This is a genomic window from Nocardia sp. NPDC055321 (genome assembly GCF_053645575.1).
This window is the reverse complement of record NZ_JBSHMS010000014.1, coordinates 115,343-160,943: the sequence shown is the minus strand read 5'-3', so window position 1 is coordinate 160,943 and position 45,601 is coordinate 115,343. Positions and strand designations below refer to the sequence as shown.

The following is a 45,601-nucleotide window of genomic DNA, read 5'->3' as shown; positions in this document are numbered from 1 at the left end:
TACATCCTCAAACACCCCGCCGGCGCCCCCCCCCCCCCCGCCACCGTGGAACGCTGTGCGGGCGTGGCTAGAGCGCGCGCAGGCGCGGCGCCAGATCCCGCTGGAACAGATCCAGGAAGCGGCGCTGATCGTGGCCCGGCGCGTGGAACACCAGGTGGTTCAGGCCCGCGTCCAGGTACGGCTTGATCTGCTCGACGGCCTGGTCCGGGTCACTCGCGACGATCCAGCGCTTGGCGATCTGCTCGATCGGCAGCGCGTCGGCCGCGGCCTCCATCTCGATCGGATCGGTGATCGAGTGCTTCTGCTCGGCGGTCAGCGAGAGCGGTGCCCAGAAGCGCGTATTCTCCAGCGCCAGTGCGGGATCGGTGTCGTACGAGATCTTGATCTCGATCATCCGGTCGATGTCCTCGACCGTGCGCCCGGCCTTGGCCGCGCCCTCGGCCACCGCGGGCATCAGCTTCTCGGTGTACAGGTCCATGCCCTTGCCCGAGGTGCAGATGAAGCCGTCACCCGCGCGGCCCGCGTACCGGGCCACCAGCGGGCCGCCCGCCGCGATGTAGACCGGGATGCCGCCCTTGGGCACGTCGTAGATCGAGGCGCCGACGGTGCGGTAGTACTGCCCGTCGAAGTCCACTCGATCGCCGGTCCACAGCGCGCGCATGAGGTCCACCGACTCGCGCAGGCGCGCGAAACGCTCCTTGAACTCCGGCCATTCGCCCTGGTAGCCGGTGGCGATCTCGTTGAGCGCCTCGCCGCTGCCGACGCCGAGCATGATGCGCTCGGGGTACAGGCACCCCATGGTCGCGAACGCCTGGGCGATCACCGCGGGGTTGTAGCGGAAGGTGGGGGTCAGCACCGAGGTGCCGAGCTGGATGCGCTTGGTGCGCTCGCCCACCGCGGCCATCCAGGCCAGCGAGAAGGGCGCGTGCCCGCCGTTGTGCCGCCACGGCTGGAAATGATCGCTGACGGTGGCGCTGTCGAGGCCGTGCTCCTCGGCCGCCACCGCGATCTCCACCAGTTCCCGCGGGCCGAATTGCTCCGCGGACGCCTTGTATCCGAGTTTGAGGTCTGTCACCGCGCCACTCCTGTCGCCTTGTTGCGCTCGTTGTGCGGGCCAACCTCCCGCTGCCGGCCGCCCGGGACGCGATGGACGCGTCGTGCCGAACGGCTTACTTCGCACCATAGTTCCGCCCCGGGCCCCGGTGTGCCGGGGGTCGCACCCGAGGTCTGCAACCGGCGCGGTCAGCGCCCGTATTCCGGTCGCCGCACCTGGCGATTCGCCCACAGCGACCGATCCGCGCGGCGGCGCGCGTCACGGGCTGCCGAAATATCGCACAGCGGGCGGCGAACGTGAAGAACGAGACAAAAAGGGCCGCGCACGGGCGCAGCTATGCGGGGGCAAATTAGACTCGGACCCGTGACCTCCACCGAAGAGCCGATCCTCTCGTACCTGACGGACATGGACGGCGTGCTGGTGCACGAGAACCACATGGTGCCCGGTGCGGACGAGTTCCTGGCCGAGTTGCGCGCCAACGACATTCCCTTCCTGGTGCTCACCAACAACTCGATCTACACCGCGCGCGACCTGCAGGCCCGGCTCCGGCACACCGGCCTGGAGATTCCCATCGAGTCCATCTGGACCTCGGCGCTCGCGACCGCGACCTTCCTCAACGACCAGCGCCCCAACGGAACCGCCTATGTCGTAGGCGAATCCGGGCTCACCACCGCGCTGCACGAGATCGGTTACGTGCTCACCGACAGCGACCCGGACTACGTGGTGCTCGGCGAGACGCGGACGTACTCCTTCGAGGCCATCACCACCGCCATCCGCCTCATCTCGGCGGGCGCGCGCTTCATCGCCACCAATCCGGACGCCACCGGACCCTCGCGCGAGGGCATCCTGCCCGCGACCGGGTCGGTCGCCGCCCTGATCACCCGCGCCACCGGCAAGGAGCCGTACTACGTGGGCAAACCCAACCCGCTGATGATGCGCTCGGCGCTGCGCCGCATCGACGCGCACTCGCAGTCCACGCTCATGATCGGCGACCGCATGGACACCGACATCATCTCCGGCCTGGAGGCCGGGCTGCGCACGATCCTGGTGACCACCGGCATCTCCACCCACTCGACGGTGGAGCAGTACCCGTACCGGCCCACCGCCATCCTGCACTCGGTCGCCGACCTGATCGGCAAGACCAAGGCGCCCTTCGACGCCTGAGGGTGCGGCCGCACCCGTGGTTCCGGCGCCGGTCCGACCCGCCGGATATCGCCGCGACGCCGCAGCCGGTCCGCCCGGATCCGCGAAGCTGTTGCACGGCAACCACTCCGGGCGGCGCCCCTAGCTCGTCGCGACCGGCCGTTCGGCGTCGAGCGCGTCCAGTGCCGCCGACAGCGTGGTGAGCGCGTCGACGATCTCGGCGAAACGCTCGGCCCCCAGGTGCGCGGCCATCCGCGCGGAGATGTCGGCGTGCTGCGGGTGAATCCGGCGCACCGCCTCGTGACCGGCCGGGGTGATGGCCACGAGTTTGGCCCGCCGGTGCAGCGGGTTCGGCCGGTATTCGGCGAAACCCTTGTCCACCAGCAGATCCGCTATCCGCTGCACGCTCTGGCGCGTGATGCCCATCGCGCGCGCGATGCCCGCCACCGGCAGCGGATCCGGCAGCACCGCGCCGAGCACCTGCCACCAGGCGGCGGTGAGCCCCGCCGGGGCGGCCAATTCCTCGGCGATGGCGAGGAATTGGCCGTTGAGCTTGAACGAGGTGATGGCCGCCGTACTGAACAGTTCCTGTTCGGAGCGCGTCATTGCTGTTCCCGTCGTACGGAGGGTCTCCCCTAGGTGGTGGCGGCCGCCGCGCGGCTCTCCTCGTAGTCGGCCAGCGCGAAGAAGCCGGCCGGATCATTGTGGCCGTAGAGCCGATGCCAGGCCTCGAGCACATGCGGTTCGAACAGGCCGAGCCGCGCGAAGATGGCGTGCGCGAAGTCGACCGGGGTGATGCCGCTCGCGGTGATGAGGTCGGCGTCGATGACGGCCGGCTCGTAGACGAAGCCCTTGCCGCCCGAATACTCGGTCATGGCAAGGTATTCCGCCGCGTTGCTGGTGTGCTTGCGCTCGTCCAGCAGCCCTTCGACCGCCATGCCCCAGGTCGCGCCGCAGATGGCCGCGACCGGCACGCCCGCCGCCAGGAACTCGCGCGCCTTCGCGCCGAAGGCCGCCAGGTCACCGCGCTCCCAGGTCTCCGAACCGGGCAGGATCAGCATCTCGCTCTCGGCCGGGGTCAGATCCGCGAGCGCGAGGTCGGGCGTGACGCGCAGTCCGCCCATGGAGGTCACCGGGTCGGTGGTCGGACCGACCGTGCGGATCTGCCAGGCGCCGGGCTCGCGGTGCCACAGCGTGCGGTTGATGTGCGCGGTGGCGTGCCCGACCTCCCAATCGGCGAAGGTGTCGTAAACGGCCAGGTGCACTGTCTTCGTGGTCATGACAGTATCCTGTCATATTTGACAGTATGCTGTCAATACTTGGACCGTGGACGACCCCGGAACTCGGGAAACACCGGGAGAGCGGCCCGGAAACGACAAGAGGGCCGGAACCTGACGGTTCCGGCCCTCTTGCCTACTACTCGAGCGGGATCAGCTCAGCGCGCGATCCAGATCCGCGATCAGATCCTCGACGTCCTCCAGCCCGATCGAGATGCGCACCACCCCGTCGGTGATGCCGATGGCCGCGCGGCCCTCCGGGCCCATGGCCCGATGCGTCGTCGTCGCCGGATGCGTGATCAGGGTCTTGGCGTCACCGAGGTTGTTCGAGATGTCGATGATCCGCAGCCCGTTGAGCACCTCGAACGCCCGCTTCTTGGCCTCGGCCTCGGGCGCGGTCAACTCGAAGGTCACCACGGTGCCGCCGCCGGACATCTGCGCCCGGGCCAGGTCGTACTGCGGGTGCGAGGTCAGGAACGGGTACTTCACCCACGCCACGGCCGGATGCTGTTCCAGGAACTGCGCGATGCGCAGCGCCGAGTCGTTGGACTGGCGCACCCGCAGCGGCATGGTCTCGAGACCCTTGAGCAGCGTCCAGGCGTTGAACGGGCTCAGCGCCGGACCGGTATGGCGCATAAGGTTTTTCACCGGGCCGTCGATGTACTCGTGCGAGCCCAGGATCGCGCCGCCGAGCACGCGGCCCTGCCCGTCGATGTGCTTGGTGCCCGAGTAGACGAGCACGTCGGCGCCGAGATCGAAGCCGCGCTGCAGCAGCGGGGTCGCGAAGACGTTGTCCAGCACCACCTTCGCGCCGGCGGCGTGCGCCAGATCGACCACCGCGCGCACGTCCACCAGGGACTGCATCGGGTTGGACGGGGTCTCGAAGAACACGGCCTGGGTGGGCACCGACAGCGCCTCGGTCCACTGGTCCAGATCCTCGCCGTCCACGAAGACGGTCTCCACGCCCCAGCGCGGCAGGATCTCGTTGGCCACCACGAAGCACGAGCCGAACAGGCTGCGCGCGGCGACCAGCCGGTCACCGTTGCCCAGCAGCGCGGCCAGCGCGGTGAACACCGCGGACATGCCACTGGCGGTCGCGAAAGCCGCTTCGGCGCCGTCGATCAGGGCCAGCCTGTCCTCGAACATGGCGACCGTCGGGTTGCCGTAGCGCGAGTACACGAAGTGCTCGATGTCGCCGGTGAAGGACGCCTCGGCGGCCTCGGCGCTCTCGTAGACGAAACCGGAGGACAGGTACAGCGCCTCGGAGGTCTCCTCGAAACCCGAGCGCCGCAGGCCACCTCGCACACTGAGCGTGGCGGGGCCGACGCCCTCGGGCAGCGGCTTGTCGAACGCGCCACCGGTGATCATGACTGCCTCCACGGAAGTCCGTCCGCGCGCCAGCCTTCGACGCCGCGGTGTCCCTGCGCGTCGAGCGCGCCCTCGAAACCCTCGAGCACATTGAACGACGGAGCGAGCCCGAGCGCGGTCGCGGCGGTCGCCGCGCCGATGGAACGCTGCCCGGAGCGACAGATGAAGATCACCGGCGCGTCCGAGTCCGCGGCCCGGTCGGCCAGCACCTCGCGGAGCTGATCGACGAACCGGGCATTGCGCGCGCCGCTGGTGTCGACCCATTCGATCAACGCCGTCGGGCGGCCGATGCCGCTGGTGTCGGGGACGCCGACGAAACGCCATTCGGCTTCGGTGCGCACATCGACCAGCACCGCATCCGGATTGTCGCGCAACAGTTCCCACGCCTGCTTCGGCGTGATGTCACCCGCGTAGCTCACTTCGAACCTCCTGTGAATCCGCACTTGCCGCACCGTTGCCCGATGCGCGGCCAGGTCGTCACCCGGAGCACCCCACCGCGGAGGAGGGTTGCCGACCAGCCAGCCGGGGCTTGGCGCTGATACTCATGACCTGGGTTGAGATTGACCGACATGGGGCCTCACTGTCAAACCGTGCGGGCGGTCAGGAATTGCACACCAGCCACGCCCCATCGGTCTTGGTGAAAGTCCAGGTCGAGGTGGAATCGCGGTCGTCGGCGCGCCAGGTCACCTGCGCGGTGGCGCGGTCGCCCTGGACATTCGGGTCGGTCAGCTTGACAAGCGTTGACTTCCCGGCCTTTTCGCCCGTCTCGGTCCGCAGCGGCGAGCGCTGTTCGTCGAAGCCCGGGCACGCGGTCGACGGATCCAGCGCGTCGGTGCCGCTGCGGGATTCGATGAAGTTGCGCGCGGACTTCGCCAGCCGATCCTTGTCTGTGACATTCTTCTCAGCCGGCGACAGCAGGGCCGAGACCACGATGCCGATGATCACCACGACCGTGACGCCGATGGCGATCAGGAACGGCAGCATGGTTCTGGACTCACGCTGATCGATACGTTCGGGCTGGTCCGCGTCCTCGCTCATGACCTTGATCATGCCTGCTCGGGGCGGGTGTCCCGGCGGCGACACCGGACCGCGCCCGGGGAGAGCATGCCCACAGTTGACCGCACCGGCGCGGGGGGTGGTCCATACCACCGATAGAATCGGCACAATTCCCCCGCGAGGCCGGGAATCGCAGTACAGAGCAGCAACGCTGCAGCTTCGGGGCCCGTAGGGTGGTTCACTCGAAGCCAGGGCGTCAACTTAGCCTAAGCTAAGAACGACGGCTGAGACTTGACGGCAAGATAGTTTTCGACCAAAGGGTGCGCGAAGAATGACCGAACAGCTTGCGGGAACCGATGCAGCGACCCGCCCGCTTCGCATTGCGATCGTGGGCGCGGGCCCGGCCGGAATCTACGCCGCCGACGCGCTGATGAAGTCCGATACCCCCGCCGGTTTCGACGGGGTGAGCATCGACCTGTACGAGCGCATGCCCGCGCCGTTCGGTCTGATCCGCTACGGCGTCGCGCCCGATCACCCGCGCATCAAGGGCATCATCACCGCCCTGCACAAGGTCCTGGACAAGCCGCAGGTCCGCCTGCTCGGCAACATCGACTACGGCGTCGACATCACCCTGGAAGACCTGCGCACGTTCTACGACGCGGTCATCTTCTCCACCGGCGCCAACGCCGACCGCGCGCTCGAGATCCCGGGCATCGACCTGGACGGCAGCTTCGGCGCGGCCGACTTCGTCTCCTGGTACGACGGCCACCCGGACGTGCCCCGCGAATGGCCGCTGCACGCGGAGAAGGTCGCGGTCCTGGGCGTCGGCAACGTCGCCCTCGACGTCGCGCGCGTGCTCGCCAAGACCGGCGACGAACTGCTGCCGACCGAGATCCCGCCGAACGTCTACGACGGTCTCAAGGAGAACAAGGCCGTCGAGGTCCACGTCTTCGGACGCCGCGGTCCCGCGCAGGCCAAGTTCACCCCGCTCGAGCTCCGCGAGCTGGACCACTCCCCGACCATCGAGGTCATCGTCGATCCCGAGGACATCGACTACGACGAGGGTTCGGAAGCGGCTCGCCGCCACTCCAAGCAGGTCGACATGATCTGCAACACCCTCGAGCAGTGGGCCATCCGCGACGTGGGCAACCGCCCGCACAAGCTCTTCCTGCACTTCTTCGAGAACCCCGCCGAGATCCTGGGCGACGCCGACGGCAAGGTCATCGGCCTGCGCACCGAGCGCACCGCCCTCGACGGCACCGGCAACGTCAAGGGCACGGGCGAGTTCAAGGACTTCGACGTCACCGCGATCTACCGGGCCGTGGGCTACCTGTCGCAGAACATCCCCTCGCTGCCCTTCGACGACCAGGCGGGCACCGTGCCCAACGAGGCCGGTCGCGTGCTGGGCAACGAGGACGCCGACGGCGCCGAGCGCTACGTGCCGCAGACCTACGTCACCGGCTGGATCAAGCGCGGCCCGGTCGGCCTCATCGGCCACACCAAGGGCGACGCCAACGAGACCATCGCCTGCCTGCTGGACGACGTCGCGAACTTCGTCCCGGCCCCGAAGCCCGAGCTCGAAGCCGTCACCGAGTTCCTCGAGGGCAAGGGCATCCCCTTCACCACCTGGGCCGGCTGGTACCGCCTGGACGCGCACGAGCGCGCCCTGGGCGAGCCCGAGGGCCGCGAGCGCGTGAAGGTCGTCGAGCGCGAGGACATGCTGCGGGCCAGCGAGCCGGACAAGGTTTCCTGATCAACCGTTTCCTGACCGCCTGACCTGGCCGAATCCGCCAGGTGGACAAGGTCTTACGCACTTGTCACCGTCTCGAGGCATGCTGATCAAGTGTTCGATGCCCATGTCCACATCATCGATCCGCGGTTTCCGCTGATCGAGAACGAAGGCTACCTACCCGACCCCTACACCATCGCCGACTATCGGCGGCGCATGTCGCGCTTCGATATCGACGGCGGTGCGGTGGTCAGCGGGTCCTTCCAGGGCACCGATCAGAGCTATCTCCGGGCAGCCCTCGCCGAACTGGGCGCGGGCTGGGTCGGGGTGACCAATCTGGACGTGGACGCCACCGACGCCGAGATCGTGGATCTCGACCGCGCGGGGGTGCGGGCGCTGCGGTTCAACCTCAAGCGCGCGGGCGGGGACATCGTCGGGCTCACCATGCTCGCGCTGCGCGCCTACGACCTCGTGGGCTGGCACGTGGAGCTGTACATCGACGGTTCCATGCTCGGCTCGCTGGAGCCGGTCATCACCAAGCTGCCCCGGCTCTCGATCGACCACATGGGCATGTCCGACGAATGCCTGCCGTACCTGCTGAACCTGGTCGATCGGGGCGCCAAGGTGAAGGCGTCCGGCTTCGGGCGGGTCTCGATGGACGTGGCCTCGGCGCTGCGCAAGATCCACGCGGTCAGTCCCGAGGCCCTGATGTTCGGCTCCGATCTGCCGGGCGCGCGGGCCGGTCGCCCGTTCCGCAACACCGATATCGACGTCATCGCCGAGACCGTCGGCGGTGATCTGCACCGGGTGCTCGAGGACAACGCGCGCGCCTTCTACCGGCTGCCCGCCAAACAGCGGCCCGTCGTCCCGCCCGCGCCGGCCCGGCCGCGGCACGGACCGGACGCGCCGACGCTGCGACTGCACCGCTCCGAACTGCCGAAACCGCCTCCGCCGGACACGATTCCGTTCCGCCGGATCGAGCGCTGACCGAATTCGGTTCGCGCACCGGCGGATTCCCGCGTCCCTGTCCGGCGCCGGCTCAGATCGCGACGGCGGCGACCACCCAGATGCCCGCCGCCAGCAGCGCGCCGAACAGTTCCACCAGCATCGAGAGCCCGACGCCCTTGAGCGCGTGCACCGTCGACTGCCAGGCCGGCTGCTGCTCGCGCAACCGCTGCAGCTCCGAAACATAGACGCCGACAACGAATCCCAGGAACAACCCGACCACCGGCACCACGAAGAATCCGATGATGCCGAGAACCGCGCCCAGGATCAGCGAGCGGCTGGGCACCCCGGCCTCGCGTAGTTTCGCGCCCGGCCAGGTGTACTTGATGATGCCGCTGATGACGAGAAACGTTGTGCAGACCGCGAACACGATCCAGGCCGACGCTCCCCCGGTCATGACGGCCCACACCAGAATCGCCGCCAGGATGAGAATCACCCCGGGCAGGATCGGCACGATGACCCCCAGCAGGCCGATCAGAATCGCGAGGCCGACCAGCACCTCACCCATTGCGCTCAACTTACGGTCCTCCAGGCTCGTGGTTACCCGCATTGTCGCCCAGCGGGGGCGTCCCTGTCCGGGCGAAGTCGGCGAAGTAACCGGACGACCTGGGTGAATAGCGTCGGGGCGCAATTGTGGCGGCACTCACCACGGGAGCCCTCGCGGCTATTGTCATACTGTCAACACGTGCGGCCAGAGCCGGTGCGCACAGGGATCGACGATGAACCGAGGTAGGGCGTGAGCACACCATCCACCGCCAAGCAGGGCCCGCTCGCGGGTGTCCGCGTAGTCGAATTGGCCGGCATCGGCCCGGGTCCGCACGCGGCGCTGCTGCTGGCCGATCTCGGTGCGGACGTGGTGCGGGTGCAGCGCCCGAACCAGCTGCCCGGTCAGATGGAGCGCCCGCAGTGGCGCGGGCGGACCATCGTCGAGGCCAACCTCAAGGATCCGGCGCACATCGAGCAGGTGCTCGGCCTCATCGAGAAGGCCGACGTGCTCATCGAGGGCTTCCGGCCCGGCGTCACCGAGCGCATGGGCCTGGGCCCGGACGTCGCCCTCGAGCGCAACCCGCGCCTGGTCTACGGCCGCATGACCGGCTGGGGTCAGTACGGCCCGATGGCCGATCGCGCCGGGCACGACATCAACTACATCTCGCTGACCGGCGTGCTCAACGCCATCGGCCGCAAGGGCGAGCGCCCGGTGCCGCCGCTGAACATGGTCGGCGACTTCGGCGGCGGGTCGATGTTCCTGGTGTTCGGCATCCTGGCCGCGCTGGTGGAACGGCAGAACTCGGGTAAGGGCCAGGTCATCGACTCCGCGATGATCGACGGCTCGCTCGCGCTCTCGCACATGATCTGGGGCATGAAGGGCATGGGCCTGTGGTCGGACGAGCGGGGCACCAACCTGCTCGACACCGGCATGGCCTTCTACGACACCTACGAGACCTCCGACGGCAAGTACATGGCCGTGGGCTGTATCGAGCCCCAGTTCTACGCCGAGCTGCTGAAGGGCCTCGAGATCGACCCGGAGGGCCTGCCCTACCAGATCGATCCGAACGGCCAGGACCAGCTGCGCAAGCTGTTCACCGACAAGTTCAAGACCAAGACCCGCGACGAGTGGTGGGCGATCTTCGAGCACACCGACGCCTGCACCACCCCGGTGCTCACCTTCACCGAGGCCGAGCAGAACCCGCACATCCAGGCCCGCACCGGCCTGATCGAGATCGAGGGCGTGGTGCAGCACGCGCCCGCCCCGCGCTTCTCGCGCACCCCGGCGGGCACCCCGACCCCGCCGCCGACCGCGGGCACCCCGATCGAGAGCGTCTGGGCGGAGTGATTCCCCCGCGGGCCTGATCGGCTCCGCGTGAAACGCCGAGCGGCGGCGCCCCGAAAGGGCGCCGCCGCTTCGCTTTTCGAGCAGACGGGGTTTACGCGGCGGGCTCGACCAGCTGGATGTCGAGCTCGATCGCGATCTTGTCGCTGAGCATCGCGGCCGGGAGGCCGGGGGCGACGTTGAAGTCGCTGCGCTTGATGGTGCCGGTCGCGCTGAAGCCGGCGTGCTTCTTCTGGTCGCCGGCGAAGACCTCGACGCCGCCCCACTCCACGTCGAGGGTGACGGGCTTGGTGATGCCGCCGATGGTGGCCTCGCCGGTGACCTCGAACTCCTCGGCCAGGTCGACGGGAGCCGGGACACGGAAGACCAGGGTGGAGAGATTCTCCACATCCAGGATGTCGGCGCTGCGCACGTGGGCGTCGCGGGTCTCGTTGCCGGTGTCGAAGGAGTCGAAGTAGATGGTCGCCTCGATGGCGGCCTTACCGGACTCGTCGACCACGAAGCCGGTCTCGAAGCGGTTGAAGCGGCCGCGTACCTTGGAAATCCCCAGGTGGCGGACGGTGAAGTTCACGGAGGAGTGGTGGGCGTCCAGTTCCCAGGCGCCGGGTGCGAGGGTGGTCTGCTCGGAAGTGGTCATGACGATCAGTCAAGCGGACCTCAGTCCGGTTAGCCACACCTTCTTGATCCTGGTACTCACAGGGCGGGGATAACGACACCCGGACCGATCATGGACAGGGCACCATGGTGGGGTGTCCAGATCCGAATTCGGCGAGTTCCTCATCGCGCGCCGCGGCCAGTTGCAGCCCGAACAGGTCGGCCTGCCCGCAGGCCGGCGCCGGCGCACCCCAGGGCTGCGCCGCGAGGAGGTCGCCGCCCTGGCCGGGGTGAGCGCGGACTATCTGGCCCGCCTGGAACAGGGCCGCGACACCAATCCCTCCATGGCGGTCCTGGGCGCGCTCTCGGACGCGCTGCGACTGGACGAGGTCGAACGGCACCACTTCGGCAAGCTCGCCATGGGCATGGAACAGAAGGCGCACTGCCCCAAGAGCGGGCAGGCCGGGGAAGAGGTCTCCGAGACCCTGCGCGCGGTCATCGACGCGCTGCACCCCACCCCGGCGTTCGTGCTCGGGCGCTGGCTGGATCTGCTCGCCTCCAATCCGGCCTGGCGCGATCTGGCCGAGCCGATCGGCATGTTCGAGGCCGCGGCGCACAACAATCTCGCCTACTACGTCTTCGCGCACCCGGACGCCCCGCGCTATTTCGTCAACTGGCCCGAGGCCGCCGACGTGATCGTCTCCGCGCTGCGCAACGCCCAGGCCCGCTTCGCCGACGACGACACCCTCGAGGCCCGCATCACCGACCTGCAGCGGTTCCCGGAGTTCGACCGCCGCTGGCGCGAACACCGGGTCACCGACTACCGCTCGCATCTGCTGCGCATCGCGCATCCGCTGCGCGGCACCCTCGAGGTCGAGGTCGAGACCCTGGACCCGGCCGCCGATCAGAGCGTCATGGTGTGGCTGGTCGATCGCCGGCAGGCGCACAGCCCGGCGCTGCGGCTGGTCAACGAGTAGACCTGTCGTCGCGGGCGTGTTGCCTGATCGGAGACTATTTCGGGTCCGGTTCGTTCCCCCCGCTCACGAAGCATCCGCGATCTACAGTTGATTCATGCCTCGGAATTGGCCGATGGTCGAACGTGAGCACGAACTCGAAACGATCACCGCCGCGCTGACCGGGAACGACTTCGTCGGAGCCGTCCTCACCGGCGACGCCGGTGTCGGAAAGACCACCCTGGCGCGGCTCGCGACCGCCGCGGTGGGCGCGGGCAACGGCACCAAGATTCGCTGGGTCGCCGGCACCGAATCCGCGCGTAGCATCCCGCTCGGGGTCTTCGCGCACATGGTCGGGGTGTACACCGCGCACGACCCCGTCACCTTCATGGCCGCCGCCCGCGAGGCGCTGCTCGCGGACGGGCACACCGTCATCGGCGTCGACGACGCCCACCTGCTCGATCAGCTCTCGGCGACCCTGCTGCTGCAGTTGGCCATCGACAAGGCCGCGCGCGTGGTCGCCACCGTGCGCAGCGGGGTGCCGGTTCCGGACGCGGTGACCTCGCTGTGGAAGGACGGGCATCTGCTGCGAATCGACCTGTCCCCCTTCACTCAGCGCCAGAGCGTGGAGCTGGTGGAGAACATGCTCGGCGGGCAGCTGGAGGGGCTCTCCGCCAACCTCATGTGGGAATCCTCCGGGGGGAACGCGCTTTTCCTGCGGCACCTGGTCGAGGGCGCGCTGGAGGCGGGCAGTCTCCGGCAGGTCAAGGGGGTGTGGCAATTGCGCGGGCGCGCGGCCGTCACCTCGGAATTGGCAGCGCTGCTGGAGGATCGGGTCGAGCAGCTGCCCGACTCGGTGCTGCGGGTGCTCGAACTGCTGACCTTCTGCGAGCCCATCGACCTGGACGTGCTGTCCGAACTGGCGGGCGAGGAAGCGGTGGAGGCGGCCGAATCACGCGGTGTCATCCGGATCGCCGAGCACGATCACCAACTGCTCGTGCGCTACAACCATCCGCTGTTCGGCGAGGTGATCCGGCGCAGGCTGGGCATCGCCTCGGCGCGGCGGTTGCGCGGGCGGCTGTACTCCTCGCTCCGGGAACGGCCGATCAACTCCGCGTCCGATCGCATCCGGCTGGCCGAATTAGCTTTGGAGAGTGACAAATCCGCCGATCTGGAACTGTTCGAGGCGGCGGCGGCCGATGCCATCGGATTGGCGAATCTGCCGCTGGGCGAACGGTTCGCGCGCGCGGCGGTGGAACGGCGCGGCGGGGTGGAGGCCGCGGATCTGCTGGCTCGGGCACTGCTGTGGCAGGGACATCGCATCGAGGCCGAGCGCACCCTGGCGGTCTTCGATCCCGACAATCTCACCGAGGTGCAGCTGGCGCGCTGGGGCAGCACCCGGGTCTCGAATCTGCTGTGGTCCATGGGCGATGCCGATCGCGCCGACGCAGTACTGACCTCCGTGCGCACCCGGGCCACCCATCCGAAGGTGGTGGCCACGCTCGACGGGCTGGCCTCGGCCTGCGCGGTCAACGAGAACAAGCTCGAGGAGGCCGTCGCCTGCGCCGAACCGGTGATGGCCGCGGCGGACTCGCCGCCCTGGGCGGTGTGGTGGGCGGCCTTCGGCGGCGGTCTCGCGCTGGCGCTCATGGGCCGCGGGGACGAGGCGCGCACGTACGCCGCGCGCGGGCACGCGGTGGAATCGCACATCGACGGGCTCAACCGGTTCATGTCCACGCACGCGGAGGTGCTGGCGCTGACCTTCACCGGCGACATCGACGCCGCACGACGTTGTGCCAGTAGCCCTTACACGTATTCCTCGCCCGGGCAGTACCTCGCGTGGGGGATGACCAAGATCCTGCAGGGCACCGTCGACGTGGCGCAGGGGCACTTCCCGCGCGGCATCGACAACCTCGAGCAGGCCTTGGCCGCGCTCACCACCGAGGGGGCGGCGGCCTGGATGTTTCCGGCCAGACTCCGTCTCGCGGAAGCGTATTCGGCGCTGGGCCGGGCCGGGGACGCGGCCGAATCCATCGCCGCGGCGATGGAGCGCGGCGGGCGGCACAGCGCGGTGTACGAACCGCAGCTGGAGATCGCCAGGTCCTGGCAGGTGGCGGCGGAGGGCACCGCGACGCCCGCGATCCGGCTGGCGCTGGGCGCGGCCGACGCCGCCGCGCGCTCGCGTCAGCACGCCATCGAGGCGCTGGCGCTGCATTCCGCCGCCCGGTTCGGCGATACGAGTGTCGCCGGGCGGCTCACGGAGCTCGCCGCTTGCGTGGACGGGCGGCTGGTGCAGGCGCAGGCCCGGCACGCGGTCGCCGTCGCGGCGCACGACGGGGCCGGATTGGATTCCGCCGCAGCGGAATTCGAGCGGATCGGGGTGCTGCTGTCGGCGGCGGACGCGGCGGCGCAGGCCGCGTCCGCCCACGAGCGGGCGGGTGATCGGCGGCGGCTGCTGGAGTCGGCGGCGGCGGCCAATCGGCTCGCGGCGGCGTGCGGCGGGGCGAGCACGCCCGCGCTGCGGCAGTCCGCGCAGCCGCTGCCGCTGACCTCCCGCGAGCGCGAGATCGCGAATCTGGTGGTGGCCGGGCTGTCGAATCGGCAGATCGCGGATCGGCTGACGGTGTCGGTGCGGACGGTGGAGGGGCACCTGTATCGCGCGTGCATCAAGCTCGACGTCACCGATCGGGAGGCGCTCGCCGAGCTCATGCGCGGCGGGTCACCTTCGGGCAAACCCAAAGCCGTCTAGGAGTCGGGGTCTCCGAACAGCCCTTACCAGCGCGGTGTGGGAAATGTCTCGAGCCACCACGTCAGGTGACAGGTAGCGGAAATCGGATCTGGAACCACAGGTTTCTCATCAGCTAACATCCGCGAGGCGATCGGGTCCGGTCGCCGGGGGACCGTTCCAATCCTGATGAGGGTGGTGTATTCGGCGTGACTCGTCGGCATCGAGAAAACAAGACCGGCGGCGCGCGCATCATGCTGCGACCCGCCCTCGGCGCGCTGCCGGTGGCCGTCGCGATCGCCTGCGCGGGCATCGCCCAGGCGGTCCCGCAGCCCGGCGTGAACAACCCCGGCCCGGACACCGCGGCACCCGCCCAGTCCCCGCGCCAGCCCGGCACAACGGTCGATCCCGCCCCCGCGCCCCAGCTGAATTACGCCGTCCCCCAGGATCGCCGCCCGATCCCGGTCGAGACCGAACCGGCCCCGCCGGTCCAGCTCGAAACCCTGCACTTCCCCCAGCCAGTCGAGCCGGTCGTTCCGATCGCCCCGCCCCCGCGCACCCTGCGCGTCGGCGATTTCATGACCGAGGTCCCAGACGAGGTGCCGGACGACATCCTGAACCCGGTCAACGACGTAGCGGCCGGCTTCGAGGCCGCGGTCGCGACCCACGGCAAGTCGATCGGCATCGACCCGAGCCGCTCGGACAAGATCGCCGCCGCGACGGCGGCGGGCGCACTGGGCGGCGGCCTGGTCGGCGCCGCGACGCTCGGGGTTCCGGCGGCCGTGGCCGGCGGTGCGGTCGGCGCACTGGCCGGCGCGGGCATCGGAGCCGTCGTGGGCACCGCGCTGGCCGTCACCGCCCCGGCCGCGGTCACCCTGGGCACGATGGTGACCGGCGCGGTCGCCGGTGCCGTGGCAGGTACCGCGGCCGGTGGCGTCGGTGCGATCCCCGGCGCGATCGCTGGCGCCGCCATCGCGCTGGCCCCCGCCGTCACCCTGATAACCCCCGCCGTCATCCTCGGCGCGCCGGGTGGTGCGGCGGTCGGCGCGGGCGTGGGCCTCGCCGTCGGCGCGGCTGTGGCCGGGGTACCGGCGGCGCTCGCGGGCGCGGCCCTCGGCGGCGTCATCGGCGGCAGCGCCGCAGGCGCGTGGGCAGCCGCAAATCTCTGACCCGGCATACCCGCCGATGAGGTGAACCTCGGTGTTCACCTGCACACCAGCGGTTTCCACATTCGCGCACAGCCTGTTGACACCTGTGGAGATCGCGCGGCCGCGACGCCCCCGGGCATCGCGGCCGTCCCGGGTTGTGCGTCCATCGAGGAAACACACGTTGTGGAATTCCGGATCTTCAAGCCGGTACGGCCGAAATTCCACAGGCGTGCACAGCCTTAGGCAAGGAGCGCCTCGGCGTCCGCTCGCAGCTCGGTTCGAAACGACCACAACCGGCCCGAGTTCCCCGTTCGCAGCGCCGAAGGCCGATCGACCTCGGTCGGGCGAGCAACTCTGTGAAGAAGACAGCCGCAACCACATTCGGCGACCCGAGGACTCCCCAACCCTCCACAGCTCATGTGAATTCGAGTCGAGTCGAATGCCGTGCACCCCAGGTACCCACAGCCTGTGTGCCGTTGGGGATGAGGCTGGTGAACAGCAATTGCGCACAGGCTGTGCTGGATTGGGGATAAGCCGAGCGAATCACGTTGGGCGGCTGCGAACGTGGAATGCCACATCACAAATTGACGCCGACGTGACATCGGGCGAGTGCATAGGCAGCCCGGGCGGCCGACGGGCAGGGTTCGTCGGCGTGCGGCTACATCGACTGCATTCGTCGTCCGGATCTCGTGGTGAAGGCCGGGAACCACCACGCCTTTCCAACACGCGCCAGCGCACGCCCAGCATGGGTGGCGCGAGGTTTTGGAAGCTTGGGGATTGGGGCGGGTGGACGGCAAAGATGGGTGGATAGGTGCTGGTCAGGGTGGTATTTGACCGGTTTGGGAGTGGTGTCCGCTTGCGTGGGAACCGGTGTGGACGGTTTCGGGGCAGGGGGTGGAACCTGATGAGAGGGTGGTGAACCGGCATGAGTGGTCGGTATCTGGCAGTTCGTTCGCGGGTTCGGCGGATCATGGCGCTGAGCTCGCTTCCGCTGGCCATGGCGGTGGGCTGTTCGAGTGCCGGGGAGCCTGCGGACGTGGCCGGGCCGCGTACGGGGGCGACGGGAACGGGCTTGCCGCAGGGGGATACGGCGCCGGATCCGCGGACGTCGCCGTCGACGGACGACTCGCTACAGCCTCCCGGGCTCACGTACCCGGATGTACCCGCTTCTCCCACAACCGGTTCCGGGGCGGGGCAGCCGGGGATCGCGGTTGTGCCCGGGGGTCGGGTGCCGGCGGGCGAGCGCGCGGACCGGCCGGTGCAGCCCGGGGTCACGACCCCGGGGCGGCTGCCGCGACTGCTCGAGGCCATGCCGGACTACCCGGTTCCCGTTAATTTCCGGCCGATTCCCGACGCATCGGTCCCGGCTCCGCCCATCGACTGGCAGTCCCTGCACGCGCCCGTCCCCGTCGAACCGGTCGCCCCCATCGCACCCCCGCCGCGCACCCTGCGCCTGGGCGACTTCACCTCCCCGGTCCCCGACGATCTCCCCGGCCCCGTCCTGGACACCGTGAACGGCCTCGCCGCGCACGCCGAGGCGGCCATCGCCACGGGCGGTCAGTCCATCGGTCTCGCTCCAGGCCGCGCCGACAAGGTCGCCGCCGGCATCGTCGCCGGGGCCGCCCTCGGAGTCGTCGGCGCGAGCATCCCCGCCGCCGTGGCGGGCGCAGCCGCGGGAGCCGCCGTCGGCGCGGCCATCGGATTCGGCGTGGGAGTCGCCGGCACCCCGGCGGGCACGGCCCTGGGCGCGGCCGTCGCCGGACTTCCGACCGGCGGCGCGGCCGCCGTCCCCGGCGCTGTCGCGGGCGCCCTCGCCGTCGCGGGTACCAGCACGGCGGTGGGAGCCGCCATCGGCGCCGCCGTCGGCGGCGTCGGCGCGGGCCTGGGCGCGGCCGTCCTCGGTGGCGTCGCGGGCGCTGCGGCCGGCGGCATCATCGGCGCGCACGTGTAGCCGACACGCACCGGAAAACGCGTGTGCTCCAGCACCATCGGACGAGAGGTTCAACCGCCGAGAACCCTACTGAGCGGCGTCCAACCTCTCGCGCCGGGAGTGAACACGCTGGCGCGACTGCTCACCTGCCCCAGTTGCATACGGCGACGTCTGGCTCGCGCGGCATCCGGCACCGTGCGGGCCCGGCGAAGCCACTCGGCACCCACCGATACCCATCACCCGCATCACGCTCGGCGGCATGATCTTGCGCAGGTGCATTCGACGCACATCGGAAAGCGCCTGCGCATCAGCATCATCGGTGCGGAATTCGGATCTCGCATCGGACAGCACCGGCGGTCAGCGTCACCGCTAGAAGAGAGTGGGTTCGCCGAAGCCGGGGGTGCGTTCTATCTCTAGGAGGGTTTGTTTCGTGCTCACGCCGCCGGGGGCGGAGAAGCCGGTCAGGGCGTTGTCGGCGGCCAGGACCCGGTGGCAGGGGATGATCAGCGGAATCGGGTTGCGGCCCAGGGACTGGCCTACCGCCTGGGCGCCGCCGGGGGCGCCGATCCGGTTCGCGACCTCACCGTAGGTCAGGGTGTGGCCGGGCGGGATCGCCCGGGTGATCGCGTACACCGCGTTGTCGAAATCGTTGATCGGGCTGGTGTCCAACGGAATCCAGCTCAGGTCGTCGAGCTCGCCGGCCAGGTGGGCGCGGACCTTCTCGATGATCCCGGCGATCTCGGGCGTCGGTTCGGCTTCCCGAACGTCGAAGACGCGGTGGCGGCGCAGGATGTACTTCCGCACCGCCGCCGGGTCGGGCTCGGGGAGGGCGAAGCGGAAGACCCCGGCGGGGCTCCAGGCGAGGGCGCAGGTGCCGATCGCGGTATCGAAGAGCGCCGCCGAGGCGAGCGGACGGTCCGGCTGGGACATAGGGCCAGTGTGCACGCGCGGACCGACAATTCCACTATTCAAAGGCCAGTTATCTAGAACTGGACTGTTTCGGCCCGGCACGGCACGACCGCGACATCCGGCAGCCCGGCCCGCCGCCACCCCCGCCGCGGCGCGGCCACGGGATCGGGTTGCTCCCGATGCGCGGCGACGGCGGCCAGGTCGGCGTACTGACGAGCGCCGTCGTACTCCCCGACCGACCAGTCCGACATCGGAGCATGCGGCCGGTAGCGCTCCAGCAGAATGCCCCAGCGCTCACCGGACTTGGGGGCGAACCGGTAGACGATCCCGGCGAAAGCGGCGACGACCAGGAAGGAGGCGAGCAGAGCGATCATTTCTCCATGGTGATCCGGTCTGGACTTGAAGAAAATATCCAGTGCCCCGATACTGGCCTTTATGGCCATTCGAGTTATCGGCGCCGCGAGCCTGACCCGCGATCTGGGCCGCTGGCGGCACGACGAACCCGGCGCAGCCGCGGCGGACAACACGCGCCGCGCCACCCGCCCCGCCTACGTGGCCCTGGCCGAGAGCATCCGGCTGCTCATCCACGACGGCCGCGCACCCCTCGGGGTGGCCCTGCCCAGCGAACGCGATCTGGCCACCACCCTCACGGTCAGCCGCACCACCGTCACCTCGGCCTACGCGCTGCTGCGCGAGCACGGCTACCTGATCAGCCGGCAGGGCTCGCGCAGCACCGTGGCCCTGCCGCCCACCGTGGTGCACGACGGCACCAAACCCGCGCGCAGCCTGCTCGCCATGATGGCCCAGCCGGAGCTGCCCACCATCGACATGACCTACGCCGCCATGGCCGCGCCGGCGGAGATGACCGACGCGTATACCGCTGCGCTGCAAGGTCTTCCGACCTACCTCGGCACGCACGGCATGGACCCGGTCGGCATGCTCATGCTGCGCGAGGCCCTGGCCCGCCGCTACACCGAACGCGGCCTGCCCACCGAGCCGGATCAGATCCTGGTCACCCTCGGCGCCCAGCACGGCCTGCGCCTGCTGCTGAACGTGCTCACCACCCCCGCCGAGCGCGTGCTCATCGAGCACCCGTCCTACCCCAACGCCATCGAGGCGATCCGCGACGTCGGCGCGCGCCCGGTGCCGGTGCCACTGCGCCCCGACGGCTGGGATCTGGACGGAATCCGCAGTGCCGCACGGCAAACCGCGGCCAGCGTGGCCTATCTGGTGCCGGATTACCACAATCCCACCGGCCTGCTGCTCGGCGCCGAGGGCCGCGCGGAACTGGCCGCCATCGCCCGCGAGACCCGGATGACCGTGATCGTGGACGAGTCCATGGTCGATCTGCATCTCACCGATCACGAGATCATGCCGCCGGCAGCGGCTTTCGCGCGCGGCACCGAGATCGTCACGATCGGTTCGGCCTCGAAGTCGTTCTGGGGCGGTCTGCGCGTGGGCTGGGTGCGCGCGAGCCAGACGCTCATCACCAAACTGCTCGGCACCCGTTCCACCATGGACCTGGGCACCCCGGTCATGGATCAGCTGGCCACCGTGCACCTGCTCCAGCACGCGGACCCGATTCTCACCGTCCGCCGCGAACAGTTGCGCGCGCGCCGCGCCGCGCTGCTCGACGCCCTCACCGAGGACCTCCCGGACTGGCGCGTCTCCCCCGGCGCGGGCGGCATGTCGCTGTGGGCCCAGCTCCCGGCCCCGGTCTCGACCGCCCTGGCCGCCACCGCCCCCAATCACGGCGTATTGCTCGCCGCCGGACCGCGTTTCGGCGTGCAGGGCGCCTTCGAACGCTTCGTCCGCCTGCCCTTCACCCACGAGGAGTCCGACATCCGCCTGGGCGTGAAGGCCCTCGCGGCGGCCTATGCCTCGCTCACCCCGCACGCCGCCGAGCCCCTGGCCCCGCTGACCTGCTACTGATCGAGCGCTGGACGCCGCGCCCCGGGCACACCGCGAGACCTCCGGGCCACTGCACGCCTAGCCGGAAACCACCGGGGCACAAGCGCTGTCGACTGACCCCGACGAACGCCCACCGCATGCACGTCGCGCATCGGAACGGCCATCGACGCTGCCGGCCCCGGCGTCCCCCAGGCCGGGTCACGCGGCGCCCGGCGGACCTACCCCGAAAAACACTCCGCCCCCGCTGCTTTCGAGCAGCGGGGGCGGAAAGTTCACAACCGCGAACCGGTCCGGATCAGCCCAGGATGTCGTGCCGCACGATCGTCTGATCGCGGCCCGGACCCACGCCGATGCAGGACATCCGCGCGCCGGAGAGCTTCTCCAGCCGCAGCACGTACTCCTGCGCGTTGACCGGCAGCTCCTCGAAGGTGCGCGCCCCGGAGATGTCCTCCGACCAGCCCGGCATCTCCTCGTAGATGGGCTTGGCGTGGTGGAAATCGGTTTGGGTGGTGGGCATTTCCTCGAAACGCTCACCGTCGATCTCGTACGCCACGCAGATCGGCACGGTCTCCAGGCTGGAGAGCACGTCCAGCTTGGTGAGGAAGTAGTCGGTGATGCCGTTGACGCGGGTGGCGTAGCGGGCGATCACGGCGTCGAACCAGCCGGTGCGCCGGCCGCGGCCGGTGGTCACGCCGACCTCGCCGCCCTTGTCCGCCAGGTACTCGCCGAACTCGTCGAACAGCTCGCTGGGGAAGGGACCCGAGCCCACGCGGGTGGTGTACGCCTTCAGGATGCCGAGCACGGTCTGGATCTTGTTGGGGCCCACGCCCGAACCGACCGCCGCGCCGCCCGAGGTCGGGTTGGAGGAGGTCACGTAGGGGTAGGTGCCGTGATCGACGTCCAGCAGGGTGCCCTGCGAGCCTTCCAGCAGCACGATCTCGTCGCGCTCCAGCGCCTGGTTGAGCAGCAGACGGGTGTCGGAGATGCGGTGCTTGAAGCCCTCGGCCTGGCCGAGCACCTCCTCGACCACCTGCTGCGGATCCAGCGCGCGCCGGTTGTAGATCTTGACCAGCACCTGGTTCTTGAATTCCAGTGCGGCCTCGACCTTCTGGGTGAGGATCTTCTCGTCCAGCACGTCCGCGACGCGGACGCCGACGCGGGCGACCTTGTCCTGGTAGCAGGGGCCGATGCCGCGACCGGTGGTGCCGATCTTCTTGTTGCCGAGGAAGCGCTCGGTGACCTTATCGATGGCCACGTGGTACGGCATGATCAGATGCGCGTCCGCGGAGAGCAGCAGGCGGGAGGTGTCCACGCCGCGCTCTTCCAGGCCCGCGAGTTCGGTGAGCAGCACGCCCGGATCGACGACGACGCCGTTGCCGATGACGTTGGTGACGCCGGGGGTGAGGATGCCGGACGGAATCAGGTGCAGCGCGAACTTGTCCCCGTTGGGGAGCACGACGGTGTGACCGGCATTGTTGCCGCCCTGGTATCGGACGACCCAATTGACCCTGTCACCGAGCAGATCGGTCGCTTTGCCCTTGCCCTCGTCGCCCCACTGGGCGCCGATCAGCACGATTGCCGGCATGAGGAGTCTCCTACGGGTTCGACGCGCAGCACCGGTGATGCTGCAGCTACCCGCCGTCAGAAGGCGGTGGCCGGAAGAACAGTCTAATAGACGACGTATTACTCGCTGCGCCCATACCCTGCGACGATCGCGCGCGCCGGGCCGCGAGGGGCCGTGACCGTGCCACGCCGAATCGGACACGCGGGGATCGGGGTGACCCCGCGCACGGTCGAGCGAGCCGTTCGGCGCGGCGCGGCGGGTGCCGTCGAACAGGGCTAAGGTGACAAAGGGAGCCGGACCGGCAGGGCGTCCGCGTGAACGCAGTGAGGCGATGTGTTGGCGAGTCAGAGGCGGGTGTACGGCAGTTGAGTACCCATGTTCTCCGCTGTGACGGCGCGCCGGTACCGATCGCCCTGGCCTCGCTCCCGCTCACACAGACTTCCGCGCTCCCGGACACCTCGGTCCTGGACGAACTGCTGCCGGTCATGGCGGCGGACAGCCTGCCGCGCCTGATCGTGCTCGGCGAGGACGCCGGACTGGCCGCGGTGCTGACCCATCTGATGCGCACCGAGCGGCTCGGGGTGGAGATCGGTTACGTGCCGGTCGATCGGACCTACGGCTCGCGGGCGTACGCCACCGGGACGGGTTCGGCCGCCGCCAAACTGGCGCTCGAGGGCCGCGCCACCGAGACTCCGCTGATCCGCGACGACACCGGCAAGGTGCTGATCGGGCGCGCCACCATCGTCGGCGAGGGCGGGGAGAAGCTCGAGGGCGAGGCGTACGTCGACGACACCCGGCTGTTCACCGGAAAGGTCGCCGCGCTGCACATTTCGCCGACCCTGGAGATGCCGGGCCTGCACGCCACCGTCCAGCGCGGCCTGCGCAAGAAGCGCTGGGTGCAGGGGCGCGCCATGCAGCTCGGCACCCGCGGCGGGGTCGTGACCCGCGACGGCATCACCACCGACAAGCCGGTGCGACGCTCCACTTTCTATCGGCATCACGAACCGTGGCTGCTGGTACGTTGACGCTCCCGGGCCAGGCAACCGGGCACCGACGAGGAGTCCGATGAACTCGCCCCGCGCGATCGGCCGGGCCACGGGCGCGGTCCGCCCCAGCCCCGTGTTCCTGCTCGTGGTCGCCGTCGCGGTGGCCGGCGGCGTCCTGGCGTGGAACTCCGACGTGTTCTCCAGGACCGCGGAATTCGGCGTCTTCATCATGGTGATCGCGGGCTGGGTGGTGTCGCTGTGCCTGCACGAGTTCGCCCATGCCTTCGTCGCGTACCGGGCCGGGGACCGCGAGGTCGAGATGCGCGGCTATCTCACTTTGAATCCGCTCAAGTACAGCCATCCGCTGCTGTCGATCGTGCTGCCCATGCTGTTCATCGCGATCGGCGGGTTCGCGCTGCCGGGTGGTGCGGTGTACGTGCACTCGCACAACTTCAGCCCGCGTACCCAGCGGATTCTCAGTGCCGCGGGACCCGCGGTGAACGCGGTGTGCGCGCTGGTGCTGCTGGTGGTGATCCGCGTCTTCGGCAGTGAGAGTTCACATCCCGCGTTCTGGTTCGGGCTGAGCTATCTCGCGTATTTCCAGATCATGGCGACGGTGCTGAACCTGATTCCGATTCCGGGCACCGACGGCTACGGGATTCTCGAGCCGTCGCTGAGCTATCAGACGCGGCGGTCGATGGATCAGATCAAGCCGTACGGCATGCTGCTGCTGGTGGCGCTGCTGTTCGTGCCAGAGCTGCGGGACGTGTTCTTCGGGGCGATCGACTCGCTGTTCGGGCTGTCGGGGATCCCGCGGGACTGGATCGCCTACGGCAGTTCGCTGCTGCGCTTCTGGAACTGAGCTGCCGGAAAGTTCGAGGCCGGGCCACCCCTCGCGTGCCCGGCCTGCCTCGAACGGTATCGGCGCGCCGGTCGTATATCCCGAGTAGCGGACTACTCGAATCAATCGACGGGCGTCACATAGGGATTCGCGACGGTGGGCGGCAGCAGCGCGATGGCCGAGAGCCGGCTCACCCCGCACACCCGCATGAGATCCACCACGATCGAACGGGTCTGGGCGAAGACCACGTGTGCGGAGATCCCCGCGCCCTCCACCAGATCCTTGGTCGCGCCCTTGGCGACGGTGCGCAGCACGCGGGTGGCCTCGGCGGCGTCGGGCTGGTCGCCGGGATCGGCGAGCACCATGGCGCGCACCACCTCCACGGCCTTGCCGAGTGCCTCGACCTCGAGGGTGAGGCGCGGGTCCAGGATCTCGTCGTCGCGGACCAGGGACAGGGCGCGGCGCAGCAGCACGCGGGTGTTGCGGGTCGCGTTGTCCAGCGGGTCGGCGACCTCGCGCAGGCGTTCCATGCGTTTGCGCGAATTCCAGTACAGCGGCGAGATTCTGCTGATCTCGCGGCCGCCGTCGAGGGTGCTGCGCAGCGAATCGAGGCGGGACTGGGTGCCGCGGGCGGCCTCCAGCGCGGCCTTGATCTTGTCGGCGTCGTGTTCGAGCAGGCCGTCCGCGCAGTCGGTGAGCCCGGTGCCGATGACGCCGAGGATGTCGGCCGCTTGCTGCCGGGCGCGGCGCACCGGATGCAGCGGCAGCGCCGCCACCACCACGATGCCGACCAGACCGCCCACCAGGGCGTCGATGATGCGGAGATTCGACGCGCCGCTCGAGGGGGGCAGCAGCGTCGCCACCAGGACCGCGGAGGACGCGGCCTGCATGGTGATCACCGGGCCGCCGTCCAGGAACACCGCCGTGCACATGGCTGCGACGACCAGCAGGGTGATCTGCCAGACCCCGGTGCCGAAGTACGAGACGAACAGGTCGCCGATGCCGATGCCGACCGCGACGCCGACGATCAGCTCCACCGCCCGGCGCAGGCGCGCACCGAAGGAGACCCCGATGGAGATCATGGCCGCCATCGGCGCGAAGAACGGCTGCGGGTGGCCGATCACGTTGTGCGCGATGAACCAGGCCAGGCCCGCGCCGACCGCGCACTGCAGGATCGGCAGCAGCGAGGAGCGGACCCGGGTGGCGGCGGTGCGCATGCGCGCTACGCCGCTGTCCTTGGCGGCGTCGAGCGTCGTGCCCAGCCCACTGGCGGTCAAGGTGTCAGTCGAGCCCGAGTTCGGCGGCGGCGCGCGGGTCGCAGTCCTCGAGCAGATCCAGGCAGCGCGCGTACTCGTCGGTCTCGCCGATCGAGCGGGCCGCCTTGGCGAGCGCGCCGACCGCGCGCAGGAAACCCTGATTGGGTTCGTGGCTCCACGGCACCGGGCCGAAACCCTTCCAGCCGTTGCGGCGCAAGGCATCCAGGCCGCGGTGGTAGCCGGTGCGGGCGAAGGCGTACGCGGCGATGATGTCGGCGTTCACCACCGGGGTCGTGGCGGATTCGCCGCCGCGCTCGAGCGCGCCCTCGGCCAGGTGGGCCCAGGCGATGGAGGCCGTCGGATGCGCCGCCGCGACCTGCACCGGGTCTTGATGATTCAGCAGCGCTTCCTCGGCGTCGGTGTTTTCCGGAAGCAGTACCGGCTGGGGTCCGAGCAGATCACCGAAGGAGGTCATGCCGATCATTCTGCACCGACTACCAAAATGCTCAGTAGGCTGACCGTCGAATGACAGTTTCCGCCGAAAATGAGGGGTAGCGCGTGTCCGACTCGAAGGACGACCAGAAGCCACACGGCCCTGCCGATCCGGCAGCCCCAGGCACGGGCGCCGACCAGGACACCGCCAAAACCGAGATTCCGGCGTCGGAACCCGCCCCCACCGCCGCCACCGAGGTGATCCGCAAGCCCGGCGCGCCCGCGAATCCCGCACCCGCGCAGCCCAACCCCCCGGCCACCCCCGGCTTCGCCACCATCCAGTACGACGGCCCGACCACCCGCTATCAGCCCGGCCGGCCCCCGCAGAACTCCCCCGCCGCCCCGGGCGTGTCGCCGGAGGCCGCGACCACGAAGTTCGACGCCGTGCCCCGGCCCGACGCGGGCGCCGGGTCTGAGGACGTTCCCACGGGCAAGATCGAGAGCCCGGCGGGCGGCGCGCCCGGCGCGGGCGCGGCAGGCGGCGCGAGCCCGGCGGGCGGAACCGGCGCGGCGGACCGCGGCGACGCGGCAGTCGACGCCGGGGCGGACGAGGCCGCGGGCGCGGCCGGCCAGGCGACTTCCGCCGCCGGGGCCCAATCCGCTGGTGCGACAGGGCAACCCGGCACATCCGACAACCCGAACGCAGCCGACGGCGGGTCGATCCGTGACGGCGATACGGCGGACGGCGCAGGCGATAGCACCGCCGCCAGTGCGGCGACCACCCCCATGCCCGCCGCCACGTCCGGCCCCAGGGCCCAGTCCCCCGCAGCACAGGACGCTCGAAACGCCACCGGCGAAACCGGCGACGCCGACAATGTCGCGGCCGGCGGTGCCGACGCGGCAGGCGGTGGCGACGCGGCAGGCGGTGGCGACGCGGCAGGCGGTGGCGACGCGGCAGGCGGTGGCGACACGGTGCGGCTCGGCGGGGCCGAGGGTGCCGCGCGGGACAGTCAGGGTGGATTCACGCAGGGTGAGGGCACCGGGGAGCCGGACTCCGAGTCGGGTGTGGCCGGGGACATCGCGGCCGCCGGTGCGCCCGTGGTGGACGGTCCGGGCGGAAAGGCCGGCGCGGCGGGCGAACCCGGCGACGATGCGCCGGGAGACGCGCCGCACGAGGGTGCGGCCGACGCCAAAACCGTTGCCATGAAGCAGGTTCCGGCGGGTACCGAGGACGCGACCACCGCCTTCCCGGTGGTGAGCGGCGACGGGGCGACGCAGAAGATCCGCGTCAGCGGGCCGCAGGGGCGGGCGGTCAGCAAGCCGCCGAGCTCGCCGCGCGGCACCGCGGGGCCGGGCAACGCCGGTCCGCGGGGCGCGGGCCCGGATCACCCCTCGTACCAGGATCAGTCCGTGGAGGAGACGCACCCCGCGCCTCCGAACGCGCCGCGGCCCCCGTTCGGCCAGCGCCGTCCCGCGTCCGCACCCTCCCCGGCCGACATGCAGCCGACCACGCCGGCGCAGCCGATCCGCGGCCCGCGCGCGATGCCCCCCGGCCCCCAGCGGGTCGGTCCCGGCGCGCCGCAGGGCCCGGGCGCACAGGGCCCGCAGGGTCCGAACGGCCCCCGCGTTCCCGGCGGCCCCCAGGGCGGACCCGCGGGACCCGGTGGTCCCGCCGGACCCGCAGGCGCACAGGGCAATCCGCAGGGTAGGCCCGGCGGTCAGCCGGGACCCGGCGCGCAGGGCGGCCCCAACGGCCCGGGCGCGCAAGGCGGACAACAGGGTTCGGCCGCCGCACTCGGCGCCGCCGCGGGTGCCGCAGGCGCCGCACAGCTACACAAGGGCCCGCAGGGTCCCGGCGGTGCGCAGAACAACCCCCAGGGCCCGGGCCAAGGCGGCACTCCCCAGGGCCCCGGCAATCACGGCGGTCAACAGGGCCCCGGCGGCCAGGCAGGCTCACAGGGACCGGGCGGTTCGCAAGGGCTCGGTAACCAAGGGTCCGGCGGCCAGGGCGGTCCGCAGGGCCCCGGCGGCCAGGGCGGTCCCCAGGGACCGGGCGGTCAAGGCGGTCCCCAGGGACCCGGCGGCCAGGCTGGACCCCAGGGACCTGGCGGCCAGGGCGGCCCACGCGGTCCTGTTGGCGCGCAAGGCAATCCGCAGGGACGGCCCGGCGGCGGGCAGGGCCCGCAGGGACCCGGCGGCCCCGGAAACCTCCCGGGCGGAGCGCAGGCCGGGGGCGCGCTCGCGGGCGGCGCCGGCGGCCCGCAGCTCCAGAAGGGTCCGCAGGACGGCGGCGCGCAGGACGCGGGCCGGGGTTTCGGCGGCTCGCAGGACGCGACCCAGGTGTACAACGTCGCGGACGCGGGGCGTGTCGCACCGCCGCAACGGATTCCGGCGAGCGGCGAGGTGGCGCAGCCGCAGCGGATTCCCGCGGCGGGCGCGGACGGCGGTGACGACAAGGCGCCGGGCAAGGCCGGTCCGAACAAGAAGCTGCTGCTCATCGGCGCGGGCGTCGTGGTGCTGGTGATCGCCGTGATCACGGCGGTGATCGGTCTCGGCGGCGGCACCGACGACTCACCCGAAGGCCAGGTGAAGCAGGCGATCGGCACCTACACCGACGCCCTGTCCGACGGCGATCTCGAGGCCCTGCGCGGCATCACCTGCGGCGCCCAGCACGACTTCTACAAGAACATCTCCGCGGAGCAGTTCGCCGGCGTCTACCAGACGTCGAAGGAGCAGAAGAGCATTCCGGTGGTGCGCAGCGTCGACGCGATCCGGATCACCGGCGACGCCGCCCTGGCTCAGGCCACGGTCTACACCGAGGCCGACCCCGGCAAGCAGTCCGCCCGCACCTTCGACCTCCAGCGCACCGACGACGGCTGGAAGGTCTGCGACCCGCCGACCGGCCAGCAGTAACCGCCAGTCCCACACCACCGGCACCCCGTCGATCGACGGGGTGCCGGTGTCGTTTCACGGACACTGTCCGGCGGGTCCTGCCCGGCCGTGAGGGAACCCACGGTTACATCACGAGCCTTCGCGCCGATGTTCCTCATGGGCAGGTGGCGTATGAGCGCCGCCACCCGCGACGAACGTCACATACACCTGGTCAGCAGCCCAACACCTGGGTAACATCCTGCGGATTGTCTGGGCCAGCCACCACGGCTGTGTCGGCGCCACGGCGGCCCGTACAGCCGTGGTGTCGTGCTTGCGCCGAAGCGGCCATTGCCCACCAGGTTTCGATATTGCAGGGAGCTGAACACCATGCCGGAGACGGCCGAGGCGACTGTCGCCACCGCCACCGATCTGGTCGGACGGCACTTTCGAGTCCGCGATCACTACGACGTCGGGCGCGAGAAGATTCGCGAATTCGCGCGGGCCGTCCGCAACGACCACCCCGCCCACCATCACGAGGAGCACGCGAACGCGCTCGGCTACGCCGGCCTCATCGCCTCCCCCACCTTCGCCTCGGTGATCGGCGCGGCCACCACCCGCAGCCTCATCGGCACGGTGCTCACCGAATACGACGTGTCGCAGATCCTGCAGACCGACCAGATCTTCGAGTACCACCGGCCCATCGTCGGCGGCGACCTACTGTCGGTGGACGTGGCCGTGGAGAACATCCGGATCTTCGGCGACAACGACTTCATCACCATCAAGGTCACGCTGACCGACGCCGACGCCCTGCCGGTCCTGGTCGCGACCACCACCATCGTGGCCCGCCGCGGCGTCGAGATCGACCCGGCCGCCGCCGACATGGTCTCGGGCCTGGTCATGCACGGCCACGTCACCGACTCCAACGCCGAGGGCTCCCTCGACCCGTCCGGGCTCATCCTGCTGGACCCCGACGAGGTCGGCGAACTGCGCACCCCCGCCCCGGCCCTGCCGGTGCACACCGTGCCCACGACCGGCACCCTGACCGCGGGCACCGAACTGCCCGGCTCCCGTATCCCGCTCACCCGCGGCGACCTGGTCAACTACGCGGGCGTGTCCGGCGATCCGAACCCCATTCACTTCAGCGACGCCGCCGCCGAACTGGTCGGCCTGCCGACCGTCGTCGCGCACGGCATGCTCACCATGGGCCTGACCGCGAGCTACCTGGTGGACTGGCTCGGCGATCCAGCGGCCCTCAGCAAGTTCAGCGTGCGGTTCTCCGGCTTCGTCGCCGTCCAGCCGACCGCGCCCACCTTCGTGGAGTTCACCGGCAAGGTGAAGTCGGTCGACGCCGAAACCGGTTCGGCCACCGTCGTTCTCGGCGCGACGTCGGAGGGCAAGAAGCTCTTCGGCCGGGCCGTGGCCGAGGTCCGGCTCTCCGGCGCGACCGCGCAGGGCTGAGCGGGACTGTCCGGCCGAGGCTGACTCTCGCGCGGCCGCGCATCCTCGCGTACCAACGAGGCGCGCGGCACCCCGAAGCGCGGCAGCCGCCAGCACACCGATCCCGTCTTGCGCCGGGATCCGGTCGGCGGGCTCTGTCCGCGATGCAACGCACAGGGCGGAACGCACAATGAAAGTGCGTTCCGCCCTTCGCGTTCGCGGTGCGCGCTACTCCACGCGCGCGTGCATGAGATAGACGTTGTAGTCGTTCCAGGTCGACATGGTGAAGTACAGATCGTTCGCCGTCGACCACGGATGAATGAATCCGCCGTACAGCTCCGGGAACTGCGCGGCGGTCACCGTCACCGCGCTCGGCGACCACACGCCCTGCGGCGAATCCGATTCCCGCACAACGAGGGCCGCCTTCGCGGTGTCGAGGTAGCTCATCTGCCAGACCTTGCGCTCGGCGTCGTAGTTCACCGACAGTTCGGCCGCGGGCGCGTCCACGATGGTCGAGGCGGCCTGGTACCCGCCGACCGGCGTCCACGCGCCGTCCCGCCAGTACTGGTACGCGGTCGTGTTGAGCACCTGGTCCTTCGGCACCCTGGCGAGCCCCACCGCACCGAGGCGGGTGTTGCGCGTGCCGAACATGTAGACGTAGTCGCCCTCGGGCACCATCGCGCTGACCTGGAAGTTGGAGACGCCGAAGATGTTGTCCCACTTGGCGTGCGGGTCCTTGACCCAGGTCTGCCCGTGATCGTCGGAGTACGCGAGCCCGCCGTAGTTGGTGAACCAGGTGCCCGGGATCGAGTTCCAGGTGCGAATCGACATGTAGCTCATGTACTGCCGGTCCCCGATGGCGAATCCGGAGGTCGGGATGGTGGTGATCTCGATGTTGTCGAGCTTCTTGCTGGTCAGCAATTCGACGGCGTGGCAACGACTGTCGGTGACGAAGCTGTCGAAGGTGACCCCGTCGCCGAGCTCGCGATCTGTGCTGAAGGCGAGCAGATTGCTGCGCCAGTCGTTGCCGAACCCGCCCGGCGGATGGAAGTCGTCGCCCACCGAGTCGCCGAACGCGATGGCGATCTCGCCCGGCTTGCTCTCCCACATGATGCCCAGGTCGGTGCCCTCGACCTGCCAGCGCTTGTCGGTCCGGTTGATCGAGTTCGCCCCGGTCAGCTTGGCCACCTCGCGCACCTGCGAGACCCGCGGCAGCGGCCGGGCGGGTGCCTGCGGCGCGGCCTCGATGATCGGCTGCGCGACCTCGGGCGCGGGCGGCAGCGGCTCGGGATCCGGGTCGGGAAAGGCGAAGTGGAACGGCTGCGGCTTGAGGATCAGCTGCGGAATCCCCAGCAGCTCATTGAGATTGGGTGCTGGGTCGGGCCGATCGGTGAGGTCCGGGCAGGGGTTCTCACACGGATCGGCGGGCAGTTCCATCGCGACCCGGGTCTTGTTCTCCTTGGGCGGTCCCGGATCGACGGTGACCACCGGATAGGCGATGGGCATCTCCATCCGGTCCGGCACCAGCGTCTCGTGCACCGGCGCGGGATCGGTCTTGCACGGCCCGATACCGGGAATCCGTTTTCCCGCATCGGCTTCCGCCGGTTCGGCCAGGGCGATCTGGGCGTTGGAGGACACCAGCATCCCGGCCCCGACGACCACCGCGCCCACGGCGGCCAGCATCCGCTTGGCCATGCGTCACCCTTCGATAGGACTCACCGGACACACCCGGCGAACGACCCTACCCGGCTTTCCCCGCGGCGCAGCCGTACTCGCCGGAGAATCTCGCACGCGTCCCGATCAGCGCGCCGCGTGGAACACGAACGTCGTCGAGCCGATGCGAATGGCGTCCCCGTCGGCGAGCACCACCGAGGTCTCGATCGCCGTCTCGTTGATATAGACCCCGTTCGCCGAGCCCAGGTCCTTGATGAGCAGTCCGGCCCGGCTCGGCGTGATGTGCGCGTGGTACCGGCTCGCCTTGGGATCGTCCAGGATCAGGTCGTTGTCGACCATCCGCCCGATCTTGATGCCGCCGATGCCGATCGGAATGGCCCGCCCGCTCGCGGTCCGTAGCTGCCCGGCCCGGATGGCCCGCGGCATCTCGGTGACCGTCTCGGTCATCGCCTTGGCCTGCGCCTCGATCTCGGCGATCGCGCCGGTGTGCAGCGGCTCCTGGCGCAGCACCCGCTGTTCCAGCGCGGTGATGGCCGGACCCGGATCGATGCCGAGCTCGGCCGAGAGCACCATGCGCACCCGGCGGCACGCTTCGAGCGCGTCGGCCTGGCGGTCCGAGAGATAGAGCGCGGTGATGAGCTGGGCCCACAGCGGCTCCCGCAGCGGATGCGCGTTGGTCATGGACACCAGCTCGCCGATCACCGAACGCGCGTTGCCGCAGGCGATCTCGGCGTCGATGCGCGCGGAGGCGACCAGCAGCCGCTCCTCGTTCATGGCGGTGGCGAAATCCCCGGCGAAGGACAGCCCGGACAGATCGTCCAGCGCCCGCCCGCTCCACTCCTGCAGCGCGCTCGCGTACAGCCGCGCCGCTCCCACGTGGTCGCCGAGCGTCGCGGCTTCCTTGCCGGCCCGGTGCATGCTCTCGAAGCGCCCGAGGTCGCAATCCTCGTCGGGAATCTCGAGGCGGTACCCGGACGCCTCGGTGCGCAGCACGGCGACCGAGTCGACGCCCGCGTTGCGCAGCGTCTTGCGAATATTGGAAACGAACACCTGCAGGCTGGCCTGGTAGGAATCCGGCGGATCGTCGTTCCAGACGTAATTAGCCAGCGCCTGCGAAGACACCGCGCGTCGCCGGTTCACGGTCAGAGCCGCGAGCAGCGCGCGCGGCTTGGGGCCGCCGACCAGCACTGGACGGCCGCCGACCAGCACCTGCACAGGTCCGAGGACCCGCACATCGAGAGTCATTGCCCTGCACCTCGTATAACAGCGAACGGCCGCGGCAGCACTGGGCAGCCGCGGCACGCTCAGCTCACTGCGCCGGAGTTTTCTCCGGCTCGTGGCTTACCTTACTTGGCGCTGATGGAACGGCCCGCCGACTTCAGGTCGTTGCACGCCTCGAGAACGCGCGCGGCCATGGAGGTTTCGGCCTTCTTGAGGTAGCTGCGCGGGTCGTAGACCTTCTTGTTGCCGACCTCACCATCGATCTTGAGGACGCCGTCGTAGTTGCCGAACATGTGACCGGCGACCGGGCGGGTGAAGGCGTACTGGGTGTCGGTGTCGACGTTCATCTTCACCACGCCGTAGCGCAGCGAATCCTCGATCTCGCTCTTGAGCGAGCCCGAACCGCCGTGGAACACGAAGTCGAACGGCTGCGCGTCCGAGCCGAGGCCCAGCTTGGCGGCCGCGACGCGCTGGCCCTCCGCGAGCACCTCGGGCTTGAGCACGACGTTGCCCGGCTTGTACACACCGTGCACGTTGCCGAAGGTGGCGGCCAGCAGGTACTTGCCGTTCTCGCCCGCGCCCAGCGCGTCGATGGTCTTCTGGAAGTCCTCGGGCGAGGTGTAGAGCTTGTCGTTGATCTCGGCCTCGACGCCGTCCTCTTCACCGCCGACGACGCCGATCTCGACCTCGAGGATGATGTTCGCGGCATGGCACTGCTTGAGCAGTTCCTTGGCGATCTCGAGGTTCTCGTCGATCGGGATGGCCGAGCCGTCCCACATGTGCGACTGGAACAGCGGGTTCAGGCCGGACTTGACGCGATCGGCAGAGATGGCGATCAACGGGCGAACGAAGGTGTCCAGCTTGTCCTTCGGGCAGTGATCGGTGTGCAGCGCGATGGTGATGTCGTACTCGGCCGCGACGACGTGCGCGAACTCCGCGAGCGCCACCGCACCGGTGACCATGCTCTTGACACCCAGCCCGGAACCGAATTCGGCGCCACCGGTGGAGAACTGGATGATGCCGTCACTGCCGGCATCGGCGAAACCCTTGATCGCGGCGTTGATCGTCTCGGACGACGTGCAGTTGATCGCGGGGAACGCGAAGGAGTTCTCCTTGGCCCGAGCAATCATCTCGGCGTAGATCTCCGGAGTCGCGATGGGCACAATGACCTCCACTGTGGTGTGCTGTGTACAACAAATTCTGTCAGGCCACACACTAAGCCAATCGGCTTTTCGCCTGGCAATTGCCTCGGAACAGGCCCCGGACACCTGACAAGTTTGTGAGGTTCCTTCGAGGTTCGGTGTGACATAGCAATCACCGGTAGGGTGGTGGCCGTGACCTTGCTGGCCGTATCCGATGCCGTGACGACCACCGTCGCGATGCCCGAGATCCTCGATCCCATGTACCTCCTCACCGAGACATGGCTGAGCAAAGTGGTGCTCGGCGCGATCCTGGCAATCGTCTTCATCGAGACCGGCCTGCTGTTCCCGCTGCTTCCCGGCGACTCGCTGCTGTTCACCGGCGGCATGCTCGCCGCCCAGGATCCCGCGCCCGCCGGACTCAACATCTTCGTGCTGGTGCCGCTGACGATCCTGGTCGCGTTCCTCGGTGATCAGTCCGGGTACTGGATCGGCCGCGGCATCGGCCCGGCCATCTTCAAGAAGGAAGACAGCCGCTTCTTCAAGAAGAAGTACGTCACCGAGACGCACGAGTTCTTCGAGAAGCACGGCCCCAAGACCATCATCCTGGCCCGCTTCGTGCCCATCGTGCGCACGTTCATGCCGGTGCTGGCGGGTGTGTCCAAGATGGACTACCGCAAGTTCGTCGCCTTCGACATCATCGGCGCGATCCTGTGGGGCGGCGGCGTCACGGTGCTCGGTTACTTCCTGGGCAATTTCGAGTTCATCCGCAAGAACATCGAAGCCATCTTCCTGCTGATCGTGTTCATCTCGATCCTGCCCGGCATCGGCGCGGTGCTGCGGAACCTGCGCAACCGGAACGCGAGTCCCGATGCGAACGCGAACGCCGACACCGAGCAGTTCGCGGTCATCACGAACGAGCCGAACCGCTGAGCCAAAAGGTGTCCACCCACCCGATGAACGTCGCCATGGGCGGTTTCGGACCGCTCGAAACGGCCGGACCGGTGTTGGTCTGGACAGTCGTCCTGACCTTTGTCTTTCTCGAATGTGCGCTCATCATCGGGCTCTTCCTGCCCGGTGATTCCATGCTGCTGACCGCGGGCATCGTGCTGGCCGCGCACGGCTCCGGCGAAGCGCACGTCTGGGCGCTATCGGTCGGCGCGATGATCGCCGCCGTCGCGGGCAACCAGGTCGGGTACGTGATCGGGCAGAGAACCGGCGATCACCTGGTGGCTCGAAAGAACGGCAAGTACATCAACACCCAGAATTTGACCCGGGTGGCCGACCTCCTGCACCGGCACGGATTCCTGGCGGTTCTGGTCGCGCGCTGGATTCCGTGGGTGCGCACGCTGTGCCCGCTGGTCGCGGGCGCGGCGGGCATGGATCATCGCCGGTACACGATCGCCTCCACCATCGGTGCGATCATCTGGGCGCCGGTGCTGCTGCTCGTCGGCTTCTACGCCGGTAATTTCCTGGAGGGCATGGACTGGCTCATGCCCGCGGTGATCGGCACGCTGATCGTGGGCCTGGTGCTCGGCACGATCGTGGGCGTGCGCCAGTACCGCGTGGAGATGGCCCGTCCCGCCGAGGATTTCGACCTCGAGTGCGAGACCGAGCCCATCCCCCAGGTGCACCGCCACACCGCCTGAACCGCGACTCCGCACGGCGCGCTCTCGACCGCCGAATGCCGCGTCCGAACCGGCGGGATTCGCTCAGGCACCTTCCGATATCGGTGCCACACGCGGTGGATGAATCCAACCCGCTCGGATCAGAATCCCGCTGCCGAGACAACATGTGCAGCTTCCATCAGCTTCCAGCCCGAAAGCTGCACCGACAGATCGCGTTCGGGGTTGCGCGAGGCCGTGACCGAACCGCCCTCGAGCATGCCCGCCCCGGAGATGCGCGGTAGTCGCGCGGGCTGTCGCCAATCCGGGCCGAAGAGCGGGTTCCCGTCCACGTCGAGCCGGTTCTCCCAGGCCGCGACGGCCGAGCGGCTCACGATGTCCGCCGCCCCGCGCCGCGCGTTCACCTGCGCCGGTTCATCGCCAGGGAGCATGAGCGCCATCAGGGCCAGGTAGCGGATCAGGATGCCGTTGAACAGGCCGCCGTCGCCGCCGCCGTCCCCGGTGACCACCCCGCCCACCACGAGGTGTTCCTCGATGGCCGCGAGCAGGCGCACCGCGCGGTCGACGTGCCTGGGTTCGCCGGTGTGCACGGCCAATTCGGTTTCCAGGCCGAGCACCACGCCCTGGCAGTAGCTGTAGGCGGGCGTCTCGATCTCACCCGAGGGCAGGTGAATGCCGTCCAGGATCAGGCCGGAGTTCTTGTCCCGCAGGGTGTCGTCGAGCCAGTCGGAGATCTCCTGCGCGCGGGCGTAGCGGCCGAGCCGGGCCATGGCGATGCCGACCGGTCCGTTCGCCGGGGCGTTGAAGTAGTCCGATCCGCGCCGCCACGGCACCGCGCCGAACTGCGGCTCGAAGCCGGTGTACAGGTCCTTCTCCAGCGCGAGCAGCCCACCGCGCACCTCGGTGATGCCCTGGGTCCGCTCGGCGCGTTCGAGCGAGATGGCCAGCCACGCCATGTCGTCGTAGTAGTTGTTGGTCCACCCGGTGAGGTTGCGAACCCGCATCCCCTGCGCGACGGTCGCGATCCGCCGCCGCCGGGCCGGGGTCGGCGCGCGATTGGCCGCGTCGACCGCGCAGTCGATCAGGTGCGCCTGCCACCAGTAGTGCCAGAACATGAAGGCCCGCTCGCGCTTGGTGGCGGGCCAGCCCACCAACCCCAGCGTCGTCCCCGGAATGGCCCACAGCGGGCGCAGATGCCGCGCCACGATCGCCGACTCCGCCAGATCGGCGCGCTCGGCCCACAAAGCAGCGCTCGACTCGGTATTACGCCCGGTCCGCGAAGTCATAGGACAAATAGTGCCATCGGACAGATCGACGCGTGGCCGAATTGTTACCGCGTCGGCCCGATAATGGCCGAACTGACATAACCAGTGGTCACAGTGGTGTTGTATCCGCCCGAGCCGGTGCACCGACCGGAAACCGGCTGTGCACGGGCCTGTTTCGAAGACCTCCCGCCCATTGTCCGGCACCGGTACCCGGGCATCGCGCCCGCGGGTCCGCGGGGACGTCCGGCGGCTTACCAGGCGGTATCGAGATCCGCGTGCTGCCGAACCCAGGCGTGCATGGCGATGCCCGCCGCGACGCCGGCGTTGATGCTGCGGGTGGACCCGAACTGGGCGATGGAGACGGTGAGCCGGGCGGCGTGCTTGGCGGCGTCGGTGACGCCGGGGCCCTCCTGGCCGAACAGCAGCAGGCAGTCGCACGGCAGATCGGCGGTCTCCAGCGGCACCGAGCCCGGGACGTTGTCCACCGCGACAACCGTAAGACCGTGCGCGGCAGCGTATTCGAGCAGCTCGCCGGTATCGGCGTGATGGTGGATGTGCTGGTAGCGATCGGTCACCATGGCGCCGCGCCGATTCCAGCGCTTGCGGCCGACGATGTGGACCGCGGCCGCGCCGAAGGCGTTGGCGGTGCGCACGACCGTGCCGATGTTCGCGTCGTGCCCGAAATTCTCGATGGCCACGTGGAAGGGGTGCCGGCGGGTATCGAGATCGGCGACGATCGCCTCGCGGGTCCAGTACCGGTAGGCGTCGACCACGTTGCGGCGGTCGCCGTGCGCGAGCAGGTCGGGATCCAGGCGCGGGTCGGCGGGCGGTTCGGAGCCGAACTCCGCCGACCAGGGCCCGACGCCGTGCGGATGCTCGCCCCATTCGGTCGGACCGGGGGCGAGTGGATCGTCGGCTGTCGGGGCGGAGCTCACCCGGACATCGTAGTGACCGCCGCGCCGACGCCCGCTCCGGTCACCAGGAGCCGGAGGTCACGGCGTACAGGATCACGCCGCCGTATCCGAGGATGAACAGCCCCATGATGCAGGTGGAGATGATGCCGCAGATGTAGCCGACCTGCACGTTGCCGCGCCCGCCGATCTGGCCGCCGGAGTAGTCGATCTCCCTGCGTGCCTTGGCGCCCATGATCCACGCGACCGGACCCAGTAACTGGCACAGCACCAGACTCAGAATTCCGAGCACCATGACGGTCGTGGCCTGCGGATGGTCCGGCGGCGGGCCGTAGTGCGGGTAAGCGGGATAGCCGTAGGGCGGGTAACTCACCGCACCATCGTATTTCGACGGCGCGGTGAGCGCGTGCCTAGGCGGTGGTGCTGCTGAAAGCGCCGACCACGATGGCGATCACGACGACCAGCAGACCCAGGGCGAGCAGGCAGGTGGCGACGATGCCGCAGATGTACCCGGCGTTCACCATGCCGCGTCCCCCGAGGGTGCCGTGCGAGGCGTCGATCTCGTCGCGCGCCCGCTTGCCCATCACCCAGGCCACCGGCCCGAGGAACTGGCACAGCACCAGACTCAGGATGCCCAGGATCAGGACGGTGGTGGCCTGCGGATGATCCGGGGGCGGCGCACCGTAGTACCCGGGCTGCGGCGGAGGCGTATTGCCCGGCGGCGGATACTCATAGCTCATAGGCATGATGCTAGGTGGTGGTGCTGTCCACACCCCGCATTTACGGGCCTGCTCCATCGCCCGCACCCACCCCGCGCGAGAACGATGGGGTGATGAGCGAAACCGCCGCCCTGCCTACCCTGGTACTCGATATGCCCGATTCGACCGACAACCCGCCGCCCGCCGGACCGCCGCCGGAGACCACCGCGCCCGAGCCCGTGTGGCGCGCGGTGCTGCTCGCCCCGTTCCGGCTGCGGACCTGGAAGGAACTGCTCTACCTCGTCGTGGTCTTCGTGCTGGACTGCGCGGCCGCCACCTACCTCTTCTTCGGACTGGGTGGCGCGGGCTATCTTTCGATCTTCCTGGTCGGGATCCCGCTGCTCGCGGCCGTCATTCTCGGCGGCCGGATCTGGGGCCACGTCTATCGCGGGCTCAATCGCGCACTGCTCGACAACGACCTGCCCGAACCCCCGCCCTTCACGTCCCGGCCCGGGCTGCTCGGCTGGCTGCGCGGCGCGTTCACCGATCAGGTGTCCTGGCGGGCGCTGGCGTTCCTGGTGGTGCAGGGCGCGCTCGGGGTGGTGGTCGGCTATCTGACCCTCGTGGTCGTCGCGATGTCGGTCTTCCTGGCGTTCTCCCCCATCCCCTGGGCGCTGTTCCACCCGGTCAACCTGGATTCCGAAGGGGTGGAGCATCATTCGCTGTTCCAGATCGGTGAGTTCTACGTCGACTCCTGGCCCCGGAATCTGGCGGCGTCCGCGATCGGCATCGTGCTCTGCTTCGCCCTGCCCTGGCTGATTCGCACGGTGTGCTGGGCGCACCGGCTGCTCGCGCGCTGGCTGCTCACCCCGACCGCCCGGGACCGGCGGGTCGCCGAACTGCAGCAGAGCCGCCGCGCCGCCGTGGACGACGCCGCCGCCACCCTGCGCCGCCTGGAGCGCGATCTGCACGACGGCACCCAGGCCCGCCTGGTCAGCATCGCCATGATGCTGGGCCGCGCCGAGGAACGCCTGGCCGCCGGCGGCGAAGCGAGCGAACTCATCGCCCAGGCTCGCGCCGGATCCAAGGAGGCGCTGACCGAACTGCGCGAGCTGGTGCGCGGAATCCATCCTCCCGCACTGGAACTCGGCCTGGAGGCGGCGCTGGAGACCCTCGCGGCGCGCTCGGCCGTCCCGGTGGAACTGCGGGTCATGCTGCCGCGCCGGCCCAGCCCGGCCATCGAGTCGATCGCGTACTTCTCGGTCGCGGAATTGCTCACCAACGTGGCCAAACACGCCGGTGCGAACCGGATCTGGGTCGCGGTGCTGCCGACCGGGGGCGACCGCATCGCGGTCAGCGTGCGGGACAACGGCGGTGGCGGCGCGCTGCAGCCGGTGATCAACGGCGGGGACCGCACCGTCGGCGGCGGGCTGGCCGGGCTGGCCGCGCGCGCCCTGGCCGTGGACGGCACCCTCGCCGTGGACAGTCCGGTCGGCGGGCCCACCGTGGTCACCCTGGTCCTGCCGCTCGACGGCCCGCAATGACGCACCTCCGCGCACTACCGCCCGCCCCGAGAGGAGAACGCCGGTGAGCACCGCGAATCCCCAGGTCCCGCTGCGGGTGGTCGTGGCCGAGGACAACGCGATTCTGCGCGACGGGCTGGTGGCCCTGCTCGCCGACCGCGGTCACCGGGTGGTGGCCGCGGTCGGCGACTGCACGGCCCTGCGCGCGGCGGTCGTCGAACATCGCCCGGAAGTAGCGGTGGTGGATGTGCGGATGCCGCCCACCTTCACCGACGAGGGTCTGCTCGCCGCGCTGGAGCTGCGCCGCAGCCACCCGGACACGGGCGTACTGGTGTTCTCGCAGTGGATCGAAACCCGCTACGCCACCGAACTTCTCGCCGCGGGCGCGGGCGGGGTCGGCTACCTGCTCAAGGATCGGGTGGCCGATATCGGGGATTTCATCGACGCCCTGCAGCGGGTCGCGACCGGCGGCACCGCACTCGATCCGGAAGTGGTGAGCCAGCTCATGGGCGCGGCACGGCAACAGGATTCACTGGCCCGGCTCACCCCGCGCGAGCGCGAGGTGCTCGAACTGATGGCGCAGGGGCTGTCCAATTCCGCGCTGGCGCACGCCCTCACAGTGACCGAGCGCGCGGTGGAGAAGCACATCGGCAACATCTTCATGAAGCTCGAGCTGCCGCCCTCGGATCTCCACCATCGCCGGGTGCTCGCGGTTCTGCGGTTGAAGGGTTGAAACATCGCTGTGTGATTGCCGGGCGTGGAAGACTGGTCCCCATGGTGCGCCCGACTACTACAGCAGCGCTGAAAACGGTTGCGTCCTGGCCTGATCACCTATTGACCCTCGGCGAGTGGTCCGCGCTACCCGAGCTCGAACGCGGCCGGTGCCGCGAACTCGTGGACGGGGTGCTGGTGGTCGCGCCGCAGCCGCCGCGCCATCAGCTGGCGGTCTGGCGCATGGCGGCGCAGCTGGAACCGGCGCTGCCGCGCTCGGTGGCCGCGCTCGCCCGCATCGAATTGGTGATCGACGACGGCACGCCGCCGACGGTGCGGGTGCCCGACGTGCTGGTGGTCGGGGGTGCGGCCGGGGCCGCGCACGCCGACCGGGTGGAACCCGCAGATGTGCTGGCGGCCGTGGAGATCATCTCCCCCGGCTCCCGGCGCACCGACCGGATCATGAAGATGACCGAATACGCCGAGAGCGGCATCGCCGAGTACTGGCTGCTCGACATCGAGGGCACGGTGTGCCTGCGCACCCACCGGCTGCGCGGTGACCGGTACGAACCGACCGGCGAGCACACGGGCCGGGTCACCCTCGAGCTCGAGGGGATCAGCATCCCCCTGGATCTGGACGCGCTCACCGCGCTGCGCACCGCGCCGTAGGCATGCCGGGCCGCGGCCAATTCACCTGCGGCACTACGGAACTCTGTCGTAGATAACGAGAGCGCCGCACTCCGGCACCGGGCGCGTCGATCCGGCACCGAGCGCGGATTCCGGGACCTATCCTGGAGTTCCAGCAGCCGTGGTGGAGGTTCTCATGGACCACGCGCGCGTCATACGCACCGTGCTCGGCGTGACCGCCCTGTACCTGATCATCCTCGCCGTCTGGCTCGCGTGGCTGTTGCCGCGCACCCCGCCCGGCACGGCGGCCCTGCAGGTGGTGGCCCTGGTCGGGCTGTTCGGCTGTTTCCTGGGCGGGGCGATGTTGCTGGCGCAGCGCCCATCTCGCGAGGATCGCAAACTGCTGCGGCACGGGCTCGAAGGCTGGGCCAACATCGAGGCGGTGCGGCCGCTGCGCCGCACCGACCACTGCACCGAGCTGACCCAGATCGATCTGGAGCTGGTGGTGCCGGGTTCGGAGACCTACCGGGGGCGCATCGTGTTCGACGTGGAGCCGCTGGTGCGCCCACTGATCGCGGTGGGTGGCACCCTGTCGATCCGCGTGGATCCCCGCAACCGGGATCGGATCATGCTCTGCCTCTGAGCCCGTCACCGGTCGCGCCGCACACTGTCTCGTATGCCGGAAGCTTGCTGACCGTTTTGCCCGCATTGCCCCGTAGCATCACGACCCATGAACACCGCTACACCGCCCGACCATCAGGAAGCGCCGCTGCTGCTCGACACCGAGCCGCCGCGCACGCTGAGCTTCAGCGACCAGGCGGCCTTCTGGCTGAATCTCGGCGTCAGCCTGATCGGTTTCAGCGGTGCGGCCTACGTGCTGTTCCCCACCGGGCATCCGCCGCTGCCGATCGCGGGTGCGTTGCTGGCCACCCTGCTCGGCACCGTGGCCGGTATCGCCATGGTCGCCGGCACCGGAATGGTGGGAACCCGGACGGGCGCGCCCGCCATGGCGGTGCTGCGCGGGCTCTTCGGCACCCGGCTGTCCTATGCGCCGACCGTCGCCAACATCGTGCAGTGCGTCGGCTGGGGCGTGTACGAACTGACCGTCATCGCGCTCGGCGTCGCGGCGCTCACCGACGACAAGGTCCCGCACGCCCTGGTGATCTTCGCCGCCGGCGCGCTGTCCACCGTCATGGCCATCTGGCCGCTGCGGGTACTGCACATCCTGCGCAAGTACGTCTCGGTCGCGGTGGGCATCGCCCTGATCTATTTCACGATTCAGCTACTGCGGCAACCGATTCCGGAGGTCGCCGGCGCGAGCTGGAGCGGATTCTTCCCGGCCGTGGACACCACCCTGGCGGTCTCGGTGTCCTTCGTCCCGCTGGCCGCGGACTACACCCGCCATTCGCGCAACGCCCGCAGCGCGGCCGGGGCCACCGTCATCGGCTATTCGGTCGCGCAGTTCTGGTGCTACCTGCTCGGCATCCTCGCCATCCTGCAGGCGGGCGGGGACCCGGACAAGATCTTCGACACCCTGCTCGGAGTGGCCGCGGGCTGGGCCTTCTTCGCGGTGCTGGTGCTGCGCGAGACCGATCAGTCCTTCGCCAACGTGTACTCCACCGCCATGTCCATCCAGAATTTGCTGCCCAGGGTGGACCGCCGCATCCTCGCGCTGGGCGTCGGCGTGCTGGTGACGCTGCTGGCGCTGCCGGTGCGCGACTTCAGCGGGTACGCCAACTTCCTGTACCTGATCGGGTCGGTCTTCGTGCCGCTGAGCGCGGTGCTCATCGTCGACTACTTCTTCGGCCGCGGCCGGCACAGCTGGGACCTGTCCCAGCACGCGCCCGCCCGACCACTCATGCTGCTGCCCTGGGCGATCGGCTTCGTCGTCTACCAGCTCATCAATCCCGGCTCGATCAGCTGGTGGGTGAGCTTCTGGTCGCGGATACAGGATTTCACCGGTATTCACGCCACCTGGTGGACCTCGGCCTCGGCGTTCGCCTTCCTGTCGGCGGCGGCGGTGACCGGCGTACTGGTGGCACTGGACCGGCGAAAGGGCTGATCGTGATGGACGACCGCGTCTTCGGCATGGGCTCGGATCCGCTGGTCGCCCCCGACTGGCCGCCCCTGACCCCGCCCGAAGTCGCGGCCGTCCTGTCCCCCGACATCGACCTGGCGCCCGGCGCGGCGCTCGAATGGCACAGTCCCCGGCCGCTGTCCGCGACCGCCCGGGTCCGGACCGCCGACGGCCGCCCGCTCATCGTCAAACGCCTGCCCCGGGCCCTGCGCGATGCAGGTGCACTCTCCGAAGAACACGCCTTCATGAACCACCTGCGCGCGAACGGAATCCCCATTCCGCGCATCGCGCTCACCCGCGAGAACGGCGAATTCACCTACGAGGTACAGGAACTCGGCACCGGCGCGGACCTGTATCGCGGAACCTTCTCCTGGACCCCGTACCTCTCACTCGAACAGGCCACCGCCGCCGGTCGCGCCCTGGCCGAATTGCACCTGGCCGCACAGGGATACGACGCCCCCGCGCGGCCGCCCCGCCCCCTGCTGGCGAGCTTTACCATATTCTCCTCCCCCGACCCGATGACGGCGATGGAGCGCTACGCGGCCGACCGCCCCGCCCTGGCCGATTTCCTCGCCGCCCGCGACTGGCGCGCCGACGTGGAGCGCCTGCACCTGCCCTTCCACAATCGTCTTCGCACCGTCGTCGAACATCTCGCCCCGCTGTGGACGCACAACGACTGGCACGGCACCAACCTGCACTGGGAACACGAGAAGCCGTCCACCGTAATAGATTTCGGCCTCAGCGACCGCACGACCGCCGTCCACGACCTGGCCGTGGCGATCGAACGCTGCGCCGTCGACTGGATCTCTCTGCGCACGGGCGGCCCCGCCCACCCACGCCCCGACCAGGTCCGGGCCCTGCTCGACGGCTACACCTCGGTACGCCCGCTGACCGACAGGGAGCAGTCCGCCCTACGCGACCTGGTCCCCCTGGTACACGCCGAGTACGAGCTCTCCGAGATCGACTACTTCCTAGCCGTGGTCCCCGGCGGCAACCCCGAGAACGCCGAGATCGCCTACACCCACTACTTTCTCGGCCACACCGCCTGGTGGTCGAGCGACGAGGGCAGGACCCTGCTCCACCACCTACCCTGACACGCCCGAGTTCCGCGGGGGCCGCGCCGCTGTCTCTCGACCAGGCTCCGGCGGCGCCGAAGGTGGTCGTCGCGCCTATCGCGACAACCGGTTCCGCCCTGACCGACATCATCGTCGCCCCGGTACTGTTCCCGCTGGGCTTCCTCGCCTACGCACTGTGCGCCAGGGCAGCGGATCCGGCCAACTGCCCCGCGATGCAGCTGTACAACGGCGCGGCGACGGGTTCGGGCGTACGGAACTAGTCCGGCCGGAAGCCGTTGCGGGTCAGCGGTTTCGGAGTGTCACTCCCCGCGCACGTGGGCGCGGGGATCGGCCAGCAGGTACTGGGCCGTCGCGTAGGTGCCGAGGATGACGCCCTCGGTCACCCGGCGCGAGCGCGGGGTGCGGGCGAAGATCTTGCGCAGCACGATCAGACCGTCGGAGACGGTGAACAGCAGGGCGCCCACGCCCAGGCGGGTGCGCGGGTGAGTGCCCGGGATGTTCAGGCCGGCAACGTTTTTCGCGCCGGGCGCCAGATCCGGATCCGAGGCCAGGGTGGCCGCCGTGCCCAGGGTCGCGCCATAGGCGGTGAGCGGAACCGCCACCGCCGGGGCCTTGGACCGCATCAGCGCGGCCGCGCCGAGCCACGCGCCCAGGCGCTGACCGGCGATGGCCGCCTTGGGCCGCGCGCCGTGCCGCCACCACAGCCACGAGTACCCGGTCTGCATCACCGCGAAAGACGAAGCGCCCGCGATCAATCGGCGATCGTCGTCCGGCTCGATGAGCAGGACGTCGCCCACCGTCGCCGCGGCCAGCGCGCCGAGCAGCACCGTGCGCTCGGCCGCGGGCAGCCCGTCGTCGTTGGTCGCCACATCCGCCGCGAGCAGCGGCATGAGCAGTGGTTTGGCGATCCACTGCAACCGATCCCGGCCGGTGACGGCGCCGAACACCGTCACCGCGGCCGCGCCGACGAAGGCGGCGCGAAACGGCCTGGGCATCAGAAGGAGGGTTCGGCCGGGGCCGGGGGCAGCGTGGCGACCTGGCCGGCGTAGGTCAGGCCGGCGCCGAAGCCGAGCAGCAGCGCGAGCTGACCGCCC

The 45,601-nt window shown here is 69.8% G+C and carries 44 protein-coding genes and 1 riboswitch (1 of these 45 only partly in view); of the genes, 22 read left to right on the top strand and 22 right to left on the bottom strand.

Annotation, left to right across the window (positions count from 1 at the left end; translation table 11 throughout):
- Nucleotides 1-67: 67 nt before the first annotated feature.
- Entirely contained in the window at nt 68-1,075 is a 1,008-nt protein-coding gene (fgd, locus tag ACWIGI_RS23195; RefSeq protein ID WP_454204532.1) for a glucose-6-phosphate dehydrogenase (coenzyme-F420), read from the bottom strand.
- Nucleotides 1,076-1,417: 342 nt separating this feature from the next.
- Here fgd and ACWIGI_RS23190 point away from each other — a divergent pair, with 342 nt between their 5' ends.
- Nucleotides 1,418-2,218 carry an HAD-IIA family hydrolase gene (locus ACWIGI_RS23190; protein WP_454204531.1) on the top strand — a complete coding sequence of 267 codons (801 nt, stop codon included), beginning with the start codon at nt 1,418-1,420 and terminating at the stop codon, nt 2,216-2,218.
- 120 nt (nt 2,219-2,338) lie between these two features.
- Here ACWIGI_RS23190 and ACWIGI_RS23185 read toward each other — a convergent pair whose 3' ends face one another.
- The 5 genes from ACWIGI_RS23185 to ACWIGI_RS23165 form a co-directional block, all read right to left on the bottom strand.
- On the bottom strand, nt 2,339-2,803 hold the full coding sequence (locus tag ACWIGI_RS23185; protein WP_454204530.1) for a MarR family winged helix-turn-helix transcriptional regulator: 465 nt from the start codon (nt 2,801-2,803) through the stop codon (nt 2,339-2,341).
- 29 nt (nt 2,804-2,832) lie between these two features.
- The gene (locus ACWIGI_RS23180) at nt 2,833-3,477 is read right to left on the bottom strand and encodes a type 1 glutamine amidotransferase family protein (RefSeq protein WP_454204529.1); all 645 of its coding nucleotides are present in this window, start codon (nt 3,475-3,477) and stop codon (nt 2,833-2,835) included.
- Between the two features lie 150 nt (nt 3,478-3,627).
- Nucleotides 3,628-4,842 (bottom strand): O-succinylhomoserine sulfhydrylase, encoded by a 1,215-nt coding sequence (locus tag ACWIGI_RS23175; RefSeq protein WP_454204528.1) that lies wholly within the window; start codon nt 4,840-4,842, stop codon nt 3,628-3,630.
- Nucleotides 4,839-5,261, bottom strand: a complete 423-nt coding sequence (locus ACWIGI_RS23170) for a rhodanese-like domain-containing protein (protein WP_454204527.1) — start codon at nt 5,259-5,261, stop codon at nt 4,839-4,841. Before ACWIGI_RS23170 ends, ACWIGI_RS23175 begins: the two co-directional genes overlap by 4 nt.
- 15 nt (nt 5,262-5,276) lie before the next feature.
- Nucleotides 5,277-5,392, bottom strand: a riboswitch (SAM riboswitch).
- 50 nt (nt 5,393-5,442) lie between these two features.
- Nucleotides 5,443-5,880, bottom strand: coding sequence for an Rv0361 family membrane protein (locus ACWIGI_RS23165; RefSeq protein ID WP_454204526.1), 438 nt, complete (start codon nt 5,878-5,880; stop codon nt 5,443-5,445).
- 289 nt (nt 5,881-6,169) lie between these two features.
- Between ACWIGI_RS23165 and ACWIGI_RS23160 the strand changes: the two genes are divergently transcribed.
- Together ACWIGI_RS23160 and ACWIGI_RS23155 are read left to right on the top strand one after the other, a co-directional pair.
- A complete protein-coding gene (locus ACWIGI_RS23160) occupies nt 6,170-7,591 on the top strand; it encodes an FAD-dependent oxidoreductase (RefSeq protein ID WP_454204525.1) in 1,422 nt (473 codons plus the stop codon).
- Nucleotides 7,592-7,681: 90 nt separating this feature from the next.
- Nucleotides 7,682-8,554, top strand: a complete 873-nt coding sequence (locus tag ACWIGI_RS23155) for an amidohydrolase family protein (RefSeq protein ID WP_454204524.1) — start codon at nt 7,682-7,684, stop codon at nt 8,552-8,554.
- 52 nt (nt 8,555-8,606) lie between these two features.
- On the opposite strand, the gene ACWIGI_RS23150 is transcribed toward ACWIGI_RS23155, so the two are convergent.
- On the bottom strand, nt 8,607-9,080 hold the full coding sequence (locus tag ACWIGI_RS23150) for a DUF456 domain-containing protein (protein ID WP_454204613.1): 474 nt from the start codon (nt 9,078-9,080) through the stop codon (nt 8,607-8,609).
- Between the two features lie 228 nt (nt 9,081-9,308).
- On the opposite strand from ACWIGI_RS23150, the gene ACWIGI_RS23145 reads away from it, so the two are divergent.
- Entirely contained in the window at nt 9,309-10,406 is a 1,098-nt protein-coding gene (locus ACWIGI_RS23145) for a CaiB/BaiF CoA transferase family protein (protein WP_454204523.1), read from the top strand.
- A 91-nt stretch (nt 10,407-10,497) separates the two neighbouring features.
- Here ACWIGI_RS23145 and ACWIGI_RS23140 read toward each other — a convergent pair whose 3' ends face one another.
- Nucleotides 10,498-11,040, bottom strand: a complete 543-nt coding sequence (locus ACWIGI_RS23140; RefSeq protein WP_454204522.1) for a YceI family protein — start codon at nt 11,038-11,040, stop codon at nt 10,498-10,500.
- A 112-nt stretch (nt 11,041-11,152) separates the two neighbouring features.
- On the opposite strand from ACWIGI_RS23140, the gene ACWIGI_RS23135 reads away from it, so the two are divergent.
- The 4 genes from ACWIGI_RS23135 to ACWIGI_RS23120 all read left to right on the top strand — a co-directional run bounded on the left by ACWIGI_RS23135 (nt 11,153) and on the right by ACWIGI_RS23120 (nt 17,774).
- Nucleotides 11,153-11,974, top strand: coding sequence for a helix-turn-helix transcriptional regulator (locus ACWIGI_RS23135; protein WP_454204521.1), 822 nt, complete (start codon nt 11,153-11,155; stop codon nt 11,972-11,974).
- Nucleotides 11,975-12,068: 94 nt separating this feature from the next.
- On the top strand, nt 12,069-14,699 hold the full coding sequence (locus ACWIGI_RS23130) for a LuxR C-terminal-related transcriptional regulator (RefSeq protein ID WP_454204520.1): 2,631 nt from the start codon (nt 12,069-12,071) through the stop codon (nt 14,697-14,699).
- Between the two features lie 185 nt (nt 14,700-14,884).
- Nucleotides 14,885-15,844: a hypothetical protein gene (locus ACWIGI_RS23125; protein ID WP_454204519.1), complete on the top strand. Its 960-nt coding sequence runs from the start codon at nt 14,885-14,887 to the stop codon at nt 15,842-15,844.
- Between the two features lie 1,192 nt (nt 15,845-17,036).
- A complete protein-coding gene (locus tag ACWIGI_RS23120; RefSeq protein WP_454204518.1) occupies nt 17,037-17,774 on the top strand; it encodes a hypothetical protein in 738 nt (245 codons plus the stop codon).
- 348 nt (nt 17,775-18,122) lie between these two features.
- Here the strand turns inward: ACWIGI_RS23120 and ACWIGI_RS23115 are convergent, their stop codons facing one another.
- Nucleotides 18,123-18,683, bottom strand: coding sequence for a methylated-DNA--[protein]-cysteine S-methyltransferase (locus ACWIGI_RS23115; protein WP_454204517.1), 561 nt, complete (start codon nt 18,681-18,683; stop codon nt 18,123-18,125).
- A gap of 53 nt (nt 18,684-18,736) precedes the next feature.
- Nucleotides 18,737-19,036 (bottom strand): hypothetical protein, encoded by a 300-nt coding sequence (locus ACWIGI_RS23110; RefSeq protein WP_454204516.1) that lies wholly within the window; start codon nt 19,034-19,036, stop codon nt 18,737-18,739.
- Between the two features lie 61 nt (nt 19,037-19,097).
- On the opposite strand from ACWIGI_RS23110, the gene yczR reads away from it, so the two are divergent.
- Entirely contained in the window at nt 19,098-20,594 is a 1,497-nt protein-coding gene (yczR, locus tag ACWIGI_RS23105; RefSeq protein ID WP_454204515.1) for a MocR-like transcription factor YczR, read from the top strand.
- A 274-nt stretch (nt 20,595-20,868) separates the two neighbouring features.
- Here the strand turns inward: yczR and ACWIGI_RS23100 are convergent, their stop codons facing one another.
- Complete coding sequence (locus tag ACWIGI_RS23100) at nt 20,869-22,158, bottom strand: adenylosuccinate synthase (RefSeq protein WP_454204514.1); 1,290 nt, start codon at nt 22,156-22,158, stop codon at nt 20,869-20,871.
- Between the two features lie 344 nt (nt 22,159-22,502).
- Between ACWIGI_RS23100 and ACWIGI_RS23095 the strand changes: the two genes are divergently transcribed.
- Together ACWIGI_RS23095 and ACWIGI_RS23090 are read left to right on the top strand one after the other, a co-directional pair.
- Nucleotides 22,503-23,162, top strand: a complete 660-nt coding sequence (locus tag ACWIGI_RS23095) for a hypothetical protein (RefSeq protein ID WP_454204513.1) — start codon at nt 22,503-22,505, stop codon at nt 23,160-23,162.
- A 40-nt stretch (nt 23,163-23,202) separates the two neighbouring features.
- Nucleotides 23,203-23,985 (top strand): site-2 protease family protein, encoded by a 783-nt coding sequence (locus tag ACWIGI_RS23090; protein ID WP_454204512.1) that lies wholly within the window; start codon nt 23,203-23,205, stop codon nt 23,983-23,985.
- A 101-nt stretch (nt 23,986-24,086) separates the two neighbouring features.
- Here the strand turns inward: ACWIGI_RS23090 and ACWIGI_RS23085 are convergent, their stop codons facing one another.
- Both ACWIGI_RS23085 and ACWIGI_RS23080 read right to left on the bottom strand, forming a co-directional pair.
- Entirely contained in the window at nt 24,087-25,181 is a 1,095-nt protein-coding gene (locus ACWIGI_RS23085) for an FUSC family protein (RefSeq protein WP_454204612.1), read from the bottom strand.
- Between the two features lie 64 nt (nt 25,182-25,245).
- Nucleotides 25,246-25,695: a DUF3151 domain-containing protein gene (locus ACWIGI_RS23080; protein WP_454204511.1), complete on the bottom strand. Its 450-nt coding sequence runs from the start codon at nt 25,693-25,695 to the stop codon at nt 25,246-25,248.
- 83 nt (nt 25,696-25,778) lie between these two features.
- Between ACWIGI_RS23080 and ACWIGI_RS23075 the strand changes: the two genes are divergently transcribed.
- The gene (locus ACWIGI_RS23075) at nt 25,779-28,565 is read left to right on the top strand and encodes an Rv0361 family membrane protein (protein ID WP_454204510.1); all 2,787 of its coding nucleotides are present in this window, start codon (nt 25,779-25,781) and stop codon (nt 28,563-28,565) included.
- A gap of 345 nt (nt 28,566-28,910) precedes the next feature.
- Complete coding sequence (locus ACWIGI_RS23070) at nt 28,911-29,981, top strand: fused (3R)-hydroxyacyl-ACP dehydratase subunits HadA/HadB (protein WP_454204509.1); 1,071 nt, start codon at nt 28,911-28,913, stop codon at nt 29,979-29,981.
- A 207-nt stretch (nt 29,982-30,188) separates the two neighbouring features.
- On the opposite strand, the gene ACWIGI_RS23065 is transcribed toward ACWIGI_RS23070, so the two are convergent.
- The 3 genes from ACWIGI_RS23065 to fbaA all read right to left on the bottom strand — a co-directional run bounded on the left by ACWIGI_RS23065 (nt 30,189) and on the right by fbaA (nt 34,018).
- A complete protein-coding gene (locus ACWIGI_RS23065; RefSeq protein ID WP_454204508.1) occupies nt 30,189-31,655 on the bottom strand; it encodes a DUF4185 domain-containing protein in 1,467 nt (488 codons plus the stop codon).
- Nucleotides 31,656-31,760: 105 nt separating this feature from the next.
- On the bottom strand, nt 31,761-32,879 hold the full coding sequence (locus ACWIGI_RS23060) for a BTAD domain-containing putative transcriptional regulator (protein WP_454204507.1): 1,119 nt from the start codon (nt 32,877-32,879) through the stop codon (nt 31,761-31,763).
- Nucleotides 32,880-32,980: 101 nt separating this feature from the next.
- Complete coding sequence (gene fbaA / locus ACWIGI_RS23055; RefSeq protein ID WP_454204506.1) at nt 32,981-34,018, bottom strand: class II fructose-bisphosphate aldolase; 1,038 nt, start codon at nt 34,016-34,018, stop codon at nt 32,981-32,983.
- 216 nt (nt 34,019-34,234) lie between these two features.
- Here fbaA and ACWIGI_RS23050 point away from each other — a divergent pair, with 216 nt between their 5' ends.
- Nucleotides 34,235-34,927: a DedA family protein gene (locus tag ACWIGI_RS23050; protein ID WP_454204611.1), complete on the top strand. Its 693-nt coding sequence runs from the start codon at nt 34,235-34,237 to the stop codon at nt 34,925-34,927.
- Nucleotides 34,928-34,950: 23 nt separating this feature from the next.
- A complete protein-coding gene (locus tag ACWIGI_RS23045) occupies nt 34,951-35,643 on the top strand; it encodes a DedA family protein (RefSeq protein ID WP_454204505.1) in 693 nt (230 codons plus the stop codon).
- 119 nt (nt 35,644-35,762) lie between these two features.
- Here ACWIGI_RS23045 and ACWIGI_RS23040 read toward each other — a convergent pair whose 3' ends face one another.
- From ACWIGI_RS23040 to ACWIGI_RS23025, 4 genes are all read right to left on the bottom strand, one after another.
- Nucleotides 35,763-36,905 carry a glycoside hydrolase family 76 protein gene (locus ACWIGI_RS23040; protein WP_454204504.1) on the bottom strand — a complete coding sequence of 381 codons (1,143 nt, stop codon included), beginning with the start codon at nt 36,903-36,905 and terminating at the stop codon, nt 35,763-35,765.
- A gap of 230 nt (nt 36,906-37,135) precedes the next feature.
- Nucleotides 37,136-37,819 (bottom strand): TrmH family RNA methyltransferase, encoded by a 684-nt coding sequence (locus ACWIGI_RS23035; RefSeq protein WP_454204503.1) that lies wholly within the window; start codon nt 37,817-37,819, stop codon nt 37,136-37,138.
- Between the two features lie 40 nt (nt 37,820-37,859).
- Nucleotides 37,860-38,168 carry a DUF4190 domain-containing protein gene (locus tag ACWIGI_RS23030; protein WP_454204502.1) on the bottom strand — a complete coding sequence of 103 codons (309 nt, stop codon included), beginning with the start codon at nt 38,166-38,168 and terminating at the stop codon, nt 37,860-37,862.
- A gap of 37 nt (nt 38,169-38,205) precedes the next feature.
- Nucleotides 38,206-38,535: a DUF4190 domain-containing protein gene (locus ACWIGI_RS23025; RefSeq protein WP_454204501.1), complete on the bottom strand. Its 330-nt coding sequence runs from the start codon at nt 38,533-38,535 to the stop codon at nt 38,206-38,208.
- 92 nt (nt 38,536-38,627) lie between these two features.
- Here ACWIGI_RS23025 and ACWIGI_RS23020 point away from each other — a divergent pair, with 92 nt between their 5' ends.
- From ACWIGI_RS23020 to ACWIGI_RS22990, 7 genes are all read left to right on the top strand, one after another.
- Complete coding sequence (locus tag ACWIGI_RS23020) at nt 38,628-40,037, top strand: sensor histidine kinase (protein WP_454204500.1); 1,410 nt, start codon at nt 38,628-38,630, stop codon at nt 40,035-40,037.
- Nucleotides 40,038-40,107: 70 nt separating this feature from the next.
- Nucleotides 40,108-40,749, top strand: a complete 642-nt coding sequence (locus ACWIGI_RS23015) for a LuxR C-terminal-related transcriptional regulator (RefSeq protein WP_454204610.1) — start codon at nt 40,108-40,110, stop codon at nt 40,747-40,749.
- Nucleotides 40,750-40,790: 41 nt separating this feature from the next.
- Nucleotides 40,791-41,396 (top strand): Uma2 family endonuclease, encoded by a 606-nt coding sequence (locus ACWIGI_RS23010; RefSeq protein ID WP_454204499.1) that lies wholly within the window; start codon nt 40,791-40,793, stop codon nt 41,394-41,396.
- A 154-nt stretch (nt 41,397-41,550) separates the two neighbouring features.
- The gene (locus ACWIGI_RS23005; RefSeq protein ID WP_454204498.1) at nt 41,551-41,997 is read left to right on the top strand and encodes a hypothetical protein; all 447 of its coding nucleotides are present in this window, start codon (nt 41,551-41,553) and stop codon (nt 41,995-41,997) included.
- Between the two features lie 87 nt (nt 41,998-42,084).
- The gene (locus tag ACWIGI_RS23000) at nt 42,085-43,416 is read left to right on the top strand and encodes a purine-cytosine permease family protein (RefSeq protein ID WP_454204497.1); all 1,332 of its coding nucleotides are present in this window, start codon (nt 42,085-42,087) and stop codon (nt 43,414-43,416) included.
- 5 nt (nt 43,417-43,421) lie between these two features.
- Nucleotides 43,422-44,525, top strand: coding sequence for a phosphotransferase enzyme family protein (locus tag ACWIGI_RS22995; RefSeq protein WP_454204496.1), 1,104 nt, complete (start codon nt 43,422-43,424; stop codon nt 44,523-44,525).
- Nucleotides 44,526-44,587: 62 nt separating this feature from the next.
- Entirely contained in the window at nt 44,588-44,767 is a 180-nt protein-coding gene (locus ACWIGI_RS22990) for a hypothetical protein (RefSeq protein WP_454204495.1), read from the top strand.
- Nucleotides 44,768-44,806: 39 nt separating this feature from the next.
- Here the strand turns inward: ACWIGI_RS22990 and ACWIGI_RS22985 are convergent, their stop codons facing one another.
- Both ACWIGI_RS22985 and ACWIGI_RS22980 read right to left on the bottom strand, forming a co-directional pair.
- On the bottom strand, nt 44,807-45,502 hold the full coding sequence (locus ACWIGI_RS22985) for a lysoplasmalogenase (protein WP_454204494.1): 696 nt from the start codon (nt 45,500-45,502) through the stop codon (nt 44,807-44,809).
- Nucleotides 45,502-45,601, bottom strand: partial view of a beta-ketoacyl-ACP synthase 3 gene (locus tag ACWIGI_RS22980; protein WP_454204493.1) — the 3' end only. It continues 959 nt past the right edge of the window; only the last 100 of its 1,059 coding nucleotides appear in the window; its start codon lies beyond the right edge, outside the window; the stop codon is at nt 45,502-45,504. The genes ACWIGI_RS22985 and ACWIGI_RS22980 overlap by 1 nt, the downstream gene beginning before the upstream one ends.

Bases quoted from the DNA above. Each gene is read 5' to 3' on its own strand.
- ACWIGI_RS23185 (WP_454204530.1), bottom strand. From the start codon at position 2,803: ATGACGCGCTCCGAACAGGAACTGTTCAGTACGGCGGCCATCACCTCG.
- ACWIGI_RS23180 (WP_454204529.1), bottom strand. From the start codon at position 3,477: ATGACCACGAAGACAGTGCACCTGGCCGTTTACGACACCTTCGCCGAT.
- ACWIGI_RS23175 (WP_454204528.1), bottom strand. From the start codon at position 4,842: ATGATCACCGGTGGCGCGTTCGACAAGCCGCTGCCCGAGGGCGTCGGC.
- ACWIGI_RS23165 (WP_454204526.1), bottom strand. From the start codon at position 5,880: ATGAGCGAGGACGCGGACCAGCCCGAACGTATCGATCAGCGTGAGTCC.
- ACWIGI_RS23160 (WP_454204525.1), top strand. From the start codon at position 6,170: ATGACCGAACAGCTTGCGGGAACCGATGCAGCGACCCGCCCGCTTCGC.
- ACWIGI_RS23150 (WP_454204613.1), bottom strand. From the start codon at position 9,080: ATGGGTGAGGTGCTGGTCGGCCTCGCGATTCTGATCGGCCTGCTGGGG.
- ACWIGI_RS23140 (WP_454204522.1), bottom strand. From the start codon at position 11,040: ATGACCACTTCCGAGCAGACCACCCTCGCACCCGGCGCCTGGGAACTG.
- ACWIGI_RS23130 (WP_454204520.1), top strand. From the start codon at position 12,069: ATGCCTCGGAATTGGCCGATGGTCGAACGTGAGCACGAACTCGAAACG.
- ACWIGI_RS23115 (WP_454204517.1), bottom strand. From the start codon at position 18,683: ATGTCCCAGCCGGACCGTCCGCTCGCCTCGGCGGCGCTCTTCGATACC.
- ACWIGI_RS23110 (WP_454204516.1), bottom strand. From the start codon at position 19,036: ATGATCGCTCTGCTCGCCTCCTTCCTGGTCGTCGCCGCTTTCGCCGGG.
- yczR (WP_454204515.1), top strand. From the start codon at position 19,098: ATGGCCATTCGAGTTATCGGCGCCGCGAGCCTGACCCGCGATCTGGGC.
- ACWIGI_RS23100 (WP_454204514.1), bottom strand. From the start codon at position 22,158: ATGCCGGCAATCGTGCTGATCGGCGCCCAGTGGGGCGACGAGGGCAAG.
- ACWIGI_RS23090 (WP_454204512.1), top strand. From the start codon at position 23,203: ATGAACTCGCCCCGCGCGATCGGCCGGGCCACGGGCGCGGTCCGCCCC.
- ACWIGI_RS23085 (WP_454204612.1), bottom strand. From the start codon at position 25,181: ATGCGCACCGCCGCCACCCGGGTCCGCTCCTCGCTGCTGCCGATCCTG.
- ACWIGI_RS23080 (WP_454204511.1), bottom strand. From the start codon at position 25,695: ATGACCTCCTTCGGTGATCTGCTCGGACCCCAGCCGGTACTGCTTCCG.
- ACWIGI_RS23070 (WP_454204509.1), top strand. From the start codon at position 28,911: ATGCCGGAGACGGCCGAGGCGACTGTCGCCACCGCCACCGATCTGGTC.
- ACWIGI_RS23065 (WP_454204508.1), bottom strand. From the start codon at position 31,655: ATGGCCAAGCGGATGCTGGCCGCCGTGGGCGCGGTGGTCGTCGGGGCC.
- ACWIGI_RS23060 (WP_454204507.1), bottom strand. From the start codon at position 32,879: ATGACTCTCGATGTGCGGGTCCTCGGACCTGTGCAGGTGCTGGTCGGC.
- ACWIGI_RS23050 (WP_454204611.1), top strand. From the start codon at position 34,235: ATGCCCGAGATCCTCGATCCCATGTACCTCCTCACCGAGACATGGCTG.
- ACWIGI_RS23045 (WP_454204505.1), top strand. From the start codon at position 34,951: ATGAACGTCGCCATGGGCGGTTTCGGACCGCTCGAAACGGCCGGACCG.
- ACWIGI_RS23040 (WP_454204504.1), bottom strand. From the start codon at position 36,905: ATGACTTCGCGGACCGGGCGTAATACCGAGTCGAGCGCTGCTTTGTGG.
- ACWIGI_RS23025 (WP_454204501.1), bottom strand. From the start codon at position 38,535: ATGAGCTATGAGTATCCGCCGCCGGGCAATACGCCTCCGCCGCAGCCC.
- ACWIGI_RS23020 (WP_454204500.1), top strand. From the start codon at position 38,628: ATGAGCGAAACCGCCGCCCTGCCTACCCTGGTACTCGATATGCCCGAT.
- ACWIGI_RS23010 (WP_454204499.1), top strand. From the start codon at position 40,791: ATGGTGCGCCCGACTACTACAGCAGCGCTGAAAACGGTTGCGTCCTGG.
- ACWIGI_RS23005 (WP_454204498.1), top strand. From the start codon at position 41,551: ATGGACCACGCGCGCGTCATACGCACCGTGCTCGGCGTGACCGCCCTG.
- ACWIGI_RS23000 (WP_454204497.1), top strand. From the start codon at position 42,085: ATGAACACCGCTACACCGCCCGACCATCAGGAAGCGCCGCTGCTGCTC.
- ACWIGI_RS22995 (WP_454204496.1), top strand. From the start codon at position 43,422: ATGGACGACCGCGTCTTCGGCATGGGCTCGGATCCGCTGGTCGCCCCC.
- ACWIGI_RS22985 (WP_454204494.1), bottom strand. From the start codon at position 45,502: ATGCCCAGGCCGTTTCGCGCCGCCTTCGTCGGCGCGGCCGCGGTGACG.